This is a genomic window from Cryobacterium shii (assembly GCF_004402595.1).
Taxonomy (GTDB): domain Bacteria; phylum Actinomycetota; class Actinomycetes; order Actinomycetales; family Microbacteriaceae; genus Cryobacterium; species Cryobacterium shii.
Genome location: NZ_SOFY01000013.1, coordinates 1 through 57,091, shown reverse-complemented (window position 1 = coordinate 57,091; position 57,091 = coordinate 1). Strand labels below are relative to the sequence as shown.

Here is a 57,091-nt window from a genome sequence, read left to right as displayed (position 1 = left end):
GATAACGTGGGCGACCTCGATCTCGCCGTCGTGTCACCGGCGACCCGGGCTCGCAGCACGTGGGAGCTGGCCTCGGCTGAGTTGGACACCACGCCGGAGACGCGGATCGACGATCGGGTGTACGCCGCTTCCGCGGGTGAGCTCCTCGCCGTCGTTCGAGACCTGCCCGACGACGTCGAAAGCGTCGTTCTGGTCGGGCACAACCCCGGCTTCGAGGGCCTCGTGTCACTTCTCACCGGAGAGTTCGTCCCGATGAAGACGTCAGCCCTCGCGGTGATCGGCTGGATGGGCCCCTGGTCGGCCGCCGGGAGCGTCTCCGCGAGCCTGCGCGCATTGGGACGGCCGCCTCGGGGCCTGTCCGGTCGCTGATGGCCCGCTCAACCCCGCGGTTCAGCTGAGATCCGCGAGGAAGTGTACTGTCGTCGGCGTACATGCCACTACGACGAAAAGGGCGGACAACGGGATGTGAACGGGTTGTGACCGCCGCCTTCGCCCTCGATGCGAAAGGAATGCCCATGACCGAAATCGTCGATATTGAAGCGGCCGGAGCGGAGCCGGAGGACACCCTCGGCCCGGTCGACTGGATCGTCGTGGAGTTCCCGGGCAGCCGGTTCAACGGCTCCATCGGACCCGAAATCGCGTCGTTGGTCGAACAGGGCGTGGTGCGGGTGCTCGACCTGTTGATCATCAGAAAAGATGCCGATGGCGCCCTCGAAGTGTTTGAAATCGAGGACCTCGAGGAGGCGGAGTTGGGCGAATTGCGTTCCTTTGAGACCGCTCTCGCGACGCTCCTCAGCGAAGACGATGTGACGGCCGTCGCCGAAGCCGTCGAACCGGGCAGCAGCGCTGCCCTCCTGGTCTGGGAGAACCTCTGGGCTGCTCCGTTCGGTTCCGCGGTCCGGCGGGCCGGCGGCCAGCTCATCGCGAGCGGGCGCATCCCGACCCAGACGCTCCTGGCGGCGCTTGAGGCAGACCGGGCAGATGAAACAGACGACCTGGAAGGGATCTGACATGCCCATTGCACGCAGAAGAGTCGGCCGTCCGGGAGTGGTCGGTCACGCACCGATCGCACGAACCGCGGCCGTTGTCGGTACCGCTGCTGTGGTCGCCCACGGTGTCGCCCACGGTGTCGACCGCCGCAGCGACCGTCGTGACGACAGGCGCGATCGGCGCTGATCCGAAGCCTGCTGATCCGGGGTTCAGTTGCTCGGAGCCGTGCCGACGACGTAGGCCTTGACGACGTCACGAGTGTGGAGCGGCCCGGTGCCGGAGAGGGGGGCCACCTGGACGGACCAGCGTGGCGAGGACCGGTCAATGCCGTCTGCGCTGCCGGCCCAGACGGTCGCCGCTGCGCATCAGACACCGTTCACCGTCGGCGAGCAGCAGGCCGAGGGGTTGCGCGGCCGGTGGTGCGGGGACCGTGGGGAGATCGCCCTTGCTCGTCATCCTGGCCAGGTCGACCTTCCACGGGTCCCGGAAGCAGAGCACGGAGCCGGGGGAGGCGTCCTTCCAGCAGGCGACGGCGTAGACGCTGGAGGGGGAGCAGCTGAGGATGTTGTCGTCGACGGCGACCAGGGAGGGCCGCGCATTCGTCGGGGTGGTTCCGCAATCGACCGTGACAGCGGAGTCGTCCGTGACGGTGAACCCGGCCGCGGGCAGACCGGCCTGGGAGACGGGGCGAACCACGACCTGGTCGGTGGGGGCGGACCCGCTGCCAGTGGTCGACGGTGCGGACGACTGCGCGGTGCAGCCGGTGACGAGCACGAGTGCGCTGCCCAGCACGATCAGGGGCAGTGAGATCAGGCGAAGTGAGCGCATTTCGGCCCTCCTGTTCCGCACGGCCAGGTCTTTCTGGTCGTTGCCGCCGACCAGTCGTCGACCAGTTGTCCCGGCCTTTCGAAGGCAGACGGTACCCGCGGCGAAATCTGGCGTCAAGTCCTCAGGGCCGCACACCGAAGCGGCGGCCCTCGGCCGGGTCTAGATTGAACGACGACACCCCAGGCTCGTTCGCATCGAGGAGGATTTCATGGCCGCACGTGTGCTCTGGTCGCGCATTCTCGTCGCCCTCGGCGGGATCGGGATGGCGCTGGGAGCCGTCGATCCGGTGGAAGGTTCCCTGCTCATCCTTCTCGGCAGTGCCCTGGTCGCGTTCGGCCTGTTTCTCGGCAAGCGAGAGCGACCCGTGCTGCTCTATTCTCTGTGGGTCCTGGTCCTGATCGCGTTCGGCGTCGGGGCGTTGTTCGCACTGAGCGCGGTCGGCGGCATCGGCGGCGGGAGCGGGCGTTCGATGTGGTGGGGAGTGCTGATCCTGCCGTATCCGATCGGCTGGCTGATGGCGCTTGTCGGTGCGATGTACCTGTTGGTCCGATATCTGAGGGACCGCAGGCGCGCGCCTCACCCGTAGCGGCGCTCAGGGGTGGCGCGTCCCCCGGCCGTCGAGGACGGCCCGGTAGCCTTGCTGATAGGTCGGGTAGGTGAAGACGAAACCCGACTCGAGCAGGAGCCGGTTGCGGAGGCGCTTGTCACCGCCGCGGTGGCTCTCGGTCGCGACGGTTTCCGGCAGCGGCAGGCCGAGCTCGGTGGCGAGGAAGTTCAGCACCTCCCGGCTTACCACCGGGGCGTTGTCCACACCGAGGTAGAGGGGTTCGGGCGACTGGTTGCGACTCATCAGGTGCACGATCGCGGCCGCTGCGTCGTCTCGGTGAATGCGGTTCGTGTGCCGCGACTTTGCGGACACGGTGGCGCCGCCTTCCCTGACCTGGGTGATGAGACGCTCCCGGCCGGGGCCGTAGACGCCGGCCAGCCGGAACACGACCGCCGAGGGAATGCGCGAGTGCAGCAAGTGTTCGGCTTCGAGCAGGATGGCGGCGGTTCCGGGCCGGGGGTTCGCCGGCGTCTGCTCGTCGACCCAGCTGCCATCGGACACGTCGTAGACGGCAGTGGAGGAAACCAGCAGGAACCGGTGCGGCGTGACCCGCGCGTCGTCCAGGCCGTCGAGGAGGTTGCGGAGGCCGTCGACGTAGGCCGCGCGGTAGGCCTCCGGGGTGGGGCTGCCCGGGGTGAGGGCGACGATGACGATCTCGGTGTCGGGCGGCACGACCGGCTTCTCCCTGCTGAGGTCGACCGACTGGCCTGAGATGGCCGCGGGGAGCAGCTCTGTTCGACGGCGCAGTCCCACGACGTGGTGGCCGAGCTCCGCGAAACGCAGGCCGACCTCCGTGCCGAGGTCGCCGCATCCTGCGATGAGTATCGTCATCGATCTCCAATGTTCCGTCTAACGGTAGCTTCTCCAGGACTGAAGGGACGGCGGATGCCATGATCGAAGCGGGGGTTGCCCCCAGGCTGCCGCATTCGCCCGGCCGTGCACCGCAACCGCCTGGCCCGGGGGAACATGTTTGCATGGAGTGATCTGAGAATACCGATCATCGCAGCGCCCATGGCGGGAGGTGCGTCCACACCTGAGCTCGTCGTCAGCGTCGGCGAGGCGGGAGGGCTGGGGTTCCTGGCCGCCGGATATAAGACGCCGGATGCGACGGCCCAGCAGATCATCGAGGTGCGGCAACGCACGCATCGCCCCTTCGGTGTCAACGTGTTCGTTCCTGGGCCGCCGCTGACTGACCAGACTGGAGTTGAGTCCTTCCGTGATGAACTGGCCGGGACCGCGCGGGCATACGGTGTGGAGCTGCCACCGATCCGGGTCGCGGATGACGACTGGTTCCCCGAGAAGCTGGCCCTGCTCGCCGAGCTGCGGGTCCCCGTGGTGTCTTTCACCTTCGGGCTGCCGCCGATCGAGTGGGTGCGGGAGCTGGGCGCTGCCGGCTCATACCTGATTGCGACGGTCACATCCGTTCAGGAGGCAGCGCTCGCCGGGGAACGAGGAATCGACGCGCTCTGCGTTCAGGGCACGGAGGCGGGAGGCCACCGAGGGACGTTCACCCCGGTTGAAGAGCCGGGGACAGTACCGCTGGCCGAGCTGGTCTCCGCCGTCCGTGAGGTCTCCCGGCTGCCGATCGTCGCAGCCGGCGGCATCCATTCCGGGGCGCAGATCGCCGCCCTCCGGGAGTCGGGAGCGGTCGCCGTGCAACTCGGAACCGGGTTCCTCCGCACCGATGAGTCAGGGGCCCACCCGTCGCACCAGGCTGCGTTCGCCGACCCGCGATTCTCTCGGACCGTGATCACGCGGGCGTTCTCCGGCCGCCCCGCCCGCGGCCTGCTGAACGCGTTCATCACCGAGCACGACGCCGCCGCACCCCGGGCCTATCCCCAGGTGCACCACCTCACGAAGGGGCTTAGGGCGGCAGCCGGCCGGCGCGGCGACCCGGACGGACTCGCGCTCTGGGCAGGCACCGGATACCGGTCTGCGAAAACCGGGCCTGCTTCGGACGTGCTGATGGGGCTGTGGGAGGAGACGCGCCTCGCGCCAGGCGCGGAAACGGAAAGGGACGTGTGACTGACCCGGTTGCTCGAACAGAGGTGGATCCGCTGCTGCCGGGTTCGCGGGATCCTGCTCAGGTTGCAGGGGGGCCGCGCTGTGGGAATCGTTGACGGCGAGGCCAGCGTCGGGCAACCCTCAGAACGGTGCGGGATCAGGGCCGGGATCGAGCACAGATTCCGGTGCAGGCTGCGGCGGCGGTTCCGGTGCCACGGCACGGATGACCGTGGCCGGCTCGGTCATGAACGAGCGCCCACTCGGTGACATCCACTCCAGAACACCCAATTCGAGGTGCTTGACGCTCCACCCGGTCTCGCTTTTCAGCGCATGGCACGGCGGACACAGGTGAGCGAGGTTGTCCTCGGCGGTCAGCCCGTTGAACTGCCAGTCCAGCGAATGGTCAAGGTCGGCATGCGCCGCCGACCGGTTGCAGCCGGGGAACCGGCAGGTCTCGTCCCTCACCCGCAGGTACTTCTTGAGGTCTTTGGGCACCTTGTACCGGTCCCGGCCGACCGAGAGCACCACCCCGGTCTCCGGATGCACGAGAAGCCGGGTGAAGCTCGGCGCCCCAGCTGCGATCCGCCGCGCGGTGTCCGCGTCGATCGGGCCGTAACCCTCCAGATGGGCCGGTTCGTCGTTGAGACCCATGAGACTGAACACCGGGACCGTGATGTTCACCGAACCGCGGATCCCCTTGCCGAGTCCCGACGGCGTCACCCCGTCGAGGATGAGGTCCTCGAACACGTCCGCCTTCAACTGGGTCAGGGTTCGTTCCTCCTCCTTGCTCTGCAGGCTCAGGGCCATCAGCGTCACCCGTTCGTACGCGGCCTGCGCCTTCTCCGCGCTGGCGTAGAAGGTGAGCGACGCCATCCCGTCCGGCTCGGGCTCGAAGAACACGGCCCGGTCCTGCACGGATTTCTGATGCCGGGCCTTGATCGTCTCCGGGTGCCACCGCTCCCGCAGAATCCGCGCGTTGTACTTCAGCTTCGAGGCGGTGAGAGTCGACGCGGATTTGAGTACCGCCGCTTCGAACTTCGCGCGCCCTTCTGCGGGAACCGACCAGGCCTGATTGATCACCGCCTTGGCGTGCTGGTAGCTGATCTCGCCCGATGCGAGCGCGGCCCGGGTCGCCGGGAGGTCACAGGCCAGGGCCCGGCTCTCCGCGACCAGGTTCTCCGCGGTGCGCTGCGGCACCCGGATCGTGCAGGCCAGTTCGCTGGAGAACTCCCGCTCGGCCACCTCCCGGGCGTCCCAGCGGGCACCCGGAATCCGGGCGGCGTTGTGGGCGATGGCCTGACCGAATCTGCGGGCGTCTTCGATCAGGCGAGCGACCTTGGCCTGGGCCCGGGCAACCTCACTGTGGGCGTCTTTGATCGCGTCGAAATGCCGGCCCATGGCCTCTCGCTCTTCGATCACTGCTGGCTTCATGAGGAACACGCTACGGGCACCCACCGACACGGCCCCGGCATCCGTGGACACCGTGGATAACCTGATCAAACCCACATTGTGGAGGACAAGTCGCACCCCGACAAGCAACACGGAGTGCAGTGGAGAACCGAGGGGAGCCTCTAGGCTGTGGTGATGACCACAGTCCTCGTTCTGAACGGCCCCAACCTTGGACGACTCGGCAGTCGCGAACCCGACGTCTACGGTTCGGCTGACCTCGACCAACTGCGGGCAACCCTCGTGCAGGCGGCACCCGCCGGGGTCACCGTCGATGTGCGCCAGACCGACGATGAGGCCGAGCTGATCCACTGGCTCTACGAAGCCGTCGACGAGCGGATCCCGGTGATCCTGAATCCGGCCGCGTTCACGCACTACAGCTACGCGCTGCGGGATGCCGCCGCCCTCGTCACCAAGGCCGGCCTCACCCTGGTGGAGGTGCACCTGTCCAACCCGCACGCCCGGGAGACCTTTCGCCACACCAGCGTGGTCAGCGCCGTCGCGACGGGAGTGATCGCCGGCTTCGGGTTCAATTCCTACCGCTTGGCCCTGGACTTCATCACCCGTTCCCTGGTCGACAGCACCGACAGCACCGACAGCACCGGTACAGCCCGCTGACCTGCCGCCGCGGCAGCCTTTGGCTCACAGGGCCGGGGCAACTACACTTGTTTGAGGCCGATTCGGCCGCGCACCTTCCTAATTGAATGGAACACCTTTTCATGGCATCTACCGCCGATATCCGAAATGGCGTCGTACTCAACATCGACGGCCAGCTCTGGGCTGTAACCGACTTCCAGCACGTCAAGCCCGGCAAGGGTGGCGCCTTCGTGCGCACCAAGCTGAAGAACGTCGTCACGGGCAAGACCGTCGACCGCACCTTCAACGCCGGCGCCAAGATCGAAACCGAGAACGTCGACCGCCAGGACTTCCAGTACCTGTACGCGGACGGCGACTCCTACGTCTTCATGGACGTCTCCGACTTCGACCAGCTGCACGTCCCCGCCCTGGTCGTGGGCGACGCCACCAACTTCATGCTCGAGAACCAGAACGTGACGATTGCCCTGCACAACGGCAACCCGCTCTACGTCGAGCTGCCGGCATCCGTCGTGCTCGAAATCACCTACACCGAGCCTGGCCTCCAGGGTGACCGCTCCACCGGCGGCACCAAGCCCGCCACGGTCGAAACCGGCTTCCAGATCCAGGTTCCGCTGTTCCTCGAGCAGGGCACCCGGGTCAAGGTAGACACCCGCACCGGCGATTACCTGGGCCGCGTCAACTAGTGAGCGCGCGCACTAAAGCGCGCAAGCGCGCGATCGACATTCTCTACATCGCCGACGTTCGGCAGATCACCATCCCGGAGTCCCTCGCCCTGGAAGCCCAGCGGGCGGCCAACGAGCCGGCCCGGATGGCGTCCTGGCTGTACGCGCGGGAGATCGTCGACGGCGTGGTGGACCACCGCGACGAGATCGACGAACTGATCGAGACGTACTCGCAGGGCTGGACGCTCAAGCGCATGCCCGTGATCGACCGCGCGATCCTGCGCATCGGCATCTGGGAGGTGCTCTTCAACGACGCCGTTCCGCACGCCGTCGCCATCGACGAGGCCGTCGAGGCCGCCAAGATCCTGTCGACGGATGACTCGGCCGGCTTCGTCAACGGACTACTCGGGCGCATCGCCCAAACCGCACCAACCGCGTAACCCGCGGCCAGCCAGGGGGACCGCATGACCAGCACCACGCCCGAACCGTCGAACGAGCCTGCTCCCTACATTCCGGTCCCCGGCTCACAGCCGTACCCGCAGCGGCCGAAGACGAACACGCTCGCGATCGTCTCCCTGGTGTCGGCGTTCTTCGTCTCCCTCGCCGCCGTGATCACCGGGCACATCGCGCTGGGCCAGATCAAGCGCCGCGGCGAAGGCGGGCGAGGCCTGGCCATCGCCGGCCTGATCCTCGGCTACGCCGGCATCGTCGCCACGATCATCGGCGTCGTGCTGTTGATCGTGTTCGCGGCGGCGCTGGGAGCATTCTTCAAAACCGCAACCCACGACGGATCCACCGGCGGGTCGACGTCGCAGGCAACGAGCCCGCCCCGGGCCGGCCTCCCCACCGGCACGGTCGGAGCGGCGAACTTCGACGCGGGGTACCTCGTCGTGGGCACGGGCCCCGACGTGGTCGACGTCTACTTCGACCCGATGTGCCCGTACTGTCAGCAGTTCGAGACGGCCAACGGCGACCAGCTCGCCGCCCTGGTGGCCGATGGGAGCATCACGCTGCGCCTGCACTCGCTGACCTTCCTCGACCGCGCCTCCCTCGGCACGGAGTATTCGTCCCGCGCCTCCGCCGCGCTGACCTGCCAGGCCACGCTGAACCCCGACGCCACTCTCGACTACCTCGCCGCCCTGTTCGCGAACCAGCCCGCGGAGAACACCGAAGGTCTCAGCGACGACGAGCTGGTGGCCCTCGCCGGCGACGGTTCGAGCATCGCGGAGTGCGTCGCATCCGGTGACTACCAGGCCTGGTCCCAGGCCAACACGGAGCAGGCCCTCACCGGCACCATCCCGGATGCCGACATCACGCAGATTCAGGGCACGCCCACCGCACTGGTCAACGGCAGCGTCTACTCCGGCAGCGTCACCGACCCGGCCGAGTTCCTCGCCTTCCTCGGCGCCAACGCCGTCTCCTAGCCCGGCGCCCTGACTCGGGTCAGGTGGAGACGCTGATGCTGGCGACGTTTCCGACGATGGATGCCCACGGGCGGATGTCGTCACCCGGCTGCTTCTTGTAGGGGCGGCCCGTGTGATCGCGGCAGTCGAAGGCGATCTCGGCCTCGAACGCGACGCCGATGGCGTAGGTGTGCGAGCCCTGCAACTGCAGCGTCACCGACAGGTCGGTGAACGCCTGCCGCTGTGAATTGATGACGGACCCGCCCTGCCCGCTCTCGCTGAACCTGAACAGACTGCGTGAACCGAATGGCCCAGGAGCTCCCACTGGCCCGTGACCGGGTCGATCTCCCAGCCGGCCAGATAGGCCGTGCCGCGGTACGCGAAGTGAGCGAACCCGGCCGGTGTGCCGGGCATGTGCCACCAGCGGGTTTCGGTGACGAGATCGATGTCGGCGCTCACGGTGACGGTGGAGAGGCTGGCCCGGGGAGTGATGCTGACGCCGGTACCGGCGAAACCGATGTAGCTCGGGTTCAGCGCGGAGACGTTGACCCAGCTGAACAGGCGGCCGTCCTTCTCCGAGGCGGAACTGCCGGCGGGCTGGCCCTTCTCCGTGTTCGACCACCGGTACCGGTACCGGTGGTCGCCCGGCGGCGCGACGAACCAGTACCTCTTGAAATCAGCCTCCGCCGGAATGTAGAGGCTGTCCGGCCAGGTCAGGGTGAAGACCGGACGGTCCCGGAAATACTGCGAGAATACCGCGTCCCGGTACTTGTGCACGCTCTCGAGCCGGGCCTCCTCGGTGGGAGCCAGGAGCTCGAGTTCGCGCTGCACGGACTCGATCTCCTGACGCCGCAACAGGCTGATCGGCCCGGCTGGTGCGCCCACCTCCGAGGCGAACGGGGACGGGCCCCGAGCTTCCCCTCGTCGTGACGCCTCGTCCGTCGGCGACATTGTCGGTCTCCCTCCGCAGCCTTTCCCGGGTCTGGCCCATCGTTGCCGGTAGCTTAACCGCGGCCGGCGCCCGTTGCTAGGGAGACCGCGGCCAGGGGAGGCGGCGTGAGGTGTTAGGGTGAAATCGGAAAAGATTTCCTTTAACAGCCGTCCGGTGAGGCGGGGAAGGAGGTCAGGTTTATGGCACGAACAGTGCTGAACCAGGCTGACATCACGCGAGCGTTGACTCGGATCTCCCACGAGATCCTGGAGTCCAATCGCGGCGCTGACAATCTCGTGATCCTGGGGATCCCCACCCGCGGTGTGGTACTCGCCCAGCGGATCGCGGAGACGATCCGGCGGATCGAACCGGCGGCGACCGGGGTGCGGGTCGGCTCCCTCGACGTCACGATGTACCGCGACGACCTCGCTCACACCCGCACCCGAACCCCCTCACGCACCCACGTCCCTGGGAGCATCGAGGGGGCCACCGTCGTGCTTGTCGACGACGTGCTGTACTCGGGCCGCACCATTCGTGCCGCCCTCGACGCCCTCGGCGACCACGGCCGCCCCACCGTCGTGCGCCTGGCCGTTCTGGTCGACCGCGGGCACCGGGAGCTGCCGATCCGTGCGGACTTCGTGGGCAAGAACCTGCCCAGCTCGACCGACGAACGCATCAACCTGCACCTGCTGGAGGTCGACGGCGACGAATTCGTCAGCATCGACGGCGGAGACGGCCCAGCGCACGTGGGCGCAGAGAACGAGGACGCGTCATGAGGCACCTCCTGTCGACCAAGGACATGAGCCGGGACGACGCGATCACGCTCCTCGACATCGCCGAGGACATGGCGGATGTCGCCGACCGCGAGGTCAAGAAGCTTCCGACCCTGCGCGGCAAAACCGTGGTCAACCTCTTCTTCGAGGACTCGACCCGTACCCGGATCTCGTTCGAGGCGGCCGCCAAGCGGCTCAGCGCCGACGTGATCAACTTCAGCGCGAAAGGATCGAGCGTGTCGAAGGGCGAGAGCCTCAAGGACACGGCCCAGACCCTCGCCGCCATGGGGGCGGATGCCGTCGTGATCCGCCACCCGGCCTCCGGCGCCCCGCACGTGCTCGCCGAAAGCGGCTGGATCGACGCCGGCATCATCAACGCGGGCGACGGGATGCACGAGCACCCGACCCAGGCGCTGCTGGACGCGTTCACCATCCGTCGTCGCCTGCACCAGGGCGGTGCCCGCGGGAAAGGCCTGGACGGCGTCACGGTCACCATCGTCGGCGACATTCTGCACTCCCGGGTCGCCCGCTCCAACGTGTGGCTGCTCACCACGTTGGGGGCACACGTCACGTTCGTCGCCCCGCCCACGCTGCTGCCGATGGACCTGACGGGGTGGCCGGCCGAGGTGGGTTTCGACCTGGACGCCGCGATCGACTCCGGCCCGGACGTGGTCATGATGCTGCGCATCCAGCTGGAACGGATGAACGCCGCGTTTTTCCCGAACAGCCGGGAGTACTCGCGCCGCTGGGGCCTGGACGATGAGCGTTTCGCCCGGCTGGCTCCGACTAGCATTGTGATGCACCCCGGCCCCATGAATCGCGGCCTGGAAATATCTTCAGCGGCGGCCGACTCGGCCGGCTCAACCGTGCGCGAACAGGTCGCGAACGGTGTTTCAGTGCGGATGGCGGCACTGTACCTGCTGCTGTCCGGCGATCGGGAGGATTCATAAATGTCCAGCGAACGCGCTGCCAGCACGCGCTACCTGATCAGGGGCGCCACACTTCCGGACGGAACCGGCACTGACCTGGTGCTCGCCGACGGACGCATCACCGAACTCGGCTCCGGTCTCTCCAGCGCCGGAGCGAGCGTCATCGACGCCGCCGGCCTGATCGCCCTGCCGGGACTCGTCGACCTGCACACGCACCTGCGCGAGCCGGGATTCGAGCAGAGCGAGACCATCCTCACCGGCAGCCGGGCCGCCGCGATCGGAGGCTTCACCAGCGTCTTCGCCATGGCCAACACCTCGCCCGTTCAGGACACGGCCGGGGTCGTCGAGCAGGTCCTCGCCCTCGGCGAACGGGCCGGCTACGTCACCGTGCAACCCATCGGCGCGGTCACCGTCGGACTCGCGGGGGAGCGCCTCGCCGAACTCGGCGCAATGGCGGCCAGCCGCGCCCGGGTACGGGTCTTCTCCGACGACGGCTTCTGCGTGTCGGACCCGCTGCTGATGCGCAGGGCCCTGGAATACGTCAAGGCGTTCGACGGGGTCGTCGCCCAGCACGCCCAGGAACCGAGACTGACCGAGAAAGCTCAGATGAACGAGGGCGCCCTCTCCGGCGAACTCGGGCTGACGGGCTGGCCGGCGGTCGCCGAGGAATCGATCATCGCCCGCGACGTGCTGCTGGCCGAGCACGTGGGGTCCCGCCTGCACGTGTGCCACGTGTCGACGGCGGGCTCGGTCGACGTCATCCGCTGGGCCAAGGCCCGTGGAATTAACGTGACGGCCGAGGCCACGCCCCACCACCTGCTGCTGACCGAAGACCTGGTCGTCGGTTACGACGCCCGGTTCAAGGTGAACCCCCCGCTGCGCCGCCGGGAAGACGTGGAGGCACTGCGCGCCGGCCTCGCCGACGGCACGATCGACATCGTGGCCACCGATCATGCCCCGCACCCAGTGGAGTCAAAGGACTGCGAATGGGATGCCGCGGCGAACGGCATGGTCGGCCTCGAGTCCGCCCTGTCCGTCGTGCACGCGGCCGTGGTCGCCGGCGGACAGCTGGACTGGTCCGACATCGCCCGGGTGCTCTCGGCCACCCCCGCCCGGATCGGCCGCGTGAACGGCCAGGGCCAGGGGCTCGTCGTGGGCGCTCCCGCCGAGCTCACCCTCTACGATCCGTCGGCCAGCCGGGTCTTCGACCGCGAGGACCTGGCCGGCAAGGGCGTCAACTCGCCCTACCTGACCATGACCCTGCCCGGCCGGGTGCACGCCACCTTCCACCGGGGCTACGCCACAGTGCTGGACGGAATGCTGCGGCCGATCGCGGAGATCGCCGCCCACGGGGAGAACGACCGTGGCTAGGACCATCGCCACCGTCATCACCGTCGCGGTGCTGCTCGGCGTGCTCGCGCTGATGTACCGCAGCTGGCGCGGCCGCGGCCGGCGCGACGCGGCACTGCCGGCCGGTTACCCCCTGCCGGTCGACGCCGGCGCCGAACTGGCGTCCGTCGCCGTGTTCTACGTGGCCACCACCCTGCGCGGCCGACCGCTGGAGCGCCTCAACATCAGCGGGCTCGGCTTCCGGGCCAGGGCACGCCTCGCCGTGACCGAGGCCGGCGTCATGCTGGTCCTCGCCGGCGAGGAGACCGTCTTCATCCCCGGCGCCGCGATCCAGGTGCTCGAGGACGCGACCTACGCCATCGACCGCGTGGTCGAGCCGGACGGGCTGCTTCTGCTGGGCTGGCGCCTGGCCGGGCCGACCACCGGCGCGTCCCGGGTGGACGAGCCCCAGACCGTCGACAGCTATTTCCGAGTCCTTGACCCATCCGACCGCGTCAAACTGAACGACGCCATCCGAACCATTGCGGCCGACGCCCTGCGCCCGGCCACGCATGATGAAAGCGAGGCGTAGCGTGAGCAACGCAGCGACCCCCGACCGACCGACTGCCGCCGTACTCGTGCTCGAAGACGGCCGCCGCTACGAAGGCCGGGCCTACGGCAGCCAGGGCCAGACCCTCGGCGAGATCGTCTTCGCCACCGGCATGACCGGCTACCAGGAGACCCTCACCGACCCGTCCTACGCCGGCCAGATCGTGCTGATGACGGCTCCGCACATCGGCAACACCGGCGCCAACGACGAAGACATGGAATCCCGCCGCATCTGGGTCTCCGGTTTCGTGGTGCGCGAGCCGGCCCGGATCGCCTCCAACTTCCGGTCGACCCGCAGCCTGGACGATGACCTCGAGAGCGGGGGAGTCGTCGGGATCAGCGGCATCGACACGCGCGCCATCACCCGCCACATCCGGTCCGCCGGCGCCATGAGAAGCGGCATCTTCTCCGGTGACCGCTTCGCCATTTCCGACGGCGAACAGCTCGAGCTGGTGCGCTCCGGCGCCGCCATGCGCGGCCGCAACCTGTCCGACGAGGTCTCCACCGTTGAGCCGTTCTCGGTCCCCGCGCAGGGGGAACGCATCGGTTCGGTCGTCGTGCTCGACCTCGGCGTCAAGACGTCCACTCTCAACCACCTGGCCGCACGCGGCTTCGAGGTTCTGGTGCTGCCCCAGTCGGTCACCGCGGAGCACGTGCTCTCGCTGAACCCCTCGGCCGTCTTCTTCTCGAACGGCCCCGGCGACCCGGCCGCCTCCGACGCCCACGTGACGCTCCTGCAGGAAATCCTGCGCGCCGGCGTGCCCTACTTCGGGATCTGCTTCGGCAACCAGCTGCTCGGCCGCGCGCTGGGGTTCCGTACCTACAAGCTGCCTTTCGGCCACCGCGGCATCAACCAGCCGGTCCTCGACAAGAGCACCGGCCGGGTGGAGATCACGTCCCAGAACCACGGTTTCGCCGTGGACATGCCGATCGAGGGCGTGCACGACTCCCGCACCGGATTCGGCAAGGTCGAAGTGAGCCACTACAGCCTCAACGACCAGGTGGTCGAGGGCATCCGCTGCCTCGATATTCCCGCCTTCTCGGTGCAGTACCACCCGGAGTCCGCGGCCGGCCCGCACGACGCCGAGTACCTTTTTGATCGGTTCAGGGAAGTGGTGGTCGCTCATCGTGCGGCCGCCGGAGCAGGAGACGCCAAGTAATGCCCAAGCGCGACGACATCAACAGCGTTCTCGTCATCGGGTCGGGACCGATCGTGATCGGCCAGGCCTGCGAGTTCGACTACTCGGGCACCCAGGCGTGCCGCGTGCTGCGGGCAGAGGGAGTCAGGGTCATCCTGGTCAACTCGAACCCGGCCACGATCATGACCGACCCCGACTTCGCCGACGCCACCTACATCGAGCCGATCACCCCGGAGATCCTCGAAACGATCATCGCCAAGGAGCGTCCGGATGCGATCCTGCCCACTCTCGGCGGGCAGACGGCGCTCAACGCGGCCATCCAGCTGCACGAGCGCGGCATCCTGGCCAAGTACGACGTGGAACTGATCGGCGCCTCCTTCGAGGCCATCCAGAAGGGGGAGGACCGCCAGATCTTCAAGCAGCTGGTGCTTGACGCGGGCGCCGGCGTCGCCCGCTCCTACATCGCCCACACGGTCGACGAGGCCGTCGGGTTCGCAGGCGACCTCGGCTACCCCCTGGTCGTTCGCCCCTCCTTCACGATGGGCGGCCTCGGTTCCGGCTTCGCCTACACCGAGCCCGAACTGCGCCGCATCGTCGGCGACGGGCTGCACCAGAGCCCCACCAGCGAGGTCCTGCTCGAGGAGTCCATCCTCGGCTGGAAGGAGTACGAGCTGGAAATGATGCGCGACACCGCCGACAACACGGTCGTCGTCTGCTCGATCGAGAACGTGGACCCCGTCGGCGTGCACACCGGCGACTCGATCACGGTCGCCCCGGCCCTGACCCTGACCGACCGCGAGTACCAGAAGCTGCGCGACATCAGCATCGACATCATCCGCGCCGTCGGCGTGGACACCGGCGGCTGCAACATCCAGTTCGCGATCAACCCGGCCGACGGCCGCATCATCGTGATCGAGATGAACCCGCGCGTCTCCCGCTCGTCCGCCCTGGCCAGCAAGGCGACCGGCTTCCCGATCGCGAAGATCGCGGCCAAGCTCGCCCTCGGCTACCGGCTGGACGAGATCCCGAACGACATCACCGGCGTCACCCCGGCCAGCTTCGAGCCCACCCTGGACTACGTCGTGGTCAAGGTGCCCCGGTTCGCGTTCGAGAAGTTCCCGGCCGCCGACCAGCGCCTGACCACTACCATGAAGTCCGTGGGCGAGGCGATGGCCATCGGCCGCAGCTACACCTCCGCGCTGCAGAAGGCGCTCCGCTCGCTGGAGAAGCGCGGCTCCTCCTTCCACTGGGGTGCCGAGACCCGCACGGTCGAGGAACTCCTCACCGTCGCGGAGGTTCCGACGGACGGGCGCATCGTGACCGTGCAGCAGGCGCTCCGCCGGGGCGCCACGATCGAGCAGGTCTTCGAGGCCACCAAGATCGACCCCTGGTTCATCGACCAGATCGTGCTGATCAACGAGATCGCCGACGAGATCGCGGCCGCCGAGCGGCTCGACACCGACATCCTCCTCCGGGCCAAGGACCACGGCTTCTCCGACGCCCAGATCGGCGAGCTGCGCGGATTCGGCGAAGCGGATGTCCGCACGGTGCGCCACATCCTCGGGGTGCGCCCGGTCTTCAAGACCGTCGACACCTGCGCAGGCGAGTTCCCCGCGCTGACGCCGTACCACTACTCCAGTTACGACCAGGATACCGAGGTCGTGCCCAGCGACCGCAAGAAGGTCGTCATCCTCGGCTCCGGCCCGAACCGGATCGGCCAGGGCGTCGAGTTCGACTACTCCTGCGTGCACGCCTCCTTCGCCCTCTCCGAGGCCGGCTACGAGACGATCATGATCAACTGTAACCCGGAGACGGTCTCGACCGACTACGACACCTCCGACCGGCTCTACTTCGAGCCGCTCACCCTGGAAGACGTGCTCGAGGTCATCCACGCCGAAAGCCGGAGCGGCGAACTCGTCGGCGTGGTCGTGCAGCTCGGCGGCCAGACCGCGCTCGGCCTCGCCAAGGGGCTAGAAGCCGAGGGGATCCCGATCCTCGGCACCACCCCGGCGGCGATCGACCTGGCGGAGGAGCGCGGACTGTTCTCCGGCATCCTCGACCAGGCGGGCCTGCTCGCGCCCCGCAACGGCGTGGCCACCGACTACGCCGGCGCCGTCGTGGTGGCCGAGGAGATCGGCTACCCCGTGCTCGTGCGCCCGAGCTACGTGCTCGGCGGCCGGGGCATGGAGATCGTCTACGACTCCGCGTCACTGGCCGACTACTTCACCCGGATGGCCGGTCAGGGCATCATCGGCCCGTCGCATCCGTTGCTCGTGGACCGGTTCCTCGACGACGCGATCGAGATCGACGTTGACGCCATCTACGACGGCACCGAGCTTTACATCGGCGGCGTGATGGAGCACATCGAGGAGGCCGGGATCCACTCCGGCGACTCGAGCTGCACCCTGCCGCCGGTCACCCTCGGCCGCGCGGAGATCGACCGGGTGCGCGAGGCGACGCTCGGCATCGCCCGCGGCATCGGCGTGCGCGGCCTGCTGAACGTGCAGTTCGCCATCGGCGCCGGCGTGCTCTACGTGCTCGAAGCGAACCCTCGCGCCTCGCGCACCGTGCCGTTCGTGGCCAAGGCCCTCGGCATCACCCTGGCCAAGGCCGCCGCGCTGATCATGGTCGGCAAGACCATCGCCGAACTGAAGGCCGAGGGCAAGCTGCCCCTGATCGACGGCTCCAGGGTGCCGATGGATGCCCCGGTCGCCGTGAAGGAAGCCGTGCTCCCGTTCAACCGGTTCCGCACGCCGGAGGGCCTGGTCGTGGATTCCGTGCTCGGGCCGGAGATGCGCTCGACCGGTGAGGTCATGGGCATCGACCGCGACTTCCCGCGGGCCTTCGCCAAGAGCCAGCTCGCGGCCTACGGCGGAATTCCGCTCACCGGCACCGTCTTCGTCTCGGTCTCCGACCGGGACAAGCGCGCCATCATCCTGCCCATGCTGCGGCTGCAGCAGCTGGGCTACACCATCACGGCGACGGAAGGGACCGCGGAGGTCCTGCAGCGGAACGGCATCCGTGCCGGCATCGTGACCAAGTTCAGTGAGAAGGCCGACGAGGCGGACGTGTCGATCGTGGAACTGATCCGCCGCGAAGAGGTGCAGATCGTCATCAACACGCCCGGCGGCCGCACCGCCCGCGCCGACGGCTACGAGATCCGCGCGGCCGCGGTCGCCGCGGACCTCCCGCTGTTCACCACCATCGCCGAGTTGAGCGCAGCCGTTGCCTCGCTCGACGCCATCCGCGGCGGCTTCGAGGTGACCTCGCTGCAGGAGTACACCACCACCCGGACCAACGCGCTGTGAACGGGGGAGACGGCGCGGCCGGCCCGTCGACCTTCGGCGGGCGGCTGGGGCAGGCCTTCTCGCGCTGGGGGCAGCTGTGCGTCGGGATCGACCCGCACGCCTGGCTCCTGACGGACTGGGGGCTGCCGGACACGGCTGCGGGCGCCGAGTCGTTCGGACGGCAGGTCGTGGCGGCCTCCGCCGGGCAGGTGGGCCTGGTGAAGCCGCAGGTGGCGTTCTACGAGCGGTTCGGCTCGGCCGGCTACGTGGCGCTGGAACGCGTCCTGGCGGACGCCCGTGAGGCCGGCCTGCTCGTGATCGCCGACGTCAAGCGCGGCGACCTGGGCACCAGCGTCGAGGCCTACGGGCAGGCGTGGCTCAGCCCCGGTTCGGCCCTCGAGGTCGACGCCATCACCGTGAACGCCTACATGGGCGTCGGCTCGCTCGCGGAGGTCTTCACCCTCGCCGGTGAAACCGGGAAGGGCCTCTTCCTGCTCGCAGCGACCTCGAACCCGGAGGCGGCGGCCATCCAGCGCGCCGTCGTCGCCGACGGGCCGCAGGCCGGCGTCACCGTCGCGCGCGCGGTCTTCGATGACGTTTCCGGCCGGAATGCGGGCAGTGTCACCGAACTGGGCTCGTTTGGGGTTGTGCTCGGGGCGACCCTGGACCTGGCCACGTTCGGCCTCGATCTGTCGTCGGCACCCGCGACCGGGCTCACGCCCATACTCGCCCCGGGCTTCGGTCACCAGGGCGCGGAGGTATCTAAACTGAGGATCTTGTACGGGGGGTACGCTCGAGGCGTTATCGTGAGTGAATCGCGCAGCGTTCTAGCGGTCGGCCCCGACCGAATCAAAAAGATGATTGCGCGCCGAGTAGTTGAAGCTGGAGCGGCCCGTGGCTGAGAAACGCCCTACCCCACCTGACGTCGACCGGGTTGCAGCCTCGCGCGCAGCCGTGGCGGCCCGCCGAGCGCGCGCCGCCGTTAAAACGCAGATCGCACACGGAAAACGTTCGGCACTCGAAGTGCTGGCTGTGGCCACGGAAAGCCCGGAGGGCATCGAGGGCCGGCTGCGGGTGACGGAATTCCTGGTGAGCATCCCGGCCATCGGCGTCACCAAGATGCACCGCATCATGGAGAAGCTCGAGATCTCGCCATCGAAGCGTTTAGGCGGCCTCGGCAAGCACCAACTCGCCCGGTTGCAGGACTTCCTCACCACCCGCACCACCTCCCGGCGCGGAGAATCCGCCGCCCGCCTGGTTGTTCTCGCCGGACCGACCGCGGTCGGCAAGGGAACCGTTGCCGCCTACATCCGTCAGCACTACCCCGACGTGCACCTGTCAGTGTCGGCGACGACGCGGGCGCCCCGGCCGGGCGAGACCGAAGGCGTGAGCTACTTCTTCGTCGACGACGCCGAGTTCGACCGCATGGTCGATGCCGGGGAACTCCTGGAATGGGCGACCGTGCACAACGCCTACCGGTACGGCACCCCCCGCGGCCCGGTCGACGAAGCCCTCAGCCACGGCGACAGTGTGCTCCTCGAAATCGACATCCAGGGCGCCCGTGCCGTTCGCCGGGCCATGCCGGAAGCCCGGCTTGTCTTCCTGCTGCCGCCCACCTGGGAGGAACTCCTGCGTCGGCTGATCGGCCGGGACACCGAAAGTGGCGCCGAACAGACCCGCCGACTGGAGACCGCCAAGCTCGAATTGGCAGCCCAGGGGGAGTTCGATTTCCGGGTCGTGAACCACGACGTGGCCGAGGCCGCCCGCGAGGTCGTAGACTTGTTGAATCTGCGCAAGGCACCGCCGCTGCCATAGCGCCCGTTTTGTCGTGAATTTCCGCGCCGCGTGACTCACGCGACCACCTGCATCATCTGCCCGCTGCTGCCACGTTTCGCAGCACGAACCGCTCTGAAGGAGTGACACCAATGGCCACCAAGCTCACTGGCATCATTGACCCGCCCATCGACGACCTGCTGACCAAGGTCGACTCCAAGTACGCCCTCGTCGTCTTCGCCTCCAAGCGCGCACGCCAGATCAACGACTACTACGCGGACCTGCACGAAGGCAGCCTCTTCGACAACGTCGGTCCCCTCGTCGACTCGACCGTGGAGGACAAGCCGCTCTCGGTCGCCCTGCGCGAGATCAACGAGGACAAGCTCGTCTCCCGCCCCATCGTCGAGTAACACAGCTCGCAGCCAGAGCGCGCAGGATGTCGTCAGGTCGTACGGTCGTCGTCGGGATAACCGGCGGCATCGCCGCTTACAAGGCCGTCAACGTCGTGCGCGCTTTTGTGTTGCGGGGAGACACCGTGCACGTCGTGGCCACGCCGGCGGCCCTGCGGTTCGTGGGCAAGCCCACCCTGGAGGCCATCTCCCGGAACCCCGTGCACACGGACCTGTATGAGGGCGTGGCCGAGGTGCGGCACGTGGCGATCGGGCAGTCCGCCGACCTGATCGTCGTGGCACCGGCCACGGCGAACAGCATCGCGAAGCTGGCCGCCGGTCTCGCCGACGACCTGCTCGGAAACACCATCCTGGCCAGCACCGCCCCGCTCGTGATCGCGCCGGCCATGCACACGGAAATGTGGAACAACCCGGCCACCGTCGCCAACGTCGCGACCCTGCGCGCGCGCGGCGTCACCATCGTCGGGCCCGGCACCGGCCCGCTGACCGGGTCAGACACCGGGGCCGGCCGGATGGCCGAACCGGACACGATCGTCGCCGCGGCACTCGCCGCCCTGGCCGCGACTGAGAACGGCCGCCCGCAGTCGGACCTCGCGGGGAAGCGCATCGTGATCACCGCCGGCGGCACCCGGGAACCGCTCGACCCGGTGCGCTTCCTCGGGAACCGCTCCAGCGGCAAGCAGGGCGTAGCCCTGGCGGAGTCCGCCGCGGCACGGGGAGCCACCGTGATCCTGATCGCCGCCAACCTGGAGGTCCCGGCCCCCACCACGGTTCAACTCCTGCTGGTGAGCTCGGCGCTCGACCTGGAACGGGCCGTCACCGAGACAGCCGCCGACGCCGACGCCGTGATCATGGCCGCCGCGGTGGCGGACTACCGGCCGGCGACCGTACGGGCAGACAAGATCAAAAAGGACGACACCGGGGACTCGCTCGTGCTGGAACTCACCCGCAACCCCGACATCCTGGCCGGGCTCGCGGCCGGGAAGAAGCCCGGGCAGGTCCTGATCGGCTTCGCCGCCGAAACCGAGACCGACCCTGACCTGCTTCTCGCCCTGGGCCGGGCCAAGCTCGCCCGCAAGGGCTGCGATTTCCTGGTGGTCAACCGGGTGGGATGGTCGGAGGGATTTGCCTCGGACCGTAACGAAGTCAGGGTGCTCGACAGCGCTGGAGATATAGTGTGTGAGGCCTCCGGAACCAAGATGTCGGTGGCCCAGCGCATCCTTGACCTGATCGCCTGAGCCTGCCGGGCATCCGTTCACGGGTTGCCGGGCTGTTCGCGGCGCCGGAGTCCTCCGGGGCCGGTCGGGTCGGGTTTTTTCACCATGTTCACTTCAACACGTTGTTCACCGGCGTGTTCATCAACAGAGACGGGCCAGATGAGCGATCTTCGCCTCTTCACCTCGGAATCAGTCACCGAGGGTCACCCCGACAAGATCTGCGACCAGATCTCCGACAGCATCCTCGACGCCCTCCTCGCCGAAGACCCGAACAGCCGCGTCGCGGTCGAGACCCTCGTCACGACCGGCCTCGTGCACGTGGCGGGCGAGGTCACCACCGAGGCCTACGTCGAGATCCCGTCGATCGTGCGCAAGTGCATCACCGACATCGGCTACGACTCGTCGGACGTGTGGTTCGACGGCCGGTCCTGCGGTGTGGAGATCTCCATCGGCGGGCAGTCTCCCGACATCGCGCAGGGCGTCGACAACGCCTTCGAGCGCCGGGAAGAGTCGAGCGTCGACGACTTCGACCGTCAGGGAGCCGGCGACCAGGGCATCATGTTCGGCTACGCCACCCGCGAGACGCCCGAGCTGATGCCGATCCCGATCTGGATCGCGCACCGCCTCGCGGAACGCCTGGCCGAGGTGCGCAAATCCGGCGAACTGGACTACCTGCGTCCCGACGGCAAGACCCAGGTCACCATCGGTTACGACGGCATCACGCCGCGGACCGTGCAGACCGTCGTGCTCTCCACCCAGCACTCGCCGTCGGTCTCCAACGAACGGCTGCGCGCCGAGGTCGAAGAACTGGTCATCCGGCCCGTGCTCGCCCGGGTCGAGCTTGATTCCAGCGACCTGAACATGCTGATCAACCCAACCGGCCGCTTCGAGATCGGCGGCCCCCAGGGTGATGCCGGCCTCACCGGCCGCAAGATCATCATCGACACCTACGGTGGCTCGAGCCGGCACGGGGGGGGAGCGTTCAGCGGCAAGGACCCCTCGAAGGTCGACCGGTCCGCCGCCTACGCGATGCGCTGGGTCGCCAAGAACGCGGTGGCCGCCGGACTCGCCGAGCGACTCGAAATCCAGGTCGCGTACGCGATCGGCAAGGCCTCCCCGGTCGGGCTGTACGTGGAGACCTTCGGCACCGGCACCCTCCCGGACCGTGACATCACCGCCGCGATCCGCGAGGTCTTCGACCTCCGCCCGGCCGCGATCATCGCGTCCCTCGACCTGCTCCGCCCGATCTACCTGCAGACGGCCGCCTACGGCCACTTCGGCCGGGAACTGCCCGACTTCACCTGGGAGCGACTCGACCGGGTCGACGACCTGCGAAGCGCAGCCCGGCTTTGACCTGCCATGTTGTGACCAGCCGTGTTGTGACCAGCCGTGTTGTGACCAGGCCGGAGCGGCGCCGACGACAGGGACGCTGACGGTGACCCGCGCCGGCCTCGTGGCACGCGTGCTGATCGATTCGCCCCTTCCCCAGCTCGACCACCTGTTCGACTACAGCATTCCTCCGGAGCTCGCGGACCTCGCCCTTCCCGGCGTGCGGGTCAAGGTGCCGCTGCGCTCGGCCAGCCGGGTCGCCGAGGGCTACCTGATCGAGGTCCTGGGCGCGCCGGAACAGGCGCAGGCCGAGGCCGGTGCCGAGTTCCAGGGCGCGCTCAGCCCCATCGACGGCGTGGTCTCCGCGGCCCAGGTGCTGACCCCGGCGGTCTGGCAGCTGGCCCGGCGACTGGCCGACCGGGCCGCCGGGAACGCGAGCGACATCATCCGTCTCGCCGTGCCGCCGCGGCAGGTGCGGGTGGAGAAGGCGTGGCTGGCCGCGCGAGCGGCGGCCGGGGCCGACGCCGTGCCGGGCGACGCTTCGAGCGCAACGGATACCGTTGCGTTCTTCACCGACTACCCCCAGGACTCACTCGGCCCGCCCGTGCTGGCCCGGCAGCGGCTCTGCGTCGCCGCAGTGCCCGACCTCGTGCCGCTTCCGGACGGACGCACCATCGGGCTCTGGGCGCGGACCATGGCTGAGCTGGCCGTGGCGACCCTGGCCGCCGGCCGCAGCGCGGTGCTCGTCGTTCCGGACTACCGCGACCAGGACCAGGTGCAGGCGGCCCTCGACCAGCTTGCCCCGACCGGCTCCGTCAGCCGGGTCGACGCCCGTCAGCCGAACCCGGACCGGTATCGGGCGTTCCTGGCCTGCCTCGAGCCGGCGCCGCGGATCGTGCTCGGCAACCGGTCCGCGGTCTACGCGCCCGCCCATGACCTCGGCCTGATCGCGCTCTGGGACGACGGGGACCCGCTGCACAGCGAACCGCTCAGCCCCTATGTGCACGCCCGCGACGCCTCCCTCGTGCGCCAGGGGCAGGCCGACTGCGCGCTGGTGTTCCTCGGCCACTCCCGCACAGTGGAGGTGCAGCGCCTGGTCGAAATCGGCTGGCTGACCGAGGTGCACCCGGCCCGGAACCGGCATCCCCGGGTGATCCCCACCGACTTCCAGTCGGAGCCCGACCCGCAGGCGCGGGCCGCGCGCATCCCCACGGCCGCGTGGCTGGCCGCCAAGGAGGCCGTCAAACACGGCCCCGTCCTGGTGCAGGTGGCCAGCCCGGGCTACGCACCCATGCTCGCCTGCCAGAGCTGCAAGAAGTCCGCCCGCTGCACCACGTGCCAAGGCCCGCTGGGCCTGGCCTCGGCTTCGGCCACCCCGTCGTGCCGCTGGTGTGGCGCCCTCGCGGCGGACTGGGCCTGCGTGCACTGCGACGGCCGGAGCCTGCGGGTGGTCACCCTGGGCACCGGGCGCACCGCCGAGGAACTCGGCCGGGCGTTCCCCGGCGCACGGGTGATCGTGGCCGACGGCGACCATCAGCTGCAGCAGCTGGGGGCCGAACCGGCCCTGGTGATCGCCACCCGCGGGGCGGAGCCCATCCCGACCGGCGGCTACCGAGCCATCCTGCTGCTGGACGGCGAACGGATGCTCGCCCGCGAGTCCCTGCGGGTCGGGGAGGACTGCCTCCGCTGGTGGTCCAATGCCGCCGCCCTCGCGGGACCGGGCGCCCCGGTGATCCTGGTCGGGGTCGGCGGGGTCCTGGCGCGGTCGCTGAACAACTGGCAGCCCGAGGCTCTCGCCGCGGCGGAATTGTACGACCGGCGCCAGCTGCGATTCCCGCCCGCGGTGCGCGTCGCATCCGTCACCGGCACCGCCGCGGACGTCGCCGTGGCCGTGGTCGACCTGGCCGGGATGGACGGCGTGGACGTGCTCGGCCCGGTCAGCACGGAGCCTGGCAGCGCGGGGCCGGGTAGCACGGGGGCGCCGCTCGTGCGCGCCATCGTGCGCTTCGCGTACGGCAGCACCGGCGACGACGTGGCCCGGCTCCTCAAAGCCGCCATCGTGCGCAATGCGGCCCGGCGTCGGCGCCCCAAGGGGGCAGCGTTCCGCCCCGCGCCTACACTCAAAGTACGATTCGATGACCCGGAGCTGCTCTAAATGAAACTCGTCTTCGCCGGCACGCCCCAGGCGGCCGTGCCCAGCCTGGTGCTGCTGAACGATTCCCGCCACGAGATCGCGGCCGTCATCAGCCGGGCGGATGCCCCGCTCGGCCGTAAACGCCTGCTCACCCCCTCGCCAGTGGCGCAGGCCGCCGAGGAGCGCGGGCTGCGCCTGCTGAAGGCAAACCGCCTCGACGCGTCCGCGACCGAGGAGATCGCCGCCCTGCAACCCGATCTCGGGGTGATCGTGGCCTACGGCGGACTCGTCCGCGAGCCGCTCCTGTCGGTGCCCAGACTGGGCTGGATCAACCTGCACTTCTCCCTCCTACCGCGCTGGCGCGGCGCGGCGCCCGTGCAGTGCGCCGTCATCGCCGGGGACGAACTCACCGGTGCCGCCGTGTTCCAGCTGGTGCCCGAGCTCGACGCCGGCCCGGTGTTCGCCCAGTCGTCCGAGACGATCGGCGCGGATGCCACCTCCGGCAGCCTGCTCGCGGGCCTCAGTGAGAGCGGCGCCCGGCTGCTGCTGCAGGTGATCGATGACCTCGAGGCCGGCGTCGTCTCACCGGTGGCCCAGGTCGGCGAGGTCACCCTCGCCCCCAAACTCACCCTCGCGGATGCCCGCATCGACTGGTCCGCATCGGCGCAGGCCGTGTACAGCCGCGTGCGCGGCGTCACCCCGGAGCCCGGCGCCTTCACGGAGCTCGCCGGCGCCCGCCTCAAACTTCTCGACGTGGCCCCGGCCACGGGGGCCGAGCCGCACCCCGCAGGCCTGATCCGAGAGATCGACAAGAAAGTGCTGATTGGAACGGGAACGGAGCCCCTCGAGCTCGTCACCGTGCAACCGGCCGGAAAGAAACCAATGAAGGCAGTCGACTGGTGGCGTGGAGTAGCGGCGACGGAGGTGGTCGCCTCATGAGCGACGAGCTTAACCGTGACCGGAGGCAGGAACCGCGCCGCCAGGAGCGTCGGCGGGAGCGGGCCCCCACCGACTTCGTGCAGCCGGCCCGCCGGGTCGCCTACGAGGTGATCGCCGCAGTGCGGGAATCCGACGCCTACGCCAACCTGCTGCTGCCCACCCGCATCAAACGGGCGGCCCTGAACACCGCGGATGCCGCGCTGGCCACCGAGCTGACCTACGGAACCCTGCGGATGCAGGGGTTCTACGACCGGGTGATCGCCGAGGCGGCCGGTCGCCCGGTCACCGCGATCGACCCGGCCATCCTCGACGTGCTGCGCCTGGGCACGCACCAGCTGCTCGCCACCCGGGTGGCGACCCACGCGGCCGTCAATGAGTCCGTCGAACTGGCCCGCCAGGTCGGGTCCCGCGCGGCCACCGGGTTCACGAACGGGGTGCTGCGCACCATCTCCCGTTCCACCCCCGAGGAGTGGCGCGACCGCGTCCTCGCCGGGGCCACCGGCGAGGACGACCGGCTCGCCGCGGAGCACTCGCACCCGGTCTGGGTGGTGCGGGCGTTCCGCCAGTCCCTGCGCCTCGAAGGGCGCGAGGCCGAGCTGGAAGACCTCCTGATCGCCGACAACGCCGCACCCCGGGTGAACATGGTGGCCCTGCCCGGCCTGAGCAACACGGAGGACACCGAGGGTCTCGGCGTCGCCAACGCGTTCTCGCCGGCCGGCTTCGTGCTCGCCGGCGGCGACCCCCTGCACATAATGCAGGACAGCGACGGCCGCGTCCGGGTGCAGGACGAGGGTTCCCAATTGGCCGCCCTCAGCCTCAGCCGGGCCCGGCCGATCGCACCGGGAGAGCGTTGGCTCGACCTCTGCGCGGGCCCCGGCGGCAAGGCCGCGCTGCTGGCCGCCGAAGCGCTGGGCGGGGGAGCCCACCTCGTCGCCAACGAACTCGTCCCGGCCCGGGCCACACTCGTGCGCAAGGCTCTGGCCGCCGTCCCGACCGATGTGGCGGTCTGGGAGCAGGACGGCACCACCTTCGCCGACGCGCACCCCGAGGAATTCGACCGGATCCTCCTCGACGCTCCGTGCACCGGGCTCGGCGCGCTGCGCCGCCGCCCGGAAGCGCGCTGGCGCAAGCAGCCCAAGGACGTCGCCGAGCTCTCCGACCTGCAGTCCGGCCTGATCGACGCGGCCCTCGGCGCCCTCAAGCCCGGCGGCATCCTCGCCTACGTCACCTGCTCGCCGCACATCGCGGAAACCCGCGGGATCGTCGCGTCCGCCCTCAAGAAGTGGGGCGACCGGGTACACACCCTCGACACTGCCGCCGTGCTGCAGGGGCTGAGCAGCTCCGAGCTTGACCTCCCCGACGACGGCCACAGCGTGCAACTCTGGCCGCACCGCCACGGCACCGACGCCATGTTCATCACGCTGCTCGAGCGCACCGCATAGCCGGTGCCTCCGGCTCGATCCGGTGCACCGGTGTCGAACCAATTCGACGGAGATTCTGGTCTAAAACCGTGTTTTCAGGTGTGTTTGGGGCCGATTCCGGCAAAATCTCCGTCGAATTCGTTCGGGCGGGTCGGGCGGGTCGGGCGGGTCGGGCGGGTCGGGCCCGCCTGGATTTGCGCCGCTGCGAGGGCCGGGACCCTCCGCCACTCCAGAGTGGCTCACCGCAGTAGGGTGAAAACATGGTCACCAGGATTAACCCCAGCATTCTCGCCGCCGATTTCGCCAATCTCGAACGTGACCTCGGCCGCATCCGCTCGGCTGACCTGGTGCACGTCGACATCATGGACAACCACTTCGTGCCCAACCTGACGTTCGGGCCGCCCGTGGTCGACCGGCTGGCGCAGGTGTCCCCGCTTCCGTTCGACCTGCACCTGATGATCGAAAACCCGGAACTCTGGGCACCGGGTTACGCGGAGGCCGGGGCGTTCTCGGTCACCTTCCACGCCGAGGCCACCACCAACCCGGTCGCCCTGGCCCGGAGGCTCCGCCAGATCGGCGCCCGGGCCGGCATCGCCCTCAAGCCCGGCACGGCCATCGAGCCCTACCTCGAGCTGCTGCCCGAGTTCGACCAGGTGCTGATCATGACCGTCGAACCCGGCTTCGGCGGCCAGAGCTTCATGCCCTCCACCATGCGCAAACTCCGCACCCTGTCCGAGGCCGTGAATAAGACCGGCCTGGACATCTGGCTGCAGGTCGACGGCGGAATCACCGAGGAGACGATCGTGATCGCCGCCGAGGCCGGGGCCAACACCTTCGTGGCGGGCTCCAGCGTGTTCAACTCGCCCGACCCGGCGAAGCAGATCGCCCTGCTGCGCGCCGCCGCGAACGAACACCCGCACGCGCACTAGTACCCTAGACAGGTGAAGACTTTCGACGACCTGTTTGCTGAACTGAGCGACAAAGCCCGGACTCGGCCGGAGGGCTCGGGGACCGTGCGCGAGCTCGATGCCGGCGTGCATGCCATCGGCAAGAAGATCGTGGAGGAAGCCGCCGAAGTCTGGATGGCTGCCGAGTTCCAGAGCGACGACGAGGCGGCGGCCGAAATGAGCCAGCTGCTGTACCACGTGCAGGTGATGATGCTGGCGAAGGGGCTCACCCCCGCCGACGTCTACCGGCATCTGTAGCAGCCGATCGTTTCCGAGCCCGCAAAGATTCTTCCAAACGCAGAGAGTGATCCCATGCTGAGAATTGCCGTGCCCAACAAGGGCTCGCTGTCCGAAACCGCCGCCCAGATGCTGCACGAGGCCGGCTACACCGGTCGCCGTGACCCGCGCGACCTCGTGGTCTCCGACCCGCTGAACGACGTCGAGTTCTTCTACCTGCGCCCGCGGGACATCGCGACCTACGTCGGCTCCGGCGCCCTCGACGTGGGTATCACCGGCCGCGACCTGCTGCTCGACTCGCGCTCCACCGCCCAGGAGATCGCCAGCCTCGACTTCGGCGACTCCACGTTCCGCTTCGCCGGACCGGCCGGCCGCTTCTCCACCCTGGCCGACCTGTCCGGACTGCGCGTCGCGACGAGCTACCCCGGACTGGTCGAGACCTTCCTCGCCGGGCACGACGTCGAGGTGCACCTGGTTCCCCTCGACGGCGCCGTCGAGTCCGCCGTGCAGCTGGGCGTGGCGGATGCCGTCGCCGACGTGGTCTCCACCGGCACCACCCTGCGCAAGGCCGGCCTGGAGATCTTCGGCCCGGTCATCCTGCAGTCCACCGCCGTGCTGATCAGCTCCGAAAACGACAAGCCCGGCATCGCGACCCTGCTGCGCCGGCTGCAGGGCGTGCTCGTCGCCCGCCAGTACGTGCTGATGGACTACGACATCCCCCTGACGCTCCTCGACGACGCCTGCCTGCTGGCGCCGGGCATCGAGTCGCCCACGGTGTCGTCCCTGCACGACCCGGACTGGGTGGCCGTTCGGGTGATGATCCCGCGCCTGAACACGAACCACGTCATGGACGCCCTCTACGAGCTCGGCGCGCGCGCCATCCTGATCAGCGCCATCCACAACGCCCGCCTCTGACGCGGTCGGTCGGCAAACGGTAACGGAGAACAAAAACGTGACTCTCTCGGTGCGGGTGATTCCCTGCCTCGACGTGGCCGACGGCCGCGTGGTCAAGGGCGTGAACTTCCAGAACCTCCGTGACGCCGGCGACCCGGTCGAACTCGCCCGCCGCTACTACGAGCAGGGCGCCGACGAACTCACCTTCCTCGACGTGACCGCGACCGTCGACAACCGCGCCACCACCTACGACGTGGTTCGGGCCACCGCGGAACAGGTCTTCATCCCGCTCACGGTCGGCGGCGGCATCCGCAGTGTCGAGGACGTGTCGCGTCTGCAGGCCAGCGGGGCCGACAAGGTCGGCGTGAACAGCGCCGCCATCAGGCGCCCGGCCCTGATCGGCGAGATCGCCGACCGGTTCGGCTCCCAGGTGCTCGTACTCTCGCTCGACGTCAAACGCAGCGGGCGAACGGAATCCGGTTTCCTCGTCACCACTCACGGCGGTCGCACCGAAACCGACCTGGACGCGCTCGCCTGGGCGCGCACGGCCATCGCGCTGGGGGTGGGCGAACTGCTCGTGAACTCCATCGACGCCGACGGCACCAAGGCCGGGTTCGACCTCGAACTGATCACGCTGATGCGGGAGCTGAGCGCCGTGCCGGTGATCGCGTCGGGCGGGGCGGGGAAGGTCGAGGACTTCCCCCCGGCCATCGCGGCGGGAGCGGACGCCGTGCTCGCGGCGTCCGTGTTCCACAGCGGCCAGTTGACCATCGGCGACGTCAAGCAGGAACTGCGGCGCGCCGGAATGCCGGTGCGCTGACATGCCGCGCCCCACCCGATCCGAAACGGCCCCGCAATGACCGACCAGTCGTCGACCCCCCAGCTCTCCGCCCCGGACGAGGCCCTCCAACGCGCCGTCTTCAACTCCGACGGACTGCTGCCGGCGGTGGTGCAGCAGTGGGACACCGGCGAGGTGCTGATGCTGGGCTGGATGAACCGGGAGGCCATGCGCCGCACCCTGACCGAAGGGCGCGTGACCTTCTGGTCCCGCAGCCGCCAGGAATACTGGCGTAAGGGCGACACGTCCGGGCACGGCCAGTACGTGAAGTCCGCCGCGCTTGACTGCGACGCCGACACCCTCCTCGTGCAGGTAGACCAGGTCGGAGCGGCCTGCCACACCGGCACCCGCACCTGCTTCGTGGGCCGGGGCATCGAGGTCGTGGCCGGCGCTCGCCCGAGCCGGCCCGCCGGGTCCATCGAAAACGCCGACCAGCCGAAGGAATGACCATGGCAACGGATGACACCAGCCCCGCCGGTTCCACGGCGGCCGCATCCACCACGCCGGAGCGGTTCTCCGCCCTCCTGACCGAGCACCGCGTGATCCCCGTGGTACGCGAACTGTTCGCCGACGGGGAGACCCCGGTCGGCATCTACCGCAAGCTGGCGGCCGGCCGGCCGGGCAGCTTCCTGCTCGAGTCCGCGGAGCAGGGCGGCATCTGGTCGCGGTTCTCCTTCGTGGGAGTGTCCTCCTTCGGTGTACTCACCCAGCAGGGCGACGAGGCCCGTTGGCTCGACTACGGCATGTCGGCCGCCCGCGCGCTCGGCGACGTCGTCGACCTCGGACCCTTGGCGGCGCTGGCCGCGCTCCACGCCCGGTGGGAGACGCCGAAAATGCCGGGGCACCCGCCCCTCACCGGCGGTCTGGTCGGTTTCATCGGCTGGGAGGCGATCCGGCAGATCGAGCACCTGCCGAATCGCCCGCCCGCCGACTACGAGGTGCCGGGCCAGGCCTTCAGCTTCGTGGCCGACCTCGTCGTGATCGACCACAAGTACGGCACCGTGCAGTTGATCGCCAACGTGCTCAACGACGGGTTCGACACCCCGGACGTCCTGTGGGCGTCGGCGCAGCACCGTCTGGATGCGCTGCAGACACGGCTGGCCGAGCCCTCGGAGGCCTGGCTGGCCGAGGTCGACCTGTCCACGCCCGCCAGCCCCGCCAACCGCACGAAGCGGGAGGATTTCCTCGCCTCGGTCGACGTCGCCAAGGACCACATCGTCGCCGGCGACGTGTTCCAGGTCGTCATCTCCCAGAGGTTCGACCAGGAATGCACGGCCGACCCGATCGACGTGTACCGGGTGCTGCGCAGCCTCAACCCGTCCCCGTACATGTACCTGCTCAGCCTCGAGTCACCGGCCGGGGACGGCTACTGGATCGTCGGTTCCTCCCCGGAGGCACTCGTCAAGGTGCAGAACGACCGGGTCTTCACTCACCCCATCGCCGGCTCGAAGCCCCGCGGGGCGACCCCGGAAGCCGATGCCGCATTCGAGACAGAGCTGGCCGGCGACCCGAAGGAACGCGCCGAGCACCTGATGCTCGTCGACCTCGCCCGCAACGACCTGCTCAAGGTGTGCGCCGCCGGCTCGGTGGAGGTCACCGAGTTCATGCGGATCGAACGGTTCAGCCACATCATGCACCTGGTGTCCTCGGTGGAAGGCAACCTGCTGCCGAACCGGTCGGCCATCGACGTGTTCCGGGCCACCTTCCCGGCCGGCACCCTCTCGGGGGCGCCGAAACCGAGGGCGCTGGAGATCATCGACGACCTCGAACCGGCCCAGCGCGGCGTGTACGGCGGAGTGGTCGGCTACTTCGGCTTCGCCGGCGACGCGGACCTGGCCATCGCCATCCGCACCGCCACGATCATGAACGGCGTCGCCCGGGTGCAGGCCGGCGGTGGCCTGGTCGCCGATTCCGACCCCGCCTCGGAGTACCAGGAATCGCAGAACAAGGCCGCCGCCCCGCTCCGGGCCGTCGCCGTGGCCAACGCGATGAAGAGGGTGCGCTAGATGCCCTCTTCCCGGCGGCTCAAGCTCGCCCACGTCCTGGTCGTGCTGCTGGCCAGCGGACTGGCCCTGCTCGCCTGGACGCAGACCTGGGTGAACGCCGTCGTGGCACAGTCCGGCACCGCCCGGCAGAGCCTCGAGGTGACGGGCGCGACCGCGTCGCCGGCACTCACCGCCCTGGCCATGGCCGGGCTCGCCCTCGCCGGCGCCCTCACGATCGCCGGCCCGGTGATCCGGTTCGTTCTGGGCCTCCTGGAGGTGCTGCTCGGGCTCTCCGTTTTTCTGGCGGCGCTCACCGCAGTCACCGGTCCGGCCGCGGCCAGCGCGGGTGCCATCACCAAGGCCACCGGGGTCTCGGGCAGGGAGTCCGTCCTGGACGGGGTGGTCTCCGCAGTAGCGACGCCGTGGCCGTACCTGGCGCTGCTCGCCGGCGTCGTGATGGCCGCCGTGGGCGTCAGCGTCCTGGTCACCGCCCGCCGCTGGCCCGGACCGACGACCCGCTACCAGGCCGTGCGCTTCGCCCCGGCCGATTCCACCGGCGGGACGGACGCCGCGGCCGCCGGCGTCGACACCGGGCACGACGCCGTCGACGACTGGGACGGCTTGAGCCGCGGAGAAGACCCCACGGCACAGCGCTGACTCCGGTGCCAATCGAGACCTGAATCGCCGCAGCGCGAAGCTGCACGAGAAGGCCGGGGAACCCTGAGGCCGCTAGACTTGTTTTGCCCGTCAACGCACAAAAGGAGAACCATGAGCTTCGAATCGGTAGACCCTGGCGAAGGCCATTCGATCGCCGCCTGGACCGCCGTGACCATCATGCTGCTGGCCATCGCGATCGGGACCGTCGCGTTCTTCCTCGCGGTGGAATGGCTCGTCTGGGCATCCGCCGGTCTTCTGGTCGTCGGTCTGCTCACCGGCTGGGTGCTCGCCAAGGTCGGCTACGGCGTGGCCGAGCACGAGTCCTCGCACCAGGGTCACTAGTCGAGTGCTGTCTGATCTTCTAGCCGGGGCGGTCGCCGACGCGGAAGCGCGTCGCGTCACCCGTTCCTTCGACGTCGTCCAGGCGGCGGCCCTCATCCGGGCGCCGGCCATCGATGCCCTGTCGGTGCTCGCCCCGGCGCCACGCGTCAAGATCATCGCCGAGGTCAAGCGGGCCAGCCCCTCCCGGGGAACCCTGGCCGAGATCTCCGATCCCGCGGCACTCGCCGTCTCCTACGAGTTCGGCGGCGCCAGCGCGATCAGCGTCCTCACCGAGGGCCGCAAGTTCCTCGGGTCGCTCTCCGACCTGGAGCAGGTGCGTTCGGCCGTGCAGATTCCGGTGCTCCGCAAGGACTTCATCGGGCTTCCGTACCAGGTCTTCGAAGCCCGGGCCGCGGGCGCCGACATGGTGCTGCTGATCGTGGCGGCCCTGGACCAGGCCACACTGGTCTCCCTGCACGACCTCGTGCGCGAACTGGGCATGACCGCCCTGGTCGAAACCCACAGCGCCGACGAGGTCGACCGAGCCCTCGATATCGGCGCGAGCCTGGTCGGCGTGAACGCCCGCGACCTGACGACCTTCGAGCTGGACCAGGACCTGTTCGGCCGGCTGGCCGGCCGGATCCCCTCCGGCGTTGTCCGGGTCGCCGAATCCGCTGTCAAGACGGCCGCGGACGTGGCACACTATCGCGCGGCCGGCGCCGACGTCGTGCTCGTCGGCGAAGCCCTCGTCACCAACGATCCCATCCGCACCCTCACCGAATTCCTGGCGGTTTGAATGTCCTCCCCACTCGACTCAGAATCCCTCCGGGCGCAGGCGGGCCCCTACTTCGGTGAATTCGGCGGGAGGTTCGTGCCGGAATCCCTCGTCGCGGCCCTCGACGAACTCACCAGCGAGTACGCGCTGGCCCGTCAGGACCCCGCATTCGCGGCCGAGCTGACCGAACTGCACCGCAGCTACACCGGTCGGCCCTCCATCATCACCGAGGTGCCGCGGTTCGCCGCGCACGCCGGCGGCGCCCGCATCATCCTCAAGCGGGAAGACCTCAACCACACCGGCTCGCACAAGATCAACAACGTGCTCGGGCAGGCCCTGCTGACCAAGCGGATCGGCAAGACCCGCGTGATCGCCGAGACCGGCGCCGGCCAGCACGGGGTGGCCACCGCCACCGCGGCCGCCCTGTTCGGCCTCGACTGCGTGGTCTACATGGGCGAGGTGGACACGGAGCGGCAGGCCCTGAACGTGGCACGGATGCGCCTGCTCGGTGCCGAGGTCGTGTCGGTCACGACCGGCTCCCGCACCCTCAAGGACGCCATCAACGAGGCCATGCGCGACTGGGTGACCAACGTCGAGACCACCAACTACATCTTCGGGACCGTGGCCGGCCCGCACCCGTTCCCGGCCATGGTGCGCGACTTCCAGAAGATCATCGGCGAGGAGGCCCGCCAGCAGGTCCTCGACCTCACCGGCCGCCTGCCCGATGCTGTCACCGCCTGCGTCGGCGGCGGCTCCAACGCCATGGGCATCTTCCACGCGTTCCTGGACGACCCCGACGTCGCCCTGTACGGCTACGAGGCCGGCGGGGAGGGCGCGGAAACCCTCCGCCACGCCGCGACGATCACGAAGGGACGTCCCGGCATCCTGCACGGCGCGCGCAGCTTCCTTCTGCAGGACGAAGACGGCCAGACCGTGGAGTCGCACTCGATCTCCGCCGGCCTGGACTACCCGGGCGTCGGCCCGGAGCATTCGTGGCTGGCGAGCATCGGCCGTGCCACCTACCTGCCGGTCACGGACGCCGAGGCGATGAGCGCCCTGCGCCTTCTCAGTCGAACCGAGGGCATCATCCCGGCCATCGAGTCGGCACACGCCCTCGCCGGAACCCTCGACCTCGGCAAAAAGCTCGGCCCCGACGCCACCATCCTGGTCAACCTGTCCGGCCGCGGCGACAAGGACATGGAAACCGCGGGTCGGTACTTCGACCTGCTCGACAAGGGCGCGGAACAGCTATGAGCAACTCGGCAGTGACAGGCAACCCGGCAACAGGCAACCCGGCAGCGCGCCACCCGGCAGCGGGCGGCAGCACGGTCGAGGCCACCATCGCGCGGCGCCGCTCCGAGGGCGGCGGCGCCCTGATCGGGTATCTGCCGGTCGGATTCCCCACGCTCTCCGAGAGCATCGACGCGGCCGTGGCCCTGGCCGACAACGGCGTCGACATCCTCGAGCTCGGCCTGCCGTATACCGACCCGGTGATGGACGGCCCGGTCATCCAGGCCGCCACCCAGAGGGCCCTGGCGAACGGTTTCCGACTGCGCCATGGCATCGAAGCCGTGGCCGCGATCACCGCGCAGGTCGACGTGCCCGTGTTGGTGATGACCTACTGGAACCCCATCGTGCAGTACGGGGTCGATCGTTTCGCCGATGACCTGCTCGCCGCGGGCGGCGCCGGCCTGATCACGCCCGACCTGATTCCCGACGACTCGGCGGACTGGGTCGCCGCGAGCGAACGCACCGGTCTCGACCGGGTGTTCCTGGCCGCTCCGTCCTCCTCGGACGCCCGCCTGAAGCAGGCCGTCGAGGCGAGCCGCGGCTTCGTCTACGCCGTGTCCACCATGGGGATCACCGGTGCCCGCGGCGACGTCGACTCCGCCGCCCGCATCCTGATCGACCGGCTGCGGGCCGCCGGCTCGACCAGCGCGTGCGTCGGCCTCGGCATCTCCACGCCGGAACAGGTTCGCGAGATCCTCGGCTACGCGGACGGCGCCATCGTCGGATCCGCCCTCGTCAAGGCGCTCTCCGACGGGGGAGTGCCGGCAGTCGCCGCCCTCGCCCGTGAGCTCGCGGCCGGCGCGCGGGAGATCCGGCCCGCCAGCTAGGGTAAATTGACCCCGGCGGTCGATCGTTCGCCCCCGGGTGGCCGACGCCACGATGAAAGGTAGTCCCCAGGTGTTTATACCTCTGAGCATTCCGAGCCCGAGCCCCGAGTGGAGTTCCTTCACGCTCGGACCGTTCACCATCCACGCCTACGCCCTATGCATCCTCGCCGGGATCATCGCGGCGACCGTGATGACCTCCCGCCGCCTGACCCAGCGCGGCGGCGAGCCGGGAGTGGTCCTGGACATCATTCTCTGGGCGGTACCGCTCGGAATCGTGGGCGCCCGGTTCTACCACGTGCTCACCCACCCCGGCGACTACTTCTACGAGGGCGCCGACCCGCTGGAGGTCTTCGCCATCTGGAACGGCGGCAACGCCATCTTCGGAGCGCTCCTCGGTGGGGCCGTCGGCGCGTTCATCGGCTGCCGCATGGCCGGGGTGCGCTTCTGGTCTTTCGCCGACGCCCTCGCTCCCGGCATGCTCGTCGCGCAGGCCCTGGGACGCCTCGGCAACTGGTTCAACCACGAGCTCTTCGGACTGCCGACCACCCTGCCCTGGGGACTGCAGATCGAATCTACCAACCAGGCCTTCCCCCTCGGGCTGCCCGCCGACACCCTGTTCCACCCCATGTTCCTCTACGAGATGATCTGGAACTTCCTCGGCGTCGCCGTGATCCTGCTGCTCGAACGCAAGCTCACCCTGCGCTGGGGCAAGGCCTTCGGCGTCTACCTGATCTGGTACGGCGTCGGGCGTAGCTTCTTCGAGTCGATCCGGGTCGATCCGAGTGAGATCTTCCTCGGCATCCGTACCAACATCTGGGCTGCCTTTGCCGCCATCCTGCTCGGAATCATCCTCATCGCGGTGCAGACCCGACGCCACACCGGCGTCGAGGTCAGCCCCTATGTTCCGGGCCGCGAGTGGAAGGGCTCCGACGCTGAGGTAGAATCTGATGAGTTTGACTCGGACTCAGAGGATCACGGTGATGAAGCCGCAACCCCCGCCGAATCTGACGACGTTGCAGCCACAAGCACCAGCAACTCGCGCCTCTAGGCCCAGGTAGCCTTCAGCCTGGACCACGGCTTGTGTCCCGGTATGACGGGCCGCCGCGCACATGTATACCTGAGCGGGCCAGCGTCGTCCCCACTTGCCAGTCATCTTCCTGAGGACGGTCCCATGCCGCAAACACCCCTCTTCTCGCGCTTCAGCAGTGTGCCGGAGTCGCAAGGACTGTACAACCCTGCCGACGAACGCGATGCCTGTGGCCTCGCCATGGTGGCCACCCTGCGCGGGTCCGCCGGGCATGACATCATCACCCTCGCCCTCGATGCGCTCCGCAACCTCGAGCACCGCGGCGCCGTCGGGTCCGACGCCGGCACCGGTGACGGGGCGGGCATCATCACGCAGGTCCCCGATGAATTCCTGCGCGCCGTCACCGACTTCGCCCTGCCGGTCGCGGGCCGCTACGCGGTCGGCAACGTGTTCCTGCCGACCAACCCAACCGCCAGGAGTGGCATCAAGCGTCAGATTTCCCGGATCGCCCTGGAAGAGGGCCTGGTCATCCTGGGCTGGCGCGAGGTGCCGGTCCGCCCCGACGAGGTCGGCAACCTGGCCCGCGCGGCGATGCCCGCGATCCAGCAGCTGTTCGTGCAGAGCAGCCGGACGACGGAGGCCGGAGAGACGCTGGGCGACATCGCCCTGGACCGCCAGGCCGTGCGGCTCCGGAAGCGTGCCGAACGCGAATTGGAGATCTACTTCGCCTCCCTGTCGTGCCGGACCATGGTCTACAAGGGCATGGTCACCACGCTGCAGCTGGAGCCGTTCTACCCTGACCTGTCCGACCCGCGTTTCGTCTCGAAGCTCGCGCTCGTGCACTCCCGGTACTCGACGAACACGTTCCCGTCCTGGCCGCTGGCCCAGCCATTCCGCATGATCGCCCACAACGGTGAGATCAACACGGTGCAGGGCAACCGCAACTGGATGCAGGCGCGCCAGTCCCAGCTCGAATCCGAGCTGCTCGGCGACCTCGCCCCGCTGCTGCCGATCGTCACCCCCGGTGGCAGCGACTCCGCCTCGTTCGACGAGGTCGTGGAGCTGCTCAGCCTCTCCGGGCGTTCGCTCCCGCACGCCGTGATGATGATGGTGCCGGAGGCCTGGGAGAACCAGACCGACCTCGACGAGGATCGCCGCGCGTTCTACGAGTACCACTCCATGCTGATGGAGCCGTGGGACGGTCCGGCGGCCATCGTCTTCACCGACGGTTCGCTCGTCGGCGCGACCCTGGACCGCAACGGGCTGCGCCCCGGCCGGTACCTGATCACCGATGACGGCCTGGTCGTACTCGCGAGCGAGATCGGGGTGCTCGACATCGACCCCGCGCGCGTGGTGCGCAAGGGCCGGCTCCGTCCTGGAAAGATGTTCCTCGTGGACACAGTCGCCGGAAGGCTGATCGAAGACGACGAGATCAAGGCTGAACTCGCCGCCAGCGAACCCTGGGGCACCTGGCTGGATGCCGGACGGATTAACCTGAAGGACCTGCCCGACCGGGAGCACATCGTGCACCCGCCGGCATCCGTCGTGCGTCGCCAGCGCACGTTCGGCTACACCGAGGAAGAGGTGCGGATCCTGCTCGCACCGATGGCCCGCACCGGCGGGGAACCGCTCGGCGCGATGGGCTCCGACACTCCCATCGCCGTGCTCAGCGACCGGCCGCGGCTGATCTTCGACTACTTCACGCAGCAGTTCGCGCAGGTGACCAACCCGCCGCTGGACTCGATCCGCGAGGAGGTCGTCACCTCGCTCCGGCTCGGTCTCGGCCCGGAGCGCAACCTGCTGTCGGTCGGCCCCGAGCACGCCCGGCAGGTCGTGCTCGACTTCCCCGTCATCGACAACGACGAGCTGGCCAAGATCCAGCACATGGACCCCGTCCCCGGCAGCCGCACCACCACGACCATCCGCGGCCTCTACCGGTTCGAGGACGGCCCTGACGCCCTCGCCGCACGCATCGAGGAGATGTGCGCCGAGGCCGACGCTGCCATCGACGAGGGCGCGATGTTCCTCGTGCTCTCGGACCGAGATTCCAACAAGGATTTCGCGCCGATTCCGTCGCTGCTGATGATCGCCGCCGTGCACCACCACCTGATCCGCACCGAGAACCGGATGAAGGTCGGCATCGTGGTCGAGGCCGGTGACGTGCGCGAGGTGCACCACGTTGCCCTCCTGATCGGCTACGGCGCCTCCGCGGTCAACCCGTACCTCGCGATGGAAACCTGCGAGGACCTCGTGCGCAGCGGATTCATCACCACCGGCACGCCGGAGCAGGCCGTGCGCAATGTGATCAAGGCCCTCGGCAAGGGCGTGCTCAAGATCATGTCCAAGATGGGCATCTCCACCGTGTCGTCCTACGCCGGCGCCCAGACCTTCGAGGCTGTCGGCCTCAGCCAGGACTTCATCGACCAGTACTTCACCGGCACCACCAGCAAGCTCGGCGGCATCGGCATCGAGGTCATCGCGGCCGAGAACGAGGCCCGGCACGCGGCGGCGTACCCGGAGGACGCGGCCGTCACCGCCCACGAACGCCTCGCGACCGGCGGCGAGTACCAGTGGCGCCGGGAAGGATCCCCGCACCTGTTCAACCCGGACACCATCTTCCGGCTGCAGCACTCCACCCGCACGCGCCGCTACGACATCTTCCGCGAGTACACCAAACTCGTCGACGACCAGGCGTCGAGCCTGATGACCCTGCGCGGCATGTTCACCTTCAACACCGGCAAACGGCACGCCGTACCGCTGGACGAGGTGGAATCCGTGGCGTCGATCGTGAAGCGTTTCGCGACCGGGGCCATGAGCTACGGCTCGATCTCGGCCGAGGCGCACGAGACCCTCGCGATCGCGATGAACCGTCTCGGCGGCAAATCAAACACGGGCGAGGGCGGCGAAGACCTCGACCGCCTGCTTGACCCCGAGCGCCGCAGCGCGGTCAAGCAGGTGGCCTCCGGGCGGTTCGGCGTCACGAGCATGTACCTCTCCCACGCCGACGACATCCAGATCAAGCTCGCCCAGGGGGCCAAGCCGGGCGAGGGCGGCCAGCTGCCGCCGACCAAGGTCTACCCGTGGATCGCCCGCACCCGGCACGCGACCGCCGGGGTCGGCCTGATCTCGCCGCCTCCCCACCACGACATCTACTCGATCGAGGATCTCAAACAGCTGATCTTCGACCTCAAGCGCGCGAACCCCGAGGCACGAATCCACACCAAGCTGGTCAGCCAGTCCGGCATCGGAGCGGTGGCCGCCGGGGTGGCCAAGGCACTCTCGGACGTGATCCTGATCTCCGGCCATGACGGCGGAACCGGGGCGAGCCCGCTGAACTCACTCAAACACGCGGGCACCCCGTGGGAACTCGGCCTCGCCGAGACCCAGCAGACCCTCATGCTCAACGGCATGCGCGACCGGGTCGTGCTGCAGGTGGACGGCCAGTTGAAGACGGGCCGTGACGTCATCATCGGCGCCCTGCTCGGCGCCGAGGAATTCGGTTTCGCCACTGCTCCCTTGATCGTGGAAGGGTGCGTGATGATGCGCGTCTGCCACCTCGACACCTGTCCCGTCGGCGTCGCCACCCAGAACCCGGAGCTGCGAAAGCGGTTCACGGGCAAGGCGGAGCACGTGGTCAACTTCTTCGAGTTCATCGCCCAGGAGGTGCGGGAGTACCTCGCCGAACTCGGATTCCGCAGCCTGGACGAGGCCATCGGGCACCGCGAGGTCCTGGACGTGAACGGTGCCCTCGCCCACTGGAAGGCGTCGGGGCTCGACCTGGCTCCGATCCTGGTCGGCCCTGACTTCTCGGCCGACGAGCCGCGCCAGTCCGGCCGCGAACAGGAACACGAACTCGAGCTCCACTTCGACAACGAACTCATCCGGCAGAGCGCCAGTGTGCTCGAACACGGCGGCCAGGTCAGGATCACCCTGCCCATCCGCAACACCGAACGGGCCGTCGGCACCATGCTCGGGCACCGGGTCACCATGCGCCACGGTGCACAGGGCCTGCCCGCCGGGTCGATCGACGTCACCCTGACCGGCAGTGCGGGACAGTCGTTCGGCGCCTTCCTTCCCGGTGGCATCACCCTGCGCCTGGAGGGCGACTCGAACGACTACGTCGGCAAGGGGCTCTCCGGCGGACAGATCACCGTGCGACCCGACCGGGGCAGTCTGTTCCCGGCCGAACAGAACGTGATCGCCGGCAATGTCATCGGCTACGGAGCCACCCAGGGCAGCATGTTCATCCGCGGCATCGTGGGGGAGCGGTTCCTGGTGCGCAACTCCGGTGCCACCGCCGTCGTCGAGGGGGTCGGGGACCACGCCCTCGAATACATGACCGGCGGACTGGCCGTCGTGCTGGGTGAGACCGGGCGCAACCTCGGGGCCGGCATGTCCGGGGGAACGGCCTACGTGTACGGCCTCCGCACCGAGAACGTCAACCGCCAGGCCCTCGACTCGGGCGAACTGACGCTGCTTCCGCTCGGCGGCGCCGACCGTGAGATCGTTCAGGACCTGCTCGAACAGCACCGGGACCAGACCGAGTCGGTTCTGGCGTCGCGGCTGCTGTCCGACCTCGAAACCACCATGTCCACATTCGTCAAGGTGCTGCCGCGCGACTACGCGGCCGTCCTGGCCACCAGGCAGAACGCCGTCACCGAGGGGCTCGACCCCGATGGAGACGTTGTCTGGAGCCGCATTCTGGAGGTAACCAATGGCTGATCCGAAGGGATTCCTCAAGACGACTGAGCGTGAGCTTCCCGCGCGTCGTCCCGTGTCCGTGCGACTCATGGACTGGAAAGAGGTCTACGAGCAGGGTGATGCCGCGCAGCTGAAACGCCAGGCCGGACGGTGCATGGACTGCGGCGTGCCGTTCTGCCAGCAGGGCTGCCCGCTGGGCAACATCATCCCCGAGTGGAACGACCTCACCTGGCGGGACGAGGGCCGGCAGGCCATCGAACGCCTGCACACCACCAACAACTTTCCGGAGTTCACCGGGCGGCTTTGCCCCGCGCCCTGCGAGTCGTCGTGCGTGCTGGGCATCAGCCAGCCGCCGGTCACCATCAAGCAGGTCGAGGTGTCCATCATCGACCAGGCGTTCGCCAACGGCTGGGTCCAGCCGCAGCCGCCGGGACGGCTCACCGGAAAGACCGTTGCCGTCGTCGGCTCCGGCCCGGCCGGCCTCGCGGCGGCCCAGCAGCTCACCCGCGCCGGTCACACCGTGGCGGTCTTCGAGCGAGACGACCGCATCGGCGGGCTGCTGCGCTACGGCATTCCCGATTTCAAGATGGAGAAGAAGCACCTCGAGGCCCGCCTGGCTCAGATGACCGCCGAGGGCACCCGCTTCCGTGCGGGCGTGAACATCGGCGTCGACCTCACCTGGGCCGACCTGCGCGCCCGCTACGACGCCGTCGTGATCGCCACCGGGGCCATGGTGCCACGCGACCTGCCCGTCGCCGGCCGTGACCTCCCCGGGGTGCACTTCGCCATGGAGTACCTGGTCCAGCAGAACAAGGTGGGCGCCGGCGACACCGTCGACCAGCAGATCACGGCTGAGGGCAAACACGTGGTTGTGCTCGGGGGCGGTGACACCGGAGCGGACTGCATCGGCACGGCACACCGCCAGCTCGCGGCATCCGTCACCAATCTCGCCATCGGACGTCAGCCCGGCACGGACCGCCCCGAGCACCAGCCGTGGCCCCTGTCGCCGACGCTGTTCGAGGTGTCCAGCGCCCACGAGGAGGGCGGCAGCCGCGAATTCCTGGTGTCGACGGTCGAGTTCCTGGCCAATGAGGCCGGCGAGGTGCGCGCCATCCGCGTGGCCGAAACCGAATTCCTGGACGGGCGCCGCGTGCCGAAGGCCGGAACCGAACGTGAGATTCCCGCGGATCTCGTGCTGCTGGCGCTGGGTTTCACAGGCCCGGAGTCCCGCGACCTCGCCGATCAGCTGCACATTCCGGTCGATGGTCGGAGTAATGTCGAACGTGACGACAATTACCAGACGAGCCATGAAGGCGTTTTCGTTGCCGGTGATGTCGGCCGCGGTCAGTCACTCATCGTCTGGGCGATCGCTGAAGGCCGGGCTGCTGCGGCAGCGGTCGACAAATTCCTCGAAGGCGAGACACAGTTGCCTGCTCCGGTCAAACCGACGGATCATGCCTTCGCAATCTGATTGGTCACTGATCCAGTGAGTCAATTCCAAGAGATCCACCACCCCGTGGTCTCCCGTTCCACAACAGAAATCATGCGCCCAAACAGCGCGGAAACCGGAGTTTTTTCAGAATGAGACGCGCCAAAATTGTCGCCACGCTCGGGCCGGCAGCATCCAGCTACGATCAAATTCGAGCCCTTATTGATGCCGGTGTAGATGTCTGCCGGATGAACCTGAGCCACGGGGACTACCAGGTGCACGAGGGCGTTTACGCCAACGTGCGCAAGGCAGCGAACGACTCCGGCCGCGCAGTCGCCGTCATGGTCGACCTGCAGGGGCCGAAGATCCGTCTCGGCAAGTTCGAAGGCGGCCCTTACGAACTGGCCGTCGGAGACATTTTTAAGATCACCACCGAGGATGTCGTCGGAACGCGCGACCTGTCCGGCACGACCTACAAGGGTCTGCCCCAGGACGTCAGGCCGGGCGACTTCCTCCTCATCGACGACGGCAAGGTCAAGGTCGAGGTCGTGGCCACGAACGACACCGTCGTCACCACCACGGTCATCGTCGCCGGCCCCGTCTCCAACAACAAGGGCATCAACCTGCCCGGAGTCGCCGTCAACGTGCCCGCCCTGTCCGAAAAGGACGAGGCGGACCTGCGCTGGGGCCTCCGCCTCGGAACGGACCTGATCGCGCTGTCGTTCGTCCGTGACGCCGCCGACATCACTCGCGTGCACGAGATCATGGAAGAAGAGGGCCGTCGTGTCCCCGTCATCGCCAAGATCGAGAAACCGCAGGCCGTGGAAAACCTCGAAGGCATCGTCGACGCCTTCGACGCCATCATGGTCGCCCGTGGCGACCTGGGCGTCGAACTGCCGCTCGAGGCCGTCCCGATCGTGCAGAAGCATGCCGTCGAACTGGCCCGCCGCATGGCGAAGCCGGTCATCGTGGCCACGCAGATGCTGGAATCGATGATCCACAGCCCGGTCCCGACGCGGGCCGAAACGTCCGACGTCGCGAACGCCGTGCTCGACGGCGCTGACGCGGTCATGCTCAGTGGTGAGACCAGCGTCGGCGAATACCCCGTCGTGACGGTCCAGACGATGGCGCGCATTGTTGCGTCGACGGAGGACCACGGACTGGAGCGCATCGCCCCGCTGACGAACAAACCCCGCACCCAGGGTGGCGCGATCACCCTCGCAGCCATCGAGGTCGCCGAGTTCGTCGAAGCGAAGTTCCTGTGCATCTTCACGGAGTCCGGCGACTCGGCAAGGCGGATGTCGCGTCTGCGGTCGAAGATCCCGATGCTGGCCTTCACGCCCGAGCCCGGCATCCGCCGTCGCCTCGCGCTGACCTGGGGAATCCAGACCTACCTGGTGGACCGGGTCACGCACACGGACGCCATGTTCGGACAGGTGGACGACATCCTGCTCGGGCAGGGCCTGGCTCAGCTCGGTGACAAGGTCGTCGTCATCAGCGGATCCCCTCCCGGAATCGCCGGTTCCACGAACGACATCCGTGTGCACCGCGTCGGCGATGCCCACAATGAAGTTCACCCGGCGTACGCCAAGAGCTGACACCTCTCCTGGAAAGGCCCCGCACCCCGTGTCACACGGGGTGCGGGGCCTTTCTTGAGGATCCGGCGTCAGCGCTGCACGCCGGCGGGCACCATCAGGGCGCGCTCGGCGGGGAGGGTCGTTCCCAGCGCCAGCGCGGCCGACACGGCGTGCGATTCCCGGCTCCGCCGGGTGAACGGGTCGAGGTCGGCCAGGCGGGCCGGATCGGACAGGTCCGCGATGCACGCGAGCTTCACCGTGAGCGCGATCGGGTCGGCCAGGATCTGCTGCAGGGAGATCCCGTCCGTGTCCTCGTCGATGTTGCCGAGGGCGCTGACGGCCATCAGGAGGCGGTTCGGCAGGAACGCGCGGAGGTCGCTGAGGGTGGCGACCGAGTTGACGAGGGTGTCGTGCAGCACGGCGACGAGCCTGTTGTCGTCGCTCGCGAGGGCATCCATCACGCGAAGCGGATGCTCGATGGCCAGCCGACCGAAATCGTCGCGGTGGCTGGAGTACGCAACGCGCGCGAAGTGGATGGCGTCGTCCAAAAGTGTTGTCACGGGGCATCCTCTGTTCGGGTCGAGTACGCGGTTCAACAGGTCTTTTCGTCGCTCCACCCTATTGCGGATGCCGCAGCCCAGACTGGGGGCAGACGTGGGCACCCGAATCTGATACCGAGCATTCCGCAGTTCGACTCGCCGATTTGAGTCGTCGCCCGCCGGAGTTCTGCACGCACCGCCTCACCGGGTGGACACCCCGTTCCCCTTCGGTGTCGCCCCGGTGAGACTGTGCGCGTGAACACTCCGAAAGGAGCGTGAATGGTTGGCTCCCCATGGCGACTGCGGGCCCTCCGACCCGGTAGCGTAGACATGTCCAACCGAGATTCACGTTATCACCTGTTAGACATGTCCAACGCCGATTCGGCGTCCCCCGAAGGGGGTTGCCGTGGCGCAGTGAGTGGGGAACACAGCCTGAGGTACGAAAAACGCACGGAGCGGGCGCGCGACCTGGTAGCCGCCCTCCACCTGCCGCATCCTTTGACGGCGGAGCTGCTCCACCGGCACATGGAGGGGCTCCGGGGGAAGACGATCGTCATCCGCCCCGCCAGCACGCGCCTGGTCGAGTCCGGCGTCTGCGGGCTCTGGATCGAGGTCGCCGGTGAGAATTTCGAACGTATCCATCACGCACCGACGGATTCGGCGGTTCACCGCCAGCAATTCATCAACCACGAATTCGGCCACATGATCCTCCGTCACGAGAAGGAACTTCTGCCGATCGAACGGGTCGCCCTGCTGGCGCCCCTCATCCCGCTGGACGCCATCGCCTATGCGCTGTCCCGGAGCAGCTTCACCGACGACCAAGAGGCCCTCGCGGAGGCGATCGGGGATCGGCTGGCGCTGATCATGCTGGAGGACGAGGCGGATGCCGCCAAGGGCCCCCAAACCGGATTCGGCAGGGTGCTGTGATGCAGACCGCCCTCCTCGCCGTTTCCGCGCTTCTGTGGGTCACCGCCGGCTTCTGCCTGCCCTCGGTCATTCGCGGTCGGCGGCGGACGTTGTTCTGGTTTCTGACCGCGTTCGCCACGACCATGTCCCTTCAGCCGCACGTCATCTACAACGCGGTGGACGCCCTACTCGGCGGCGTCAACGTGCCGTACTTCATCTTCCACGCCACGGCGATCGTGGCGATAACACTCCTCGCTGCGCTCGTGGGGGAGGCGGTATCCGGTGAACGACTGACCGAGCGACGCAAGCAGGTCAGCGCCGCGGCGGCCGCGGCGATCATCGCCGTCCAGGCCATTCTGTTTTTCGGCAGCGACTGGCACCTTGTCCGGGAGATCCACAAGTCGTTCCCGACGCGGTGGGACTTCGCCGCATACTCCGCCACGACCTGGATCGCGATGGCCCTCTTCTCCATCTCGGTGGGGTACGCCTGCCTGTCGGACCTTCGACGCCAACGGCGCACGGTGACCCGCGTGTCGCTTGCGTTTGTGGCCTTCGGATGCTGGTGGGTTCTGGTCTACGCGCTGCTCAGCATGTTCGATGCAGCGGAACTGATCCTCCTCAAGGAGACCGCTTTCCAGGTCTGGTCGCGCCCGGTGTACCACCTCGCCCTCCTCACCGCGCCGATATCCCTGGCCGTCGGCCTGGGCCTTACCGCGACAGCGGACGCGATCCAATCCGCGCGCAAAAGCGTTCGGCACCGCGAGTTGCTGTGGCGAATCACGCCTCTCTGGGAACGTCTCCTGGCGGACTCGCCGGAGCTGAGCATCGAGCGCCGGCTCACCTGGCCGATGCTGCTCATCGTCAGGGATCCCCGTGCCCACCTGTATCGGCGCTACGTCGAAGTCCGCGACAGCCTGCTCCTCAACCCCGGTCAGGCCGTCTCCCCGGCCGAGCGGGCGCTGATCGAGGACATCGAACGCCACGTCCGGGCGACGGCGACCCGCCGCCCGGTTAACCACCCCGAGGTTCTCGAAGGGGGCGGGCGATCGTGATCAACCCCGGAACATCCCACGGCTCGCTGAACCCGGCCGGCGAACCCGTCAGCCCGCAGCTCGAACTGGCCCGCAAACTGAACCTGCTGCTTGATGTCGTCGTCGCCGAGGGAAACACTCCCCATACGTACAAGCAGATCGCCGCGGGCCTGGAAGCGCGGGGCCTCTCGCTGTCGCGCGCCCGGTGGGCCTACATGATCACGGGGGACGGCCCACTGGTCACCGACGCCGACCTGCTCACCGGGATCGGCGAGTTCTTCCGCATCCCGCCCAAGTACCTGCTCGGGTCGGGCGACCTGCCGGAACGGGTCGACGCCCAACTGGTCTTTGTGAAGAGCCTGCGCGCCAAACGCGTCGTCAACTTCGCGGCCCGGGTGCTCGGGGATGTGTCACCGGAGACGCTTCGGTCGATCACGGCGCTGCTCGAGGAGGACATGTCCCGGGACGACGTCACGCTGCCCGGCGTGCGCGACTAGCAGGCGACGAGCGCCCGCCACGCGTCACTGACCGGGGGTTTCACTACGTGGTGTTGGTACCGGTGGTGGGACTCGAACCCACACGTCCTTTCGAACAAAGCATTTTGAGTGCTCCGCGTCTGCCATTCCGCCACACCGGCTCACAACACCTGGATCAGAATACCGTAGGCTTTCACCCGTGACCGACCAAGATTCCACCCCAGTACCTCCTCGGCGCGTTGTCGTTGCCGAGGATGAGTCTCTCATCCGCCTCGACATCGTCGAGATCCTCCGTGACGCCGGATTCGAGGTGGTCGGTGAAGCCGGCGACGGAGAAACCGCCGTCGCCCTGGCCACCGAGCTTCGGCCCGACCTCGTCATCATGGACGTCAAGATGCCTCACCTCGACGGCATCTCCGCGGCCGAGCGCATCACGAAGGCCCACATCGCGCCCGTCGTTCTGCTGACCGCGTTCAGCCAGAAGGAACTCGTGGAACGTGCGACGGAGGCCGGTGCGCTCGCCTATGTCGTCAAGCCGTTCACTCCGAACGACCTGCTGCCCGCGATCGAGATCGCCCTGTCCCGGTACAGCCAGATCATCACCCTCGAAGCCGAGGTCGCGGACCTGGTCGAGCGGTTCGAGACCCGCAAGCTCGTCGACCGCGCCAAGGGGCTCCTCAACGAGAAGATGGGGCTCACCGAGCCGGAATCGTTCCGTTGGATCCAGAAGGCGTCCATGGACCGCCGGCTCACCATGCACGACGTCGCCCAGGCGATCATCGAGCAGCTGAGCGCCAAGAAGTAGCACCAGTACCCGAAGCGAACGGAATCTCGGCCGGCCGAGCAGCCCCCTCTCGTGGGCTGCTCGGCCTTTCGCGTTCCTACTTCATTCCGGACCGGTCCTTGATCAGGTTCGTGATCCGGATGGTCGAGCAGCGGCGTCCCTGGTCGTCGGTCACCGCGATCTCGTGCGTCGTGAGCGTGCGGCCCAGGTGCACGGGCGTACACACTCCCGTGACGTAGCCGGAAGTCGCCGACCGGGTGTGCGTGGCGTTGATCTCGATCCCCACCGCCAGACGGTCCGGCCCTGCGTGCAGGTTGGCGGCCATCGATCCGAGCGATTCGCCCAGGACCACGTAGGCGCCCCCGTGCAGGAGCATGGCCGGCTGGGTGTTGCCCTCCACCGGCATCCGTGCGACGGCCCGGTCGATCGTGAACTCGACGAACTCGATGCCCATCTTCTCGGCCAGTGAGCCGGCTCCGCGCTGCTGGACCCACTCGAGTGCATCCGTGGTCTTCTGGATCATATTCACCTTCGGTCGCTGCACCTGCCCACGCCGGATGACGCTTGTAGGCTGTCTCTGTGTCAGATTCCGAAAAGCCTACCCTGATGATCATCGACGGCCATTCCCTGGCCTACCGGGCGTTCCACGCCCTCCCGGTGGACAGTTTCCAGACCCGCGACGGGCAGCACACGAACGCCATCCACGGCTTCCTGTCCATGCTGCTCAGCCTGCTGCGCACCGAGAACCCCACTCACATCGCCGTGGCCTTCGACATCTCGCGATACTCCTTCCGCACCCGCGAGTATGCGGAGTACAAGGGCACGCGGGCGAGCACGCCGATCGAGTTCATCGGGCAGGTGCCGCTGCTGCAGGAGGCCCTGGCCGCGATGAACATCAAGACCCTGACCAAGGAAGACTACGAAGCCGACGACATCCTCGCGACGCTGTCCGTCCGCGGCTCCAGCGAGGGCTTCCACGTCCTCGTCGTCTCCGGCGACCGGGACACCATCCAGCTCGTCAACGAGAACGTGACCCTGCTCTACCCGGCCAGCCAGGGCGTATCGGCCCTCACCCGGTACGACCCGACCAGGGTGCGGGAGAAGTACGGGATCGAACCGGCCCAGTACCCGGATGTCGCCGCCCTCGTCGGCGAAACCAGCGATAACCTGATCGGCATCTCGAAGGTCGGCGAGAAGACCGCCGTGAAATGGCTGGGCCTCTACGGGAGCCTCGACGGCATCCTGGAGCACGCCGAGGAGATCAAGGGCGTCGTCGGCAACAACCTTCGGGAGCAGAAGGAAAACGCGATCCGCAACCGGCGCCTGAACCACCTCGTCACCGACCTGGACCTGCCGGTCGAACTGCCGGACCTTGCGCGATCCACCATCGACGAGCCCGCCGTGCGTGACGTGTTCGGACGGCTCGAATTCAGGACCCTGCTCGAGCGCGTGATCAAGCTCGAGGGGGCCGGCGGTCCCGGTGCTGCCGGCGAGGCCGTCGCGGCCGCGGCGCCGGCCCAGGAACTCGTCCCGGCCCCCCGGGCCCCGATCGCCCAGGACCTGCTGGACGAGGAACTGAGCGCCTGGATCGCTCGGGCCTCCGCCGCTTCCCCGCAGGGCCTCGGCCTGTGCGTCGAAGTGCAGGACGGCCTGGCGATCGGCTTCGGCCTCTCCGGCGGGGCCGAGACCGTCAACCTGCCGTGGCAGCCCGGCCGCGCGGACTACCTGGCGCTGGAGACCTGGCTGGCCAGCGATTCGCCCAAGATCATGCACGACGCCAAGCTCCAGATCAAGGCCCTGCGCCGCAGCGGCATCGACTTCACCGGTCTGGTCTTCGACACCCTGATCGCGGGCTGGCTGCTGCGGCCCGGGGGACCGGACAAGACCCTCGCCCACCTCGTCAGCCGGTACCTCGACGAAACGCTCCCGGTCAGCGACCCGAACCAGCTGGTGCCCGAGGAGACCGAGAACGGCGGAGTGCCGATGGAGGCCTGGTACACGTTCCGGGTCGCCGGAGCCATCGAGGCACTGCTCGACGACGGTTCGCGCAGCGTGCTCACCGCCATCGAGATGCCCACCCTGGTGGCCCTGGCCGACATGGAACTCGCCGGCGTGGCCGTGTCCCACGACCAGCTCTCCGCACTGTCCGCCCAGCTCGGGGAACGCGCGGCTGGGCTCGCAGCCGGCGCGTACGCCGAGATCGGCCGCGAGGTGAACCTCGGATCGCCCAAGCAGCTGCAGGAGGTGCTCTTCGAGCAGCTGGGAATGCCGAAGACCCGGGCGAACAAGACCGGGTTCTCCACGGATGCCGGGGCCCTCGCCGACCTGCAGGCCAGCAACCCGCATCCGTTCCTGGACATGCTGCTCAAGCATCGGGACGCCACGAAGCTGCGCCAGATCGTGGAGAGCCTGGACAAGGCCATCGACACCACCGGTCGGATCCACACCACCTACGTGCAGATCGGCACCACCACCGGCCGGATCTCCTCGACCGACCCGAACCTGCAGAATATCCCGGTGCGCACCGAGGAAGGCCGTCGCATCCGCGCGGCCTTCCAAGCCGGCGAGGGGGCGGAGTGCCTCCTGACCGCGGACTACTCACAGATCGAAATGCGGATCATGGCGCACCTCTCCGGGGACCCGGGGTTGATCGAGGCGTTCAACGCGGGCGAGGACCTGCACCGGTTCGTGGGCGCGAGCGTGTTCGGGGTAGCCCCGGAGGACGTCACGAACGAGATGCGCTCCAAGGTCAAGGCCATGTCCTACGGACTCGCCTACGGGCTGAGCGCGTTCGGCCTGTCCCGGCAGTTGCGCATCGACACGAAGGAAGCCAAACAGCTCATCACGGACTACTTCGCCCGCTTCGGCGCCGTGCGCGACTACCTGCGCAACGTGGTGGAGCAGGCCAAGGTCGACGGGTATACCGCGACCATCTTCGGGCGGCGCCGTCCGTTCCCCGAGCTGCACAGCACCAACCGGGCACTGCGCGAGAACGCGGAACGCGCCGCCCTCAATGCCCCGATCCAGGGGTCTGCCGCCGACATCATGAAGATCGCGATGAACGGCATCAAGGAGGACCTGCTGGAGGGCGGTCTGGAATCCCGCATGCTTCTGCAGGTGCACGACGAACTGATCTTCGATGTGGCGCCCGGCGAATGGGACGCGCTTCGCCTGGTCGTGACGCACCAAATGGAGACGGCGGCCGACCTGCTCGTGCCGCTCGAGGTGCAGGTAGGACGCGGCGACAACTGGGACGCGGCCGCGCACTAATGACCGTGGGCCGGGGGATTCCCCGGCGCACGGTGTTCTAGGCTCGGTTCATGACAACCGACAACCAGCGCATTTCCGCGCGCACTCCGACGGCGATCGACACGATCGCCGAGGACTGGGTGGACACCGTCGTCGAACTCGACCCGACGGTCGGCACCTACATCGGCCGCGCGGAGGCGAACGGCCGTTTCGGCGATTATTCCCCGGCCGGCCTCGAGCGCCGCGAGGCCGAGGCTCGGGCCGTCATCGCCCGCCTCGATGCGGCCATCCCGGTCGACGACGTCGACCTCGTCACGCGCGCGGACCTGCGCAGTGACCTGGCCCTCGACGTGGAGAGCGCCGAGGCAGGGCTGCCGCTGCGGGATCTGAACGTGATCGCTTCGCCTGCCCAGGGCATCCGTGAGGTCTTCGACCTCATGCCCACCGGCACCGTCGCCGACTGGGACAACGTGTCCGCGCGCCTTCGCGCCGTGCCCGCGGCGATCGACGGTTACATCGAGACCCTGCGCCTCGGTATCGAGCGGGGCAGCATGCCCGCCCGGCGGCAGGTGCGGGAGGTCATCCTGCAGGCCCGGCACCACGCCGCGAACGACGGCTTCTTCGCCCAGTTCGTAGCGGAGGCCACCCTCGACCAGGGCCACCTGCCGGCGTCGCTCGCCAAGGACCTCGCGACGCGGGCGCGAACCGCCGCCGCAGCCTACGGAACCCTGGCCGACTTCCTCGGCCGCGAACTCGAGGGTGCCGCGCCCGAGCGCGACGCCATCGGCCGGGAGCTCTATGCCCTGCAGTCACGGCGCTTCCTGGGTGCTTCGATCGACCTCGATGAGACGTACGAGTGGGGGGTGGAAGAACTGGCCCGCATGGTCGCCGAGCAGGAGAGCGTCGCCGACCAGATGCTTCCCGGGGCGAGCGTCCAGGAAGCCATCGCGTTGCTCGACACGGATCCCAGCCGCAAGCTGCACGGCACCGACGCCCTGCAGAAGTGGATGCAGGAGACCAGCGACCGCGCCGTCGCCGAACTCTCGGAGACCCAGTTCGACATCCCGAACGAGATCAGGCGCCTCGAATGCATGATCGCTCCCACCCAGGAAGGCGGCATCTACTACACCGGGCCAACGGACGACTTCTCCCGGCCGGGCCGGATGTGGTGGTCCGTTCCGGTCGGCGTCACCGAGTTCGACACCTGGCGCGAACTCACCACCGTCTACCATGAGGGCGTTCCGGGACACCACCTGCAAATCGGCCAGGCCGTCTACAACCGGGCGAAGCTGAACACCTGGCGCCGCCAGATGGCCGGCACCTCGGGCCACGCGGAAGGTTGGGCGCTTTACGCCGAACGCCTGATGGAACAGCTGGGCTACCTGGACGACCCGGGGGACCGGCTCGGCATGCTGGATGGGCAGCGGATGCGCGCCGCCCGGGTCGTGCTGGACATCGGCGTGCACCTCGAGAAGCAACGGCCGGACGGCTCCGGCCCCTGGACCGCGGACTACGCCTTCGATTTCCTGGGCCAGAACGTCAACATGAACGCGGGTTTCGTCAAATTCGAGGTCAACCGGTACCTGGGCTGGCCCGGGCAGGCGCCCTCGTACAAGGTGGGCCAGCGCATCTGGGAGGAGTTGCGGGACACCTACGCTGCGCGGGAGGGCGATGCGTTCTCGATCAAGGAGTTCCACCGCAAGGCGCTGGACCTGGGCGGGGTCGGACTGGACACCCTCCGGGCCGCCATGCTCGGCACTCTTCCGGGTGGATCGCGGTAGATTCAGGGCAGGCTCGGCGGTTGCCGGGCGCTCCCGCAAACCGCTAAGCTTGACTGTCACGTTTGTGACGAAATATCCGCTGCCATGCGCGGAGTACCGCAACGAACTCTTTCTGCGTATGGCCCGACTTATGTCCATCCTGGAGCAACTACTACATGACAAACGCAACGACCGAACGGGCACCCAAGCAGGTCGCCATCAACGACATCGGATCTGCTGAAGACTTTCTTGCCGCGGTCGAAAAGACTCTGAAATTCTTCAACGACGGAGACCTCATCGAGGGCACCGTTGTGAAGATCGACCGCGACGAGGTTCTCCTCGACGTGGGCTACAAGACCGAGGGTGTCATCCCCTCCCGCGAACTCTCCATCAAGCACGACGTTGACCCCTCCGAGGTCGTCAAGGTCGGCGACCTGGTTGAGGCCCTCGTTCTTCAGAAGGAAGACAAAGAAGGCCGTCTCATCCTGTCGAAGAAGCGCGCTCAGTACGAGCGTGCATGGGGCGACGTCGAGAAGATCAAGGAATCCGATGGCGTTGTCACCGGTTCGGTCATCGAGGTTGTCAAGGGTGGCCTCATCGTGGACATCGGTCTCCGTGGCTTCCTTCCGGCCTCGCTCATCGAGCTGCGCCGCGTTCGCGACCTGACCCCGTACCTGGGCCAGGAGATCGAGGCCAAGATCCTCGAACTCGACAAGAACCGCAACAACGTTGTGCTGTCTCGTCGTGCCCTGCTCGAGCAGACGCAGTCCGAGAGCCGCACCACGTTCCTCAACAACCTCCAGAAGGGACAGGTCCGCAAGGGCGTCGTCTCGTCGATCGTCAACTTCGGTGCGTTCGTTGACCTGGGTGGCGTTGACGGTCTGGTTCACGTCTCCGAACTCAGCTGGAAGCACATCGAGCACGCCAGCGAGGTCGTCGAGGTTGGCCAGGAAGTCACCGTCGAGATCCTCGAGGTCGACCTCGAGCGCGAGCGCGTGTCGCTGTCCCTCAAGGCCACGCAGGAAGACCCGTGGCAGGTCTTCGCCCGCACCCACGCCATCGGTCAGGTTGCACCGGGTAAGGTCACCAAGCTCGTTCCGTTCGGCGCGTTCGTTCGCGTTGCCGAGGGCATCGAGGGACTCGTCCACATCTCCGAGCTCTCCGGCAAGCACGTCGAGCTCGCCGAGCAGGTCGTTTCGGTCGGCGACGAGGTCTTCGTCAAGGTTATCGACATCGACCTCGAGCGTCGCCGCATCTCGCTGAGCCTCAAGCAGGCCAACGAGGGTGTCGACCCCGAGGGCACCGAGTTCGACCCGGCGCTCTACGGAATGCTCACCGAGTACGACGACCAGGGCAACTACAAGTACCCCGAGGGCTTCGACCCGGAGACCAACGAGTGGCGCGAGGGCTTCGAAACCCAGCGCGAGAAGTGGGAGCAGGACTACGCTGCAGCCCAGGCTCGCTGGGAAGCACACAAGAAGCAGGTCGCTTCCGCGAACGACGAGATCACCGCCGTCGGCGATGTCCCGTCCGCCGCAGGCTCCTCCTTCTCGAGCGAGACGGCCGGCGCCGGCACGCTCGCGGACGATGAGGCCCTCGCAGCACTGCGCGAGAAGCTCTCCAGCTCCAACTAGTCACACCGCACGACCAACAGGCCGGTCCCCTTTGGGGGCCGGCCTGTTGGCTGTTAACGCCTGCCTACTGATTCATCTCCTCGCACGTCGGCCTTCCTCCACAATGCGGGTCTGATCCTGTTGTGCACAGGGCACGCGCTGGCGGGCGGATTCAACGGGCACTGTCAGTGGGTGCCCGTAACGTGACTCGCATGAAGCCCTCGTTCATCGAACAGCAGGAGACACGCGGTGAGTACTTCGACGCCATCCGCGAGGCCCACGGCAATCTCGCCCAGGACGCTGCCGCACTGGCAGACCTCATCGACGAGGCCCACCGCTATGCGACGGCGACTGCGGATGCCGCGCCTCGGGTACCAGGGTCCCGGTGGGACGCCGACACGGTCGCCGAGCGGGAGTTCGTGAGTGAGCTCGCCTGCACGATCCGGATCCCGCAACGGTCGGCCGAGACCCTTCTCGCCGAGAGCGCGTGCCTCACCGGTGAGCTGCCGCGAACGATGGCCGCGCTCCGGGCGGGCCAGATCAGCTACCGGCACGCGCAGGTGCTGATGGGGCAGGCCTGGTCCCTGCCGGATGAGACCAAGGCCGCGTTCGAGGAGGGCCTGCTGAAGTCCGCGGCGAACCTGACCGCGTCGAAACTCAAGCACAAAGCACGGACGCTACGGGAGCGGCTGCACCCGGAGACGATCCGGGCCCGGCACCAGGCATCCGTGTCGGAACGCAACGTGTTCTTCGAGCCCGAGGCCGACGGGATGGCGTCGCTGCACTGGTACGACTCCGCGGAGAAGGTGCAGGCCGCGTACGACCGCATCACCGTGCTGGGCCTGAGCCTGCTGGGACCGGACGAAGACCGCACCCTCGGCCGGCTCAGGGCCGACGTGTTCAAGGACCTCATCCTCAACGGGCTGACACCTTCAGGGCTCGGCACGGTCATCCAACCCAAACCGTCGCCAAAGCCGCAATCGGCTCAGCTATTCGTCGTCTGAAACCTCATCGTTGGCCGTCATGTCTATCCAGTCGATTGCCTCTTCTGACAGGGAGAATCCCTCCGGCACGGCGTCCCCAACCCAGGGGGTGTCTGCAGTGGGTTCCCCTGCCACAGCCGTAATCTGATCCAGAACGTCTGGCGGCACGACGTCACCGTTATTGTTGATCAGCCATTGCTGGGTTGTCCAGTCCAGTAGTGGCCACCAGTCCTGAATGCGCATGGCGTTATTCTGACACTCTTCTTTGGATCCCGAGCCAATGAGCAGAACCAATTATCGGACCGCGATTGAGCAGGAACCAGCCCGCGTACCCGCAGGCCGAACTCCATTCAAACTCGCGTCGTTCTGCTGCGGTTCAGCGCGACTCCTCGCGAGTGCGCCGGTAGCGCTCGTAGATCACACGCGAGCCGAACGTCCTGGTCTCGACCAGGTCCAGCCGAATGTTCTTGGTCATCGGCGGCAGGAAGGGCGTGCCGCCACCGACGACGACCGGATGACGGAACATTGACAGCTCGTCGACGAGATCGAGTTCGACCGCCGCCGCGGCCAGGCCAGCACCGCCAATCCCGACGTCCTTCCTGGTCGCGCCGACCGCGACAGCGACCTCCTCGCCCACCGACGCCTCGGCAAGCCGGGCATTGCCAAAAACGCTTTCCAGCGTGCGGCTGAAGACGACCTTCGGGAGAGCATTCCAGACGTCGGCGAACGCGGCACCGAGCTCGTCGTCGCGCATAGACGCATCCGTCTCCCACGGCAACATGGTCTCGTACAGCTTGCGGCCGCACAAAAAACCACCGAGCTCACGGGTCTGCGCAATGTGGAAACGAAACTGCTCCTCGCTCGGAACCGACCACCCGAACGCGCCGTCACGGTCGGCGATAAAACCGTCCACAGAGACGCCCATCGAGTAGATCAGCACGGGGTCACGCTCCTCGCACCGCAACGACGGACCATGATCGCGAGGACGTTCACCAAAGAAAATGACATCCGGCTCCCTTTTTCTGATCGCCAGTCTGCCCCCGGTGGCAAGCCAAGGCGAGAGAACGACTGAACGTCGTGGGCGGTCCAAGCCTCGTCCGCCATCGAAGCTGCGTCGAAGACGCCCAAGCCGAACCCTCAGCGGGAGATGGTTTGCATCAGGGCGTCCAGTGTCAGGAATGCGTTGTCGGAGGTCTTGGGGATTGAACGAAATGCGCCTGATCGGTCTGTGTCCGCTCCGGTCCCGGTGAGATACCGGTCAATGTCGTTGGGGGAGGCAAAGTTGAACGGCTTCAAATGCAATGCGGTGAGCGGTGCGTTGATCTGGAAGGCGATCTTGGGAGCATCCTCGGGATGAAGATCGAGCGCCGCTTCCAAGGTCACGTCCCACTGAGTGGTGGAATTTCTCAACACCATGCAGGTCAGTGGTTTTAGTCTAGGCGGTGGCGAGTTCGGGGAGGATCACCGCCTCGTCGAGGACCTCGATGG

General features: G+C 68.2%; 55 protein-coding genes and 1 tRNA gene (1 of these 56 cut by a window edge). 45 read left to right on the top strand and 11 right to left on the bottom strand.

Annotation, left to right across the window (positions count from 1 at the left end; translation table 11 throughout):
* Together E3O49_RS03175 and E3O49_RS03170 are read left to right on the top strand one after the other, a co-directional pair.
* Positions 1-369, top strand: the 3' portion of a protein-coding gene (locus E3O49_RS03175; RefSeq protein ID WP_134366693.1) for a SixA phosphatase family protein. Its footprint begins 129 nt before the window's first position; the window shows 369 of its 498 coding nt (coding positions 130-498); its start codon lies beyond the left edge, outside the window; the stop codon is at positions 367-369.
* Positions 370-515: 146 nt separating this feature from the next.
* Complete coding sequence (locus tag E3O49_RS03170; RefSeq protein ID WP_134366692.1) at positions 516-1,010, top strand: DUF6325 family protein; 495 nt, start codon at positions 516-518, stop codon at positions 1,008-1,010.
* 301 nt (positions 1,011-1,311) lie between these two features.
* Here E3O49_RS03170 and E3O49_RS03165 read toward each other — a convergent pair whose 3' ends face one another.
* Entirely contained in the window at positions 1,312-1,818 is a 507-nt protein-coding gene (locus E3O49_RS03165) for a hypothetical protein (RefSeq protein ID WP_134450987.1), read from the bottom strand.
* Between the two features lie 208 nt (positions 1,819-2,026).
* On the opposite strand from E3O49_RS03165, the gene E3O49_RS03160 reads away from it, so the two are divergent.
* Positions 2,027-2,404 (top strand): hypothetical protein, encoded by a 378-nt coding sequence (locus E3O49_RS03160; protein ID WP_134366690.1) that lies wholly within the window; start codon positions 2,027-2,029, stop codon positions 2,402-2,404.
* A 6-nt stretch (positions 2,405-2,410) separates the two neighbouring features.
* Here the strand turns inward: E3O49_RS03160 and E3O49_RS03155 are convergent, their stop codons facing one another.
* A complete protein-coding gene (locus E3O49_RS03155) occupies positions 2,411-3,256 on the bottom strand; it encodes an SDR family oxidoreductase (RefSeq protein ID WP_134366689.1) in 846 nt (281 codons plus the stop codon).
* A 135-nt stretch (positions 3,257-3,391) separates the two neighbouring features.
* Here E3O49_RS03155 and E3O49_RS03150 point away from each other — a divergent pair, with 135 nt between their 5' ends.
* Positions 3,392-4,450, top strand: coding sequence for an NAD(P)H-dependent flavin oxidoreductase (locus E3O49_RS03150; RefSeq protein WP_134366688.1), 1,059 nt, complete (start codon positions 3,392-3,394; stop codon positions 4,448-4,450).
* Between the two features lie 120 nt (positions 4,451-4,570).
* On the opposite strand, the gene E3O49_RS03145 is transcribed toward E3O49_RS03150, so the two are convergent.
* On the bottom strand, positions 4,571-5,860 hold the full coding sequence (locus tag E3O49_RS03145) for an HNH endonuclease signature motif containing protein (protein ID WP_134450986.1): 1,290 nt from the start codon (positions 5,858-5,860) through the stop codon (positions 4,571-4,573).
* 153 nt (positions 5,861-6,013) lie between these two features.
* On the opposite strand from E3O49_RS03145, the gene E3O49_RS03140 reads away from it, so the two are divergent.
* From E3O49_RS03140 to E3O49_RS03125, 4 genes are all read left to right on the top strand, one after another.
* The gene (locus tag E3O49_RS03140) at positions 6,014-6,493 is read left to right on the top strand and encodes a type II 3-dehydroquinate dehydratase (RefSeq protein WP_134450984.1); all 480 of its coding nucleotides are present in this window, start codon (positions 6,014-6,016) and stop codon (positions 6,491-6,493) included.
* A 101-nt stretch (positions 6,494-6,594) separates the two neighbouring features.
* Positions 6,595-7,155, top strand: a complete 561-nt coding sequence (gene efp / locus E3O49_RS03135; protein WP_134366685.1) for an elongation factor P — start codon at positions 6,595-6,597, stop codon at positions 7,153-7,155.
* Positions 7,155-7,574: a transcription antitermination factor NusB gene (gene nusB / locus E3O49_RS03130; protein WP_134366684.1), complete on the top strand. Its 420-nt coding sequence runs from the start codon at positions 7,155-7,157 to the stop codon at positions 7,572-7,574. Before efp ends, nusB begins: the two co-directional genes overlap by 1 nt.
* A 24-nt stretch (positions 7,575-7,598) precedes the next feature.
* The gene (locus E3O49_RS03125) at positions 7,599-8,558 is read left to right on the top strand and encodes a thioredoxin domain-containing protein (RefSeq protein ID WP_134366683.1); all 960 of its coding nucleotides are present in this window, start codon (positions 7,599-7,601) and stop codon (positions 8,556-8,558) included.
* 19 nt (positions 8,559-8,577) lie between these two features.
* Here E3O49_RS03125 and E3O49_RS16455 read toward each other — a convergent pair whose 3' ends face one another.
* Both E3O49_RS16455 and E3O49_RS03120 read right to left on the bottom strand, forming a co-directional pair.
* Positions 8,578-8,754 carry a hypothetical protein gene (locus E3O49_RS16455; protein ID WP_160141010.1) on the bottom strand — a complete coding sequence of 59 codons (177 nt, stop codon included), beginning with the start codon at positions 8,752-8,754 and terminating at the stop codon, positions 8,578-8,580.
* Positions 8,751-9,488: a hypothetical protein gene (locus tag E3O49_RS03120; protein WP_134366682.1), complete on the bottom strand. Its 738-nt coding sequence runs from the start codon at positions 9,486-9,488 to the stop codon at positions 8,751-8,753. The genes E3O49_RS16455 and E3O49_RS03120 overlap by 4 nt, the downstream gene beginning before the upstream one ends.
* A gap of 180 nt (positions 9,489-9,668) precedes the next feature.
* Between E3O49_RS03120 and pyrR the strand changes: the two genes are divergently transcribed.
* From pyrR to pyk, 29 genes are all read left to right on the top strand, one after another.
* Positions 9,669-10,244 carry a bifunctional pyr operon transcriptional regulator/uracil phosphoribosyltransferase PyrR gene (pyrR, locus tag E3O49_RS03115; protein WP_134366681.1) on the top strand — a complete coding sequence of 192 codons (576 nt, stop codon included), beginning with the start codon at positions 9,669-9,671 and terminating at the stop codon, positions 10,242-10,244.
* Complete coding sequence (locus E3O49_RS03110) at positions 10,241-11,191, top strand: aspartate carbamoyltransferase catalytic subunit (protein ID WP_134366680.1); 951 nt, start codon at positions 10,241-10,243, stop codon at positions 11,189-11,191. The genes pyrR and E3O49_RS03110 overlap by 4 nt, the downstream gene beginning before the upstream one ends.
* Positions 11,192-12,541, top strand: coding sequence for a dihydroorotase (locus tag E3O49_RS03105; protein ID WP_134366679.1), 1,350 nt, complete (start codon positions 11,192-11,194; stop codon positions 12,539-12,541).
* Entirely contained in the window at positions 12,534-13,091 is a 558-nt protein-coding gene (locus E3O49_RS03100; protein ID WP_134366678.1) for a PH-like domain-containing protein, read from the top strand. Before E3O49_RS03105 ends, E3O49_RS03100 begins: the two co-directional genes overlap by 8 nt.
* Positions 13,075-14,268, top strand: a complete 1,194-nt coding sequence (gene carA, locus E3O49_RS03095; protein WP_134366755.1) for a glutamine-hydrolyzing carbamoyl-phosphate synthase small subunit — start codon at positions 13,075-13,077, stop codon at positions 14,266-14,268. The genes E3O49_RS03100 and carA overlap by 17 nt, the downstream gene beginning before the upstream one ends.
* Positions 14,268-17,555, top strand: a complete 3,288-nt coding sequence (carB, locus tag E3O49_RS03090; RefSeq protein ID WP_134366677.1) for a carbamoyl-phosphate synthase large subunit — start codon at positions 14,268-14,270, stop codon at positions 17,553-17,555. The genes carA and carB overlap by 1 nt, the downstream gene beginning before the upstream one ends.
* Entirely contained in the window at positions 17,552-18,436 is an 885-nt protein-coding gene (pyrF, locus tag E3O49_RS03085) for an orotidine-5'-phosphate decarboxylase (RefSeq protein WP_174235667.1), read from the top strand. Before carB ends, pyrF begins: the two co-directional genes overlap by 4 nt.
* Positions 18,429-19,349, top strand: a complete 921-nt coding sequence (gene gmk, locus E3O49_RS03080; protein WP_134366676.1) for a guanylate kinase — start codon at positions 18,429-18,431, stop codon at positions 19,347-19,349. Before pyrF ends, gmk begins: the two co-directional genes overlap by 8 nt.
* Before the next feature lie 110 nt (positions 19,350-19,459).
* On the top strand, positions 19,460-19,717 hold the full coding sequence (rpoZ, locus tag E3O49_RS03075; RefSeq protein ID WP_134366675.1) for a DNA-directed RNA polymerase subunit omega: 258 nt from the start codon (positions 19,460-19,462) through the stop codon (positions 19,715-19,717).
* Positions 19,718-19,743: 26 nt separating this feature from the next.
* Positions 19,744-20,955 (top strand): bifunctional phosphopantothenoylcysteine decarboxylase/phosphopantothenate--cysteine ligase CoaBC, encoded by a 1,212-nt coding sequence (gene coaBC / locus E3O49_RS03070; protein WP_134450982.1) that lies wholly within the window; start codon positions 19,744-19,746, stop codon positions 20,953-20,955.
* 138 nt (positions 20,956-21,093) lie between these two features.
* The gene (metK, locus tag E3O49_RS03065) at positions 21,094-22,287 is read left to right on the top strand and encodes a methionine adenosyltransferase (protein ID WP_134366673.1); all 1,194 of its coding nucleotides are present in this window, start codon (positions 21,094-21,096) and stop codon (positions 22,285-22,287) included.
* A gap of 82 nt (positions 22,288-22,369) precedes the next feature.
* The gene (locus E3O49_RS03060) at positions 22,370-24,418 is read left to right on the top strand and encodes a primosomal protein N' family DNA-binding protein (RefSeq protein WP_134366672.1); all 2,049 of its coding nucleotides are present in this window, start codon (positions 22,370-22,372) and stop codon (positions 24,416-24,418) included.
* Positions 24,419-25,336: a methionyl-tRNA formyltransferase gene (fmt, locus tag E3O49_RS03055; protein WP_134366671.1), complete on the top strand. Its 918-nt coding sequence runs from the start codon at positions 24,419-24,421 to the stop codon at positions 25,334-25,336.
* Positions 25,333-26,778 carry an RsmB/NOP family class I SAM-dependent RNA methyltransferase gene (locus E3O49_RS03050; protein ID WP_134366670.1) on the top strand — a complete coding sequence of 482 codons (1,446 nt, stop codon included), beginning with the start codon at positions 25,333-25,335 and terminating at the stop codon, positions 26,776-26,778. Before fmt ends, E3O49_RS03050 begins: the two co-directional genes overlap by 4 nt.
* A 239-nt stretch (positions 26,779-27,017) precedes the next feature.
* Positions 27,018-27,686 (top strand): ribulose-phosphate 3-epimerase, encoded by a 669-nt coding sequence (rpe, locus tag E3O49_RS03045; protein WP_134366669.1) that lies wholly within the window; start codon positions 27,018-27,020, stop codon positions 27,684-27,686.
* Between the two features lie 12 nt (positions 27,687-27,698).
* Positions 27,699-27,962 carry a phosphoribosyl-ATP diphosphatase gene (locus tag E3O49_RS03040; protein WP_134366668.1) on the top strand — a complete coding sequence of 88 codons (264 nt, stop codon included), beginning with the start codon at positions 27,699-27,701 and terminating at the stop codon, positions 27,960-27,962.
* 54 nt (positions 27,963-28,016) lie between these two features.
* Complete coding sequence (gene hisG / locus E3O49_RS03035; protein WP_134366667.1) at positions 28,017-28,856, top strand: ATP phosphoribosyltransferase; 840 nt, start codon at positions 28,017-28,019, stop codon at positions 28,854-28,856.
* Positions 28,857-28,893: 37 nt separating this feature from the next.
* Positions 28,894-29,655: an imidazole glycerol phosphate synthase subunit HisF gene (hisF, locus tag E3O49_RS03030; protein ID WP_134450980.1), complete on the top strand. Its 762-nt coding sequence runs from the start codon at positions 28,894-28,896 to the stop codon at positions 29,653-29,655.
* Between the two features lie 36 nt (positions 29,656-29,691).
* Positions 29,692-30,120: a phosphoribosyl-AMP cyclohydrolase gene (hisI, locus tag E3O49_RS03025; RefSeq protein ID WP_134366665.1), complete on the top strand. Its 429-nt coding sequence runs from the start codon at positions 29,692-29,694 to the stop codon at positions 30,118-30,120.
* Positions 30,117-31,679 (top strand): anthranilate synthase component I, encoded by a 1,563-nt coding sequence (locus E3O49_RS03020; protein ID WP_370262440.1) that lies wholly within the window; start codon positions 30,117-30,119, stop codon positions 31,677-31,679. The genes hisI and E3O49_RS03020 overlap by 4 nt, the downstream gene beginning before the upstream one ends.
* Positions 31,680-32,315 (top strand): Trp biosynthesis-associated membrane protein, encoded by a 636-nt coding sequence (locus E3O49_RS03015; RefSeq protein WP_134366663.1) that lies wholly within the window; start codon positions 31,680-31,682, stop codon positions 32,313-32,315.
* Positions 32,316-32,426: 111 nt separating this feature from the next.
* Positions 32,427-32,657, top strand: a complete 231-nt coding sequence (locus tag E3O49_RS03010) for a DUF6704 family protein (protein ID WP_134366662.1) — start codon at positions 32,427-32,429, stop codon at positions 32,655-32,657.
* 4 nt (positions 32,658-32,661) lie between these two features.
* Complete coding sequence (gene trpC, locus E3O49_RS03005; RefSeq protein ID WP_134366661.1) at positions 32,662-33,432, top strand: indole-3-glycerol phosphate synthase TrpC; 771 nt, start codon at positions 32,662-32,664, stop codon at positions 33,430-33,432.
* Positions 33,433-34,665 carry a tryptophan synthase subunit beta gene (trpB, locus tag E3O49_RS03000; protein WP_134366660.1) on the top strand — a complete coding sequence of 411 codons (1,233 nt, stop codon included), beginning with the start codon at positions 33,433-33,435 and terminating at the stop codon, positions 34,663-34,665. It abuts the gene before it with no gap.
* On the top strand, positions 34,662-35,528 hold the full coding sequence (trpA, locus tag E3O49_RS02995) for a tryptophan synthase subunit alpha (protein WP_134366659.1): 867 nt from the start codon (positions 34,662-34,664) through the stop codon (positions 35,526-35,528). Before trpB ends, trpA begins: the two co-directional genes overlap by 4 nt.
* Positions 35,529-35,598: 70 nt before the next feature.
* Complete coding sequence (gene lgt, locus E3O49_RS02990) at positions 35,599-36,576, top strand: prolipoprotein diacylglyceryl transferase (protein WP_370262436.1); 978 nt, start codon at positions 35,599-35,601, stop codon at positions 36,574-36,576.
* A 123-nt stretch (positions 36,577-36,699) separates the two neighbouring features.
* The gene (gene gltB, locus E3O49_RS02985; protein ID WP_134366657.1) at positions 36,700-41,277 is read left to right on the top strand and encodes a glutamate synthase large subunit; all 4,578 of its coding nucleotides are present in this window, start codon (positions 36,700-36,702) and stop codon (positions 41,275-41,277) included.
* Positions 41,270-42,727, top strand: a complete 1,458-nt coding sequence (locus E3O49_RS02980) for a glutamate synthase subunit beta (RefSeq protein ID WP_134403123.1) — start codon at positions 41,270-41,272, stop codon at positions 42,725-42,727. Before gltB ends, E3O49_RS02980 begins: the two co-directional genes overlap by 8 nt.
* A 110-nt stretch (positions 42,728-42,837) precedes the next feature.
* Entirely contained in the window at positions 42,838-44,283 is a 1,446-nt protein-coding gene (gene pyk, locus E3O49_RS02975) for a pyruvate kinase (RefSeq protein WP_134366655.1), read from the top strand.
* 68 nt (positions 44,284-44,351) lie between these two features.
* Here the strand turns inward: pyk and E3O49_RS02970 are convergent, their stop codons facing one another.
* Positions 44,352-44,822, bottom strand: a complete 471-nt coding sequence (locus E3O49_RS02970) for a hypothetical protein (protein ID WP_134404306.1) — start codon at positions 44,820-44,822, stop codon at positions 44,352-44,354.
* 393 nt (positions 44,823-45,215) lie between these two features.
* On the opposite strand from E3O49_RS02970, the gene E3O49_RS02965 reads away from it, so the two are divergent.
* From E3O49_RS02965 to E3O49_RS02955, 3 genes are read left to right on the top strand one after another with little or no spacing between them, the layout of a single operon-like run.
* Complete coding sequence (locus E3O49_RS02965; RefSeq protein WP_134366653.1) at positions 45,216-45,728, top strand: hypothetical protein; 513 nt, start codon at positions 45,216-45,218, stop codon at positions 45,726-45,728.
* Positions 45,728-46,759 carry a DUF6545 domain-containing protein gene (locus E3O49_RS02960; RefSeq protein ID WP_134366652.1) on the top strand — a complete coding sequence of 344 codons (1,032 nt, stop codon included), beginning with the start codon at positions 45,728-45,730 and terminating at the stop codon, positions 46,757-46,759. Before E3O49_RS02965 ends, E3O49_RS02960 begins: the two co-directional genes overlap by 1 nt.
* Entirely contained in the window at positions 46,756-47,235 is a 480-nt protein-coding gene (locus E3O49_RS02955; protein WP_241976133.1) for a hypothetical protein, read from the top strand. Before E3O49_RS02960 ends, E3O49_RS02955 begins: the two co-directional genes overlap by 4 nt.
* Before the next feature lie 54 nt (positions 47,236-47,289).
* Here the strand turns inward: E3O49_RS02955 and E3O49_RS02950 are convergent.
* Positions 47,290-47,375: transfer RNA gene (locus tag E3O49_RS02950), tRNA-Leu, on the bottom strand.
* Between the two features lie 38 nt (positions 47,376-47,413).
* On the opposite strand from E3O49_RS02950, the gene E3O49_RS02945 reads away from it, so the two are divergent.
* On the top strand, positions 47,414-48,019 hold the full coding sequence (locus E3O49_RS02945; RefSeq protein ID WP_134366651.1) for an ANTAR domain-containing response regulator: 606 nt from the start codon (positions 47,414-47,416) through the stop codon (positions 48,017-48,019).
* A gap of 76 nt (positions 48,020-48,095) precedes the next feature.
* On the opposite strand, the gene E3O49_RS02940 is transcribed toward E3O49_RS02945, so the two are convergent.
* Positions 48,096-48,521 carry a hotdog fold thioesterase gene (locus tag E3O49_RS02940; RefSeq protein WP_134366650.1) on the bottom strand — a complete coding sequence of 142 codons (426 nt, stop codon included), beginning with the start codon at positions 48,519-48,521 and terminating at the stop codon, positions 48,096-48,098.
* Between the two features lie 56 nt (positions 48,522-48,577).
* Between E3O49_RS02940 and polA the strand changes: the two genes are divergently transcribed.
* The 4 genes from polA to E3O49_RS02920 all read left to right on the top strand — a co-directional run bounded on the left by polA (position 48,578) and on the right by E3O49_RS02920 (position 55,624).
* Positions 48,578-51,268 (top strand): DNA polymerase I, encoded by a 2,691-nt coding sequence (gene polA, locus E3O49_RS02935; RefSeq protein WP_134366649.1) that lies wholly within the window; start codon positions 48,578-48,580, stop codon positions 51,266-51,268.
* A gap of 50 nt (positions 51,269-51,318) precedes the next feature.
* Positions 51,319-53,028, top strand: a complete 1,710-nt coding sequence (locus E3O49_RS02930) for a DUF885 domain-containing protein (protein WP_134366648.1) — start codon at positions 51,319-51,321, stop codon at positions 53,026-53,028.
* 155 nt (positions 53,029-53,183) lie between these two features.
* Complete coding sequence (gene rpsA, locus E3O49_RS02925; RefSeq protein ID WP_134366647.1) at positions 53,184-54,641, top strand: 30S ribosomal protein S1; 1,458 nt, start codon at positions 53,184-53,186, stop codon at positions 54,639-54,641.
* 191 nt (positions 54,642-54,832) lie between these two features.
* Positions 54,833-55,624, top strand: coding sequence for a DUF222 domain-containing protein (locus E3O49_RS02920; protein ID WP_134366646.1), 792 nt, complete (start codon positions 54,833-54,835; stop codon positions 55,622-55,624).
* Here the strand turns inward: E3O49_RS02920 and E3O49_RS02915 are convergent.
* From E3O49_RS02915 to E3O49_RS02905, 3 genes are all read right to left on the bottom strand, one after another.
* The gene (locus E3O49_RS02915) at positions 55,610-55,846 is read right to left on the bottom strand and encodes a hypothetical protein (protein WP_134366645.1); all 237 of its coding nucleotides are present in this window, start codon (positions 55,844-55,846) and stop codon (positions 55,610-55,612) included. The two genes, E3O49_RS02920 and E3O49_RS02915, sit on opposite strands and share 15 nt — an antisense overlap.
* A gap of 133 nt (positions 55,847-55,979) precedes the next feature.
* Entirely contained in the window at positions 55,980-56,543 is a 564-nt protein-coding gene (locus E3O49_RS02910) for a dihydrofolate reductase family protein (protein WP_134366644.1), read from the bottom strand.
* A gap of 197 nt (positions 56,544-56,740) precedes the next feature.
* A complete protein-coding gene (locus tag E3O49_RS02905; protein WP_134403117.1) occupies positions 56,741-56,986 on the bottom strand; it encodes a hypothetical protein in 246 nt (81 codons plus the stop codon).
* Between the last annotated feature and the right edge of the window lie 105 nt (positions 56,987-57,091).

Bases quoted from the DNA above. Each gene is read 5' to 3' on its own strand.
- E3O49_RS03170 (WP_134366692.1), top strand. From the start codon at position 516: ATGACCGAAATCGTCGATATTGAAGCGGCCGGAGCGGAGCCGGAGGAC.
- E3O49_RS03165 (WP_134450987.1), bottom strand. From the start codon at position 1,818: ATGCGCTCACTTCGCCTGATCTCACTGCCCCTGATCGTGCTGGGCAGC.
- E3O49_RS03160 (WP_134366690.1), top strand. From the start codon at position 2,027: ATGGCCGCACGTGTGCTCTGGTCGCGCATTCTCGTCGCCCTCGGCGGG.
- E3O49_RS03155 (WP_134366689.1), bottom strand. From the start codon at position 3,256: ATGACGATACTCATCGCAGGATGCGGCGACCTCGGCACGGAGGTCGGC.
- E3O49_RS03150 (WP_134366688.1), top strand. From the start codon at position 3,392: ATGTTTGCATGGAGTGATCTGAGAATACCGATCATCGCAGCGCCCATG.
- E3O49_RS03145 (WP_134450986.1), bottom strand. From the start codon at position 5,860: ATGAAGCCAGCAGTGATCGAAGAGCGAGAGGCCATGGGCCGGCATTTC.
- E3O49_RS03140 (WP_134450984.1), top strand. From the start codon at position 6,014: ATGACCACAGTCCTCGTTCTGAACGGCCCCAACCTTGGACGACTCGGC.
- efp (WP_134366685.1), top strand. From the start codon at position 6,595: ATGGCATCTACCGCCGATATCCGAAATGGCGTCGTACTCAACATCGAC.
- E3O49_RS03125 (WP_134366683.1), top strand. From the start codon at position 7,599: ATGACCAGCACCACGCCCGAACCGTCGAACGAGCCTGCTCCCTACATT.
- E3O49_RS03120 (WP_134366682.1), bottom strand. From the start codon at position 9,488: ATGTCGCCGACGGACGAGGCGTCACGACGAGGGGAAGCTCGGGGCCCG.
- pyrR (WP_134366681.1), top strand. From the start codon at position 9,669: ATGGCACGAACAGTGCTGAACCAGGCTGACATCACGCGAGCGTTGACT.
- E3O49_RS03110 (WP_134366680.1), top strand. From the start codon at position 10,241: ATGAGGCACCTCCTGTCGACCAAGGACATGAGCCGGGACGACGCGATC.
- E3O49_RS03105 (WP_134366679.1), top strand. From the start codon at position 11,192: ATGTCCAGCGAACGCGCTGCCAGCACGCGCTACCTGATCAGGGGCGCC.
- carA (WP_134366755.1), top strand. From the start codon at position 13,075: ATGAAAGCGAGGCGTAGCGTGAGCAACGCAGCGACCCCCGACCGACCG.
- carB (WP_134366677.1), top strand. From the start codon at position 14,268: ATGCCCAAGCGCGACGACATCAACAGCGTTCTCGTCATCGGGTCGGGA.
- rpoZ (WP_134366675.1), top strand. From the start codon at position 19,460: ATGGCCACCAAGCTCACTGGCATCATTGACCCGCCCATCGACGACCTG.
- coaBC (WP_134450982.1), top strand. From the start codon at position 19,744: ATGTCGTCAGGTCGTACGGTCGTCGTCGGGATAACCGGCGGCATCGCC.
- metK (WP_134366673.1), top strand. From the start codon at position 21,094: ATGAGCGATCTTCGCCTCTTCACCTCGGAATCAGTCACCGAGGGTCAC.
- fmt (WP_134366671.1), top strand. From the start codon at position 24,419: ATGAAACTCGTCTTCGCCGGCACGCCCCAGGCGGCCGTGCCCAGCCTG.
- E3O49_RS03050 (WP_134366670.1), top strand. From the start codon at position 25,333: ATGAGCGACGAGCTTAACCGTGACCGGAGGCAGGAACCGCGCCGCCAG.
- rpe (WP_134366669.1), top strand. From the start codon at position 27,018: ATGGTCACCAGGATTAACCCCAGCATTCTCGCCGCCGATTTCGCCAAT.
- hisG (WP_134366667.1), top strand. From the start codon at position 28,017: ATGCTGAGAATTGCCGTGCCCAACAAGGGCTCGCTGTCCGAAACCGCC.
- hisI (WP_134366665.1), top strand. From the start codon at position 29,692: ATGACCGACCAGTCGTCGACCCCCCAGCTCTCCGCCCCGGACGAGGCC.
- E3O49_RS03020 (WP_370262440.1), top strand. From the start codon at position 30,117: ATGACCATGGCAACGGATGACACCAGCCCCGCCGGTTCCACGGCGGCC.
- E3O49_RS03015 (WP_134366663.1), top strand. From the start codon at position 31,680: ATGCCCTCTTCCCGGCGGCTCAAGCTCGCCCACGTCCTGGTCGTGCTG.
- E3O49_RS03010 (WP_134366662.1), top strand. From the start codon at position 32,427: ATGAGCTTCGAATCGGTAGACCCTGGCGAAGGCCATTCGATCGCCGCC.
- trpB (WP_134366660.1), top strand. From the start codon at position 33,433: ATGTCCTCCCCACTCGACTCAGAATCCCTCCGGGCGCAGGCGGGCCCC.
- trpA (WP_134366659.1), top strand. From the start codon at position 34,662: ATGAGCAACTCGGCAGTGACAGGCAACCCGGCAACAGGCAACCCGGCA.
- gltB (WP_134366657.1), top strand. From the start codon at position 36,700: ATGCCGCAAACACCCCTCTTCTCGCGCTTCAGCAGTGTGCCGGAGTCG.
- E3O49_RS02980 (WP_134403123.1), top strand. From the start codon at position 41,270: ATGGCTGATCCGAAGGGATTCCTCAAGACGACTGAGCGTGAGCTTCCC.
- pyk (WP_134366655.1), top strand. From the start codon at position 42,838: ATGAGACGCGCCAAAATTGTCGCCACGCTCGGGCCGGCAGCATCCAGC.
- E3O49_RS02960 (WP_134366652.1), top strand. From the start codon at position 45,728: ATGCAGACCGCCCTCCTCGCCGTTTCCGCGCTTCTGTGGGTCACCGCC.
- E3O49_RS02940 (WP_134366650.1), bottom strand. From the start codon at position 48,521: ATGATCCAGAAGACCACGGATGCACTCGAGTGGGTCCAGCAGCGCGGA.
- E3O49_RS02930 (WP_134366648.1), top strand. From the start codon at position 51,319: ATGACAACCGACAACCAGCGCATTTCCGCGCGCACTCCGACGGCGATC.
- rpsA (WP_134366647.1), top strand. From the start codon at position 53,184: ATGACAAACGCAACGACCGAACGGGCACCCAAGCAGGTCGCCATCAAC.
- E3O49_RS02920 (WP_134366646.1), top strand. From the start codon at position 54,833: ATGAAGCCCTCGTTCATCGAACAGCAGGAGACACGCGGTGAGTACTTC.
- E3O49_RS02915 (WP_134366645.1), bottom strand. From the start codon at position 55,846: ATGCGCATTCAGGACTGGTGGCCACTACTGGACTGGACAACCCAGCAA.